Annotated in this window: 58 protein-coding genes, 1 rRNA gene and 1 riboswitch; of the genes, 34 read left to right on the forward strand and 25 right to left on the reverse strand. The window is 41.5% G+C overall.

All coding sequences use genetic code 11. The features are described from left to right. Positions 1-93: 93 nt before the first annotated feature. The 3 genes from JOD03_RS11405 to ypfJ all read right to left on the reverse strand — a co-directional run bounded on the left by JOD03_RS11405 (position 94) and on the right by ypfJ (position 2547). Positions 94-639, reverse strand: coding sequence for a 3D domain-containing protein (locus tag JOD03_RS11405; RefSeq protein WP_204591240.1), 546 nt, complete (start codon positions 637-639; stop codon positions 94-96). 117 nt (positions 640-756) lie between these two features. Further along, positions 757-1608 carry a diaminopimelate epimerase gene (dapF, locus tag JOD03_RS11410; RefSeq protein WP_204591242.1) on the reverse strand — a complete coding sequence of 284 codons (852 nt, stop codon included), beginning with the start codon at positions 1606-1608 and terminating at the stop codon, positions 757-759. A 102-nt stretch (positions 1609-1710) separates the two neighbouring features. After that, the gene (gene ypfJ, locus JOD03_RS11415) at positions 1711-2547 is read right to left on the reverse strand and encodes a KPN_02809 family neutral zinc metallopeptidase (protein WP_204591244.1); all 837 of its coding nucleotides are present in this window, start codon (positions 2545-2547) and stop codon (positions 1711-1713) included. A 125-nt stretch (positions 2548-2672) separates the two neighbouring features. Between ypfJ and JOD03_RS11420 the strand changes: the two genes are divergently transcribed. From JOD03_RS11420 to JOD03_RS11430, 3 genes are read left to right on the forward strand one after another with little or no spacing between them, the layout of a single operon-like run. After that, a complete protein-coding gene (locus JOD03_RS11420) occupies positions 2673-3719 on the forward strand; it encodes an NAD(P)/FAD-dependent oxidoreductase (protein WP_204591247.1) in 1047 nt (348 codons plus the stop codon). Further along, a complete protein-coding gene (locus tag JOD03_RS11425) occupies positions 3709-3999 on the forward strand; it encodes a hypothetical protein (protein WP_204591249.1) in 291 nt (96 codons plus the stop codon). The genes JOD03_RS11420 and JOD03_RS11425 overlap by 11 nt, the downstream gene beginning before the upstream one ends. 52 nt (positions 4000-4051) lie before the next feature. Next, positions 4052-4369 (forward strand): YbjQ family protein, encoded by a 318-nt coding sequence (locus JOD03_RS11430; protein ID WP_204591334.1) that lies wholly within the window; start codon positions 4052-4054, stop codon positions 4367-4369. Between the two features lie 75 nt (positions 4370-4444). Here the strand turns inward: JOD03_RS11430 and JOD03_RS11435 are convergent, their stop codons facing one another. Further along, a complete protein-coding gene (locus tag JOD03_RS11435; RefSeq protein WP_204591250.1) occupies positions 4445-5263 on the reverse strand; it encodes a YihY/virulence factor BrkB family protein in 819 nt (272 codons plus the stop codon). 333 nt (positions 5264-5596) lie between these two features. Beyond that, a complete protein-coding gene (locus tag JOD03_RS11440; RefSeq protein ID WP_204591251.1) occupies positions 5597-6949 on the reverse strand; it encodes an aspartate kinase in 1353 nt (450 codons plus the stop codon). Positions 6950-7399: 450 nt separating this feature from the next. On the opposite strand from JOD03_RS11440, the gene JOD03_RS11445 reads away from it, so the two are divergent. Beyond that, a complete protein-coding gene (locus tag JOD03_RS11445; RefSeq protein WP_204591252.1) occupies positions 7400-8560 on the forward strand; it encodes a pyridoxal-phosphate-dependent aminotransferase family protein in 1161 nt (386 codons plus the stop codon). Continuing rightward, positions 8553-10136 (forward strand): phosphoglycerate dehydrogenase, encoded by a 1584-nt coding sequence (serA, locus tag JOD03_RS11450; protein ID WP_204591253.1) that lies wholly within the window; start codon positions 8553-8555, stop codon positions 10134-10136. The genes JOD03_RS11445 and serA overlap by 8 nt, the downstream gene beginning before the upstream one ends. Positions 10137-10391: 255 nt before the next feature. On the opposite strand, the gene JOD03_RS11455 is transcribed toward serA, so the two are convergent. Continuing rightward, positions 10392-11177, reverse strand: a complete 786-nt coding sequence (locus JOD03_RS11455; protein ID WP_204591254.1) for an HAD family hydrolase — start codon at positions 11175-11177, stop codon at positions 10392-10394. An 86-nt stretch (positions 11178-11263) separates the two neighbouring features. Here JOD03_RS11455 and JOD03_RS11460 point away from each other — a divergent pair, with 86 nt between their 5' ends. From JOD03_RS11460 to JOD03_RS11480, 5 genes are all read left to right on the forward strand, one after another. Then, positions 11264-11425 (forward strand): Fur-regulated basic protein FbpA, encoded by a 162-nt coding sequence (locus tag JOD03_RS11460; RefSeq protein ID WP_338032472.1) that lies wholly within the window; start codon positions 11264-11266, stop codon positions 11423-11425. Positions 11426-11502: 77 nt separating this feature from the next. Then, on the forward strand, positions 11503-12657 hold the full coding sequence (locus JOD03_RS11465; protein ID WP_204591255.1) for a DEAD/DEAH box helicase: 1155 nt from the start codon (positions 11503-11505) through the stop codon (positions 12655-12657). Continuing rightward, positions 12654-13880 carry an aminopeptidase gene (locus JOD03_RS11470; protein ID WP_204591256.1) on the forward strand — a complete coding sequence of 409 codons (1227 nt, stop codon included), beginning with the start codon at positions 12654-12656 and terminating at the stop codon, positions 13878-13880. Before JOD03_RS11465 ends, JOD03_RS11470 begins: the two co-directional genes overlap by 4 nt. An 18-nt stretch (positions 13881-13898) precedes the next feature. Continuing rightward, on the forward strand, positions 13899-14774 hold the full coding sequence (locus JOD03_RS11475) for an SGNH/GDSL hydrolase family protein (protein ID WP_204591258.1): 876 nt from the start codon (positions 13899-13901) through the stop codon (positions 14772-14774). Between the two features lie 55 nt (positions 14775-14829). Next, on the forward strand, positions 14830-15165 hold the full coding sequence (locus JOD03_RS11480; protein WP_204591260.1) for a hypothetical protein: 336 nt from the start codon (positions 14830-14832) through the stop codon (positions 15163-15165). Here JOD03_RS11480 and JOD03_RS11485 read toward each other — a convergent pair. After that, the gene (locus JOD03_RS11485) at positions 15162-16241 is read right to left on the reverse strand and encodes a M20 family metallopeptidase (RefSeq protein ID WP_204591262.1); all 1080 of its coding nucleotides are present in this window, start codon (positions 16239-16241) and stop codon (positions 15162-15164) included. The two genes, JOD03_RS11480 and JOD03_RS11485, sit on opposite strands and share 4 nt — an antisense overlap. Before the next feature lie 68 nt (positions 16242-16309). Further along, a riboswitch (TPP riboswitch) is annotated at positions 16310-16400 on the forward strand. Positions 16401-16486: 86 nt separating this feature from the next. Between JOD03_RS11485 and thiT the strand changes: the two genes are divergently transcribed. Together thiT and map are read left to right on the forward strand one after the other, a co-directional pair. Then, on the forward strand, positions 16487-17068 hold the full coding sequence (gene thiT / locus JOD03_RS11490) for an energy-coupled thiamine transporter ThiT (RefSeq protein WP_204591264.1): 582 nt from the start codon (positions 16487-16489) through the stop codon (positions 17066-17068). Between the two features lie 46 nt (positions 17069-17114). Then, entirely contained in the window at positions 17115-17864 is a 750-nt protein-coding gene (gene map / locus JOD03_RS11495; RefSeq protein WP_204591265.1) for a type I methionyl aminopeptidase, read from the forward strand. 218 nt (positions 17865-18082) lie between these two features. On the opposite strand, the gene JOD03_RS11500 is transcribed toward map, so the two are convergent. Beyond that, positions 18083-18793 (reverse strand): TspO/MBR family protein, encoded by a 711-nt coding sequence (locus tag JOD03_RS11500; RefSeq protein ID WP_239584965.1) that lies wholly within the window; start codon positions 18791-18793, stop codon positions 18083-18085. Positions 18794-18963: 170 nt separating this feature from the next. Here JOD03_RS11500 and JOD03_RS11505 point away from each other — a divergent pair, with 170 nt between their 5' ends. Further along, on the forward strand, positions 18964-20754 hold the full coding sequence (locus JOD03_RS11505) for a M3 family oligoendopeptidase (RefSeq protein WP_204591267.1): 1791 nt from the start codon (positions 18964-18966) through the stop codon (positions 20752-20754). A gap of 14 nt (positions 20755-20768) precedes the next feature. Beyond that, complete coding sequence (locus JOD03_RS11510) at positions 20769-21353, forward strand: GNAT family N-acetyltransferase (protein WP_204591269.1); 585 nt, start codon at positions 20769-20771, stop codon at positions 21351-21353. A 13-nt stretch (positions 21354-21366) separates the two neighbouring features. Here JOD03_RS11510 and JOD03_RS11515 read toward each other — a convergent pair whose 3' ends face one another. The 4 genes from JOD03_RS11515 to JOD03_RS11530 all read right to left on the reverse strand — a co-directional run bounded on the left by JOD03_RS11515 (position 21367) and on the right by JOD03_RS11530 (position 24681). Continuing rightward, positions 21367-21930 (reverse strand): beta-class carbonic anhydrase, encoded by a 564-nt coding sequence (locus tag JOD03_RS11515; protein ID WP_204591271.1) that lies wholly within the window; start codon positions 21928-21930, stop codon positions 21367-21369. A gap of 57 nt (positions 21931-21987) precedes the next feature. Further along, on the reverse strand, positions 21988-22995 hold the full coding sequence (gene mreBH, locus JOD03_RS11520) for a rod-share determining protein MreBH (protein ID WP_204591272.1): 1008 nt from the start codon (positions 22993-22995) through the stop codon (positions 21988-21990). A gap of 239 nt (positions 22996-23234) precedes the next feature. Next, the gene (locus JOD03_RS11525; protein WP_204591273.1) at positions 23235-23372 is read right to left on the reverse strand and encodes a hypothetical protein; all 138 of its coding nucleotides are present in this window, start codon (positions 23370-23372) and stop codon (positions 23235-23237) included. Positions 23373-23451: 79 nt separating this feature from the next. Then, positions 23452-24681: an aminopeptidase gene (locus tag JOD03_RS11530; RefSeq protein ID WP_239584966.1), complete on the reverse strand. Its 1230-nt coding sequence runs from the start codon at positions 24679-24681 to the stop codon at positions 23452-23454. A gap of 157 nt (positions 24682-24838) precedes the next feature. Between JOD03_RS11530 and JOD03_RS11535 the strand changes: the two genes are divergently transcribed. After that, complete coding sequence (locus JOD03_RS11535; protein WP_204591274.1) at positions 24839-25936, forward strand: PfkB family carbohydrate kinase; 1098 nt, start codon at positions 24839-24841, stop codon at positions 25934-25936. Beyond that, the gene (locus JOD03_RS11540; RefSeq protein WP_204591275.1) at positions 25933-26844 is read left to right on the forward strand and encodes a pseudouridine-5'-phosphate glycosidase; all 912 of its coding nucleotides are present in this window, start codon (positions 25933-25935) and stop codon (positions 26842-26844) included. The genes JOD03_RS11535 and JOD03_RS11540 overlap by 4 nt, the downstream gene beginning before the upstream one ends. A gap of 32 nt (positions 26845-26876) precedes the next feature. On the opposite strand, the gene JOD03_RS11545 is transcribed toward JOD03_RS11540, so the two are convergent. After that, complete coding sequence (locus tag JOD03_RS11545) at positions 26877-27098, reverse strand: DUF1128 domain-containing protein (protein ID WP_204591276.1); 222 nt, start codon at positions 27096-27098, stop codon at positions 26877-26879. A 62-nt stretch (positions 27099-27160) separates the two neighbouring features. Next, positions 27161-28513 carry an alanine/glycine:cation symporter family protein gene (locus tag JOD03_RS11550; protein WP_204591278.1) on the reverse strand — a complete coding sequence of 451 codons (1353 nt, stop codon included), beginning with the start codon at positions 28511-28513 and terminating at the stop codon, positions 27161-27163. Between the two features lie 196 nt (positions 28514-28709). Between JOD03_RS11550 and JOD03_RS11555 the strand changes: the two genes are divergently transcribed. Together JOD03_RS11555 and JOD03_RS11560 are read left to right on the forward strand one after the other, a co-directional pair. Further along, complete coding sequence (locus JOD03_RS11555) at positions 28710-29165, forward strand: YtxH domain-containing protein (RefSeq protein ID WP_204591280.1); 456 nt, start codon at positions 28710-28712, stop codon at positions 29163-29165. A 20-nt stretch (positions 29166-29185) separates the two neighbouring features. Continuing rightward, complete coding sequence (locus tag JOD03_RS11560) at positions 29186-30151, forward strand: YihY/virulence factor BrkB family protein (RefSeq protein WP_204591282.1); 966 nt, start codon at positions 29186-29188, stop codon at positions 30149-30151. A 58-nt stretch (positions 30152-30209) separates the two neighbouring features. On the opposite strand, the gene JOD03_RS11565 is transcribed toward JOD03_RS11560, so the two are convergent. The 3 genes from JOD03_RS11565 to JOD03_RS11575 form a co-directional block, all read right to left on the reverse strand. Next, complete coding sequence (locus JOD03_RS11565; RefSeq protein WP_204591284.1) at positions 30210-32081, reverse strand: heavy metal translocating P-type ATPase; 1872 nt, start codon at positions 32079-32081, stop codon at positions 30210-30212. A 101-nt stretch (positions 32082-32182) separates the two neighbouring features. Beyond that, positions 32183-33712, reverse strand: coding sequence for a fumarate hydratase (locus tag JOD03_RS11570; protein ID WP_204591286.1), 1530 nt, complete (start codon positions 33710-33712; stop codon positions 32183-32185). Between the two features lie 73 nt (positions 33713-33785). Further along, the gene (locus JOD03_RS11575) at positions 33786-33971 is read right to left on the reverse strand and encodes an SE1561 family protein (RefSeq protein WP_204591288.1); all 186 of its coding nucleotides are present in this window, start codon (positions 33969-33971) and stop codon (positions 33786-33788) included. 362 nt (positions 33972-34333) lie between these two features. Between JOD03_RS11575 and JOD03_RS11580 the strand changes: the two genes are divergently transcribed. Further along, complete coding sequence (locus JOD03_RS11580) at positions 34334-35491, forward strand: MFS transporter (protein WP_204591290.1); 1158 nt, start codon at positions 34334-34336, stop codon at positions 35489-35491. A gap of 221 nt (positions 35492-35712) precedes the next feature. Here JOD03_RS11580 and rlmD read toward each other — a convergent pair whose 3' ends face one another. From rlmD to JOD03_RS11595, 4 genes are all read right to left on the reverse strand, one after another. Then, positions 35713-37083: a 23S rRNA (uracil(1939)-C(5))-methyltransferase RlmD gene (gene rlmD, locus JOD03_RS11585; RefSeq protein ID WP_204591292.1), complete on the reverse strand. Its 1371-nt coding sequence runs from the start codon at positions 37081-37083 to the stop codon at positions 35713-35715. Positions 37084-37132: 49 nt separating this feature from the next. Beyond that, the gene (locus JOD03_RS11590) at positions 37133-37363 is read right to left on the reverse strand and encodes a polysaccharide deacetylase family protein (RefSeq protein ID WP_239584967.1); all 231 of its coding nucleotides are present in this window, start codon (positions 37361-37363) and stop codon (positions 37133-37135) included. Continuing rightward, positions 37351-37452 (reverse strand): polysaccharide deacetylase family protein, encoded by a 102-nt coding sequence (locus tag JOD03_RS13800; protein ID WP_338032474.1) that lies wholly within the window; start codon positions 37450-37452, stop codon positions 37351-37353. Before JOD03_RS13800 ends, JOD03_RS11590 begins: the two co-directional genes overlap by 13 nt. 80 nt (positions 37453-37532) lie before the next feature. Continuing rightward, positions 37533-38432 carry a TIGR01777 family oxidoreductase gene (locus tag JOD03_RS11595; protein ID WP_204591294.1) on the reverse strand — a complete coding sequence of 300 codons (900 nt, stop codon included), beginning with the start codon at positions 38430-38432 and terminating at the stop codon, positions 37533-37535. Between the two features lie 78 nt (positions 38433-38510). Between JOD03_RS11595 and recX the strand changes: the two genes are divergently transcribed. Next, entirely contained in the window at positions 38511-39317 is an 807-nt protein-coding gene (gene recX, locus JOD03_RS11600; RefSeq protein ID WP_204591296.1) for a recombination regulator RecX, read from the forward strand. Further along, positions 39310-39627 (forward strand): YfhH family protein, encoded by a 318-nt coding sequence (locus JOD03_RS11605; protein WP_204591298.1) that lies wholly within the window; start codon positions 39310-39312, stop codon positions 39625-39627. The genes recX and JOD03_RS11605 overlap by 8 nt, the downstream gene beginning before the upstream one ends. A gap of 26 nt (positions 39628-39653) precedes the next feature. On the opposite strand, the gene JOD03_RS11610 is transcribed toward JOD03_RS11605, so the two are convergent. Then, positions 39654-40640: a metal-dependent hydrolase gene (locus tag JOD03_RS11610; RefSeq protein ID WP_204591300.1), complete on the reverse strand. Its 987-nt coding sequence runs from the start codon at positions 40638-40640 to the stop codon at positions 39654-39656. 119 nt (positions 40641-40759) lie between these two features. Between JOD03_RS11610 and mutY the strand changes: the two genes are divergently transcribed. The 8 genes from mutY (at position 40760) to nikC (ending at position 50086) form a co-directional block, all read left to right on the forward strand. Further along, complete coding sequence (gene mutY, locus JOD03_RS11615) at positions 40760-41791, forward strand: A/G-specific adenine glycosylase (RefSeq protein WP_204591302.1); 1032 nt, start codon at positions 40760-40762, stop codon at positions 41789-41791. A 119-nt stretch (positions 41792-41910) separates the two neighbouring features. Then, on the forward strand, positions 41911-42456 hold the full coding sequence (gene ntdP / locus JOD03_RS11620) for a nucleoside tri-diphosphate phosphatase (RefSeq protein WP_204591304.1): 546 nt from the start codon (positions 41911-41913) through the stop codon (positions 42454-42456). A gap of 55 nt (positions 42457-42511) precedes the next feature. Next, positions 42512-44257 carry an ABC transporter ATP-binding protein gene (locus JOD03_RS11625; protein ID WP_204591306.1) on the forward strand — a complete coding sequence of 582 codons (1746 nt, stop codon included), beginning with the start codon at positions 42512-42514 and terminating at the stop codon, positions 44255-44257. A 191-nt stretch (positions 44258-44448) separates the two neighbouring features. Continuing rightward, positions 44449-45468 carry an ABC transporter ATP-binding protein gene (locus JOD03_RS11630; protein WP_204591308.1) on the forward strand — a complete coding sequence of 340 codons (1020 nt, stop codon included), beginning with the start codon at positions 44449-44451 and terminating at the stop codon, positions 45466-45468. After that, positions 45443-46456 carry an ABC transporter ATP-binding protein gene (locus JOD03_RS11635; RefSeq protein WP_204591310.1) on the forward strand — a complete coding sequence of 338 codons (1014 nt, stop codon included), beginning with the start codon at positions 45443-45445 and terminating at the stop codon, positions 46454-46456. The genes JOD03_RS11630 and JOD03_RS11635 overlap by 26 nt, the downstream gene beginning before the upstream one ends. Then, positions 46446-48083 (forward strand): ABC transporter substrate-binding protein, encoded by a 1638-nt coding sequence (locus tag JOD03_RS11640; protein WP_204591312.1) that lies wholly within the window; start codon positions 46446-46448, stop codon positions 48081-48083. Before JOD03_RS11635 ends, JOD03_RS11640 begins: the two co-directional genes overlap by 11 nt. Positions 48084-48163: 80 nt before the next feature. Next, the gene (locus tag JOD03_RS11645; RefSeq protein ID WP_204591314.1) at positions 48164-49168 is read left to right on the forward strand and encodes an ABC transporter permease subunit; all 1005 of its coding nucleotides are present in this window, start codon (positions 48164-48166) and stop codon (positions 49166-49168) included. Between the two features lie 66 nt (positions 49169-49234). After that, positions 49235-50086 (forward strand): nickel transporter permease, encoded by an 852-nt coding sequence (gene nikC / locus JOD03_RS11650; protein ID WP_420837251.1) that lies wholly within the window; start codon positions 49235-49237, stop codon positions 50084-50086. A 26-nt stretch (positions 50087-50112) separates the two neighbouring features. Here the strand turns inward: nikC and JOD03_RS11655 are convergent, their stop codons facing one another. Both JOD03_RS11655 and JOD03_RS11660 read right to left on the reverse strand, forming a co-directional pair. After that, positions 50113-51186: an aromatic acid exporter family protein gene (locus JOD03_RS11655; protein WP_204591319.1), complete on the reverse strand. Its 1074-nt coding sequence runs from the start codon at positions 51184-51186 to the stop codon at positions 50113-50115. 17 nt (positions 51187-51203) lie between these two features. Beyond that, entirely contained in the window at positions 51204-52496 is a 1293-nt protein-coding gene (locus tag JOD03_RS11660) for a glutamate-1-semialdehyde 2,1-aminomutase (RefSeq protein ID WP_204591321.1), read from the reverse strand. 99 nt (positions 52497-52595) lie between these two features. On the opposite strand from JOD03_RS11660, the gene bcp reads away from it, so the two are divergent. From bcp to perR, 3 genes are all read left to right on the forward strand, one after another. Then, positions 52596-53084, forward strand: a complete 489-nt coding sequence (gene bcp / locus JOD03_RS11665; RefSeq protein ID WP_204591323.1) for a thioredoxin-dependent thiol peroxidase — start codon at positions 52596-52598, stop codon at positions 53082-53084. Continuing rightward, positions 53081-54019 (forward strand): D-2-hydroxyacid dehydrogenase, encoded by a 939-nt coding sequence (locus JOD03_RS11670; protein WP_204591325.1) that lies wholly within the window; start codon positions 53081-53083, stop codon positions 54017-54019. Before bcp ends, JOD03_RS11670 begins: the two co-directional genes overlap by 4 nt. Before the next feature lie 99 nt (positions 54020-54118). Next, a complete protein-coding gene (gene perR, locus JOD03_RS11675; RefSeq protein ID WP_275580389.1) occupies positions 54119-54562 on the forward strand; it encodes a peroxide-responsive transcriptional repressor PerR in 444 nt (147 codons plus the stop codon). Positions 54563-54598: 36 nt separating this feature from the next. Here the strand turns inward: perR and JOD03_RS11680 are convergent, their stop codons facing one another. Next, positions 54599-54946, reverse strand: a complete 348-nt coding sequence (locus JOD03_RS11680) for a YgzB family protein (RefSeq protein ID WP_204591329.1) — start codon at positions 54944-54946, stop codon at positions 54599-54601. Positions 54947-55063: 117 nt separating this feature from the next. On the opposite strand from JOD03_RS11680, the gene JOD03_RS11685 reads away from it, so the two are divergent. Both JOD03_RS11685 and JOD03_RS11690 read left to right on the forward strand, forming a co-directional pair. Further along, positions 55064-55927, forward strand: a complete 864-nt coding sequence (locus tag JOD03_RS11685; RefSeq protein ID WP_204591332.1) for a nucleotidyltransferase-like protein — start codon at positions 55064-55066, stop codon at positions 55925-55927. A 398-nt stretch (positions 55928-56325) separates the two neighbouring features. After that, positions 56326-56407, forward strand: a 16S ribosomal RNA gene (locus tag JOD03_RS11690); the annotation flags it as partial.

The following is a 56407-nucleotide window of genomic DNA, read 5'->3' on the forward strand; positions in this document are numbered from 1 at the left end:
GGCCGCATATTTGAAATTACCCATAAAAAATGGTCATCACTCAATCGCGATGACCATTTTTTATATTATCGGCCGAGTTTTGTCCCAGCCTCTTTATTTAATGATTTTAATTTTAACTGTTTTGCGTCCCCAGTTGAGTGCTTGGGAAGTAGAAGGCATAAATACATCAATTTTATTTCCTTTGATTGCACTTCCTGTATCGCCAGCGATTGCATACCCATAACCCTCTACGTGAACTTTAGTTCCGAGTGGAATTACTTTAGGATCTACTGCAATTACTTTTAAATGTGGGTTTTTGCGAAGATTGATTCCAGTCTTTGTTATGCCTGAACAGCCTTTGCAATAAGCAGTGTAAGCAGTAGATGTTACATAAAACTCTTTAACCACTTCATTGCTAGTGGAGCGTGAAACTTTTTTTGTTGCTGGTTTCTTAACATGTAACTTTTGATTAATTTTGATTGTATCTGATTTTAAATTGTTCCAAGACTTCAAATTAGAAACTGTTGTCTTATGATTCACAGCGATACGATAAAGCGTATCCCCTTTTTTTACTGTATATGTGCCAGTCGAAGCTGATGCTGCTGTAGTTGAAATGAATAGTACAAAAACCAGGACCAGTGTGCTAAGAATCTTTTTCAAGTTCTCTACCCCTATCTGATTAAGATAGAAGTATCATAGCAATTGAACATTACATTCACATTACAACTTATACGTTTTTTGTTTACAAAAATAAATCATTTTATGACATTTGTAGTTCTAAACGACTAATTCAATGGAACCTTTATACACCTCTACAGCTGGACCTCTCATCAAAACTGTTTCATCATTGTATAAAATCGCTAAATCTCCACCTAGTAGATGGACTGTTATCCATTCTCCAGCGGGGCTATGTCCGTTGCGAACAGCAGCTGCCACTACAGCACATGCACCAGTTCCGCATGCCATCGTTTCACCGGATCCGCGTTCCCAAACGCGCATAGATAATTCAGTAGGGGAGTGGACCACTACAAATTCAGTATTGATTCGCTCTGGGAAAGCGGGATGATGTTCAAATACGGGTCCAATGACCGTTAGATTCAAATCATGAATTTCATCAAGGAAGGTTACAAGATGAGGATTCCCCATGCTCACTGCCGTTACTTGATAGTCTCCAATCGATGTTGTGAAAGTATAATCAATCCATTCTGCCTCAGCACTTTTCACTGGAATTTCCGAAAGTACAAAATTGGCAGCTCCCATGTCTACAGTTGCTTCTGACACAAAATTATTTTCAATCACCAAATCAATTGCTTTTTTTCCGCTTAATGTATCAATAACAACTTTTTCTTTCGTCACAATACCATGATCATAAATGTATTTTGCTACGCACCGAATCGCGTTTCCACACATTTTTCCTTCACTGCCATCCGCATTGTACATGCGCATTTTAGCGTCTGCGCCATCCACCGGGTCGATAATGACCAAGCCGTCTGCACCAATTCCAAAATTCCGATTGGAAAGTTGATGGGCAAGACGTGTTGCAGTATCTTGTGAAAGTGTAGTTTCAAATCCATTAATATAAATGTAGTCATTGCCTGCACCCTGCATTTTTGTAAACTCAAGTTTCATTTTAGATCCCCCTTATTCCCACATTCTGTTTCCTCATTGTAGACGAAATGATACGGTTAGGAAACCAAAAAATCCAACCCGTATGGATTGGATTTTATTTCCTTAAGGACGACTATTGAATGTGTCCCCACCTTGAATCGTTCCTGTTTCGTAGCCTTTTCTAAACCAAGTCATACGCTGCTCTGAAGTTCCATGTGTGAAGCTTTCTTCTACTACATAGCCTTGTGCCCGTTTTTGTAAAGTGTCATCCCCTACAGCACTTGCAGCAGCTAGAGCTTCTTCAATATCGCCATCTTCTAGATATCCTAGCCCATCTGCATGGTGCGCCCATACTCCTGAGAAGTAATCGGCTTGAAGTTCAAAACGGACCAGATATTTATTAAATTCTTCCTCTGATAATCGCTGGCGAAGAGGCATCACTTTATCGGTAGTGCCTAAGAGCGTTTGAACGTGGTGACCAACTTCATGGGCGACTACATAAGCCATCGCAAAGTCTCCAGGTGCATTATATTTTGTAGACAATTCTTCGTAAAAACTTAAATCGATGTACAGTTTGTAATCTGCTGGACAATAGAAGGGCCCAACAGATGCTCCTGCAGCCCCACATGCAGATTGCACGCTTCCCGAATAAAGTACGAGTGTTGGTTCTACGTATTCCATGCCGTTTTCTTCAAAAATTTGCGACCAAATCCGTTCTGTATCTGCTAATACAACCGATATAAATTCTTTCGCTTCGTCCTCCATGGCTGTCGTCTGTGCTGGAACAGATGCTTGATTGCCACTTACTTGATCAAGAATGACTCCAGGGTCTCCACTTACAAAGGCGAAGATTAAGGCAATAATCAATCCTAATCCTCCACCAATCCCAGCGATACCTTTTCCGCCCATTCCTCGTCTGTCTTCAACATTTGTACTTCTCGCACGTCCTTGCCATTTCATAGGTGTCCCTCATTTCTACTATTAAAATTGTACTTTACTATTCCCCCGTGACAGCAACTTTAGACAAAGACGGCAAAGTTTTTTTGAAGGGGATTTTGCTTTATACTGACAACAGGAGGGATTTCATGCGAATACAAGTTATTGGAGGCGGAATCGCCGGAGCTTCAATTGCCTATCATCTATTAAAAGAAGGTCATGAAGTAACGGTTTATGACCGAGAAGATCAGGGGCAGGCAACGTGCGTATCTGCCGGCATTATTTCTCCTTGGGTCTCTCAGCGCCGAAACAAGGTATGGTATCAACTTGTTAGGTTAGGGGCAGCCTATTACCCAGAGTTTATTCAAGAGCTCGAATCATTGACGGGTGAACGTACGGGTCACCGTAAATCAGGAGCTATTTTATTTTTTAAAGACGAGGAAGTTTTACCAAAAGCATTCAAGCGTATTACTGATAAACAAGCAGAAGCTCCGGAAATGGGGGAGCTCACATATTTGACGAAGGACCAGCAACAAGCAAAATTTCCAATCCTGACGACTGAATTCCCGTCGCTCTATCTAAGCGGGGCCTCTATGGTAAACGGAAAGCAACTGCGAGACGTTTTACAAGTTGCGGTAGAAAAGCTTGGTGGGGAGTGGAATCAAGTTCCATCTCCTCCTGAACCTTCTGCTGATCTGACGATTTATTGTGCAGGCGCATGGGGGAACGAGTACCAACAAAACGTACCCGTGTCCCATCAAAAAGCGCAACTTCTTCACTTTACAATTGAATCAGATGACGCGTTTCCTGTAGTGATGGGACTCAAAACGCATTACATCGTATCGTTTGGAAATGGTCGATTTGCACTTGGCACGACACATGAAGATACGACTTCATTTGATGTATCGCCTACTAAACAAGCACAGGAAGAATTAATGAAGATTGCCGAGATGTATTTTCCTGGTCAAGAACTGAAAGAGTTGTCAATGGCAGTTGGATTGCGTCCGTATACACCAAATTTTTTACCAATAGTGGAACAAATCAGTGATTCACTTTTTGTTGTCAATGGTCTTGGTTCTTCCGGACTGACAGCGGGGCCGCTGCTCGGCAAAGAAATTAGTCATTGGGTTTCAGGGAAAGAGACGCAACTAGATCTTTCAAAATTTACCTGGAAGGAGGGAGACGGTGACCGTTAAACTGGCCTATTACAAAGTTCATCGGGAAATTGATTTTTATTATATGCAACAAAAAAAAGAGACAGAAGAATTTATTCATCTGACCGAACACGGGGTATCCTGTGAGATACGTAAGTACACATGGAAACAGGTACATGATATCTCCTATAAACCGTTTTCGAGTGGGGAAGGGCTTTTGTATCTTCACACATTTCAAGGGATGTTTAGTTATCGTGTGAAAGATGACCCGTCACAAGCCTTGCGATTCGCTGAAAATTATTTGGAGAAATACACGAGGTGAAACTTTTTCTATCTTCTTACGTAACAACTAGAAAGAAGGAGGAATGGATAAAATGTTAGTAACGACAACGAATACAATTGAAGGTAAGAAGATTGCCGTGTACCACGGAATTGTAACAGGTGAAGCAATCATGGGGGCCAACGTAGTACGTGATTTGTTTGCAACAGTAACGGATATTGTTGGTGGACGTAGTTTTGCCTATGAAAACAAGTTATCAGAAGGACGCCAAATTGCGATTGAGGAAATGAAAGTGAAGGCGAGCCAGTTAGGAGCGGACGCTGTCATTGCGGTCGATCTAGATTTTGAAACGTTGCGTGAAGGTATGATGATGTGCATCGCGACGGGCACTGCTGTTACGTTTGAAAAGTAAACTCCACCAACAAAAAAACAGCAGCTCTTCTCTCAAAGTACACAGAGGAGCTGCTGTTTTTGTGTGGACGAAATCTTAGCTTTTTCGCATATAAGTTTGCGCATTGATAAGACCACCAATCAATAACACGGCTGCTGATAAGTACAACCAAATCATCAAAATGATGATTCCGGCAAGTTGACCATAAATTTGTGTATACGACACATAGCCTACCACTTGGCCGTAGAACCACGAGATGAACTGCCACGTGATAGTCGTGAACACCGCACCCGGAACGAGCGTACGAATCTTCAGACGTTGTTTTGGAAGAATGGAATAAAAGAAGAGAAAGAACAAAAATAAAAACAAACTACCGATAATCCATCTAAGCACTGGCCAAATCGTAAGCCAAAAAGACCAGGTTTCCAGTTCACCAGCTTGAGCTACAAACCATAGAATTCCTTTTTCAACAATGGGTACAAACAAAGAAACAGGGATCATAATCATGAAAATTGCAGTAACACCGAGGTCTTGCAACAAAGTACGCCAAAAAGGAATAGCTGTTTCTTTTGAATAAGCAGCTGCAAAGCTTCGGGCAAGTGACTGGACAGCCATACTTGCTAACCAAAACGCTGAAATCAAACTGACGGATAATACGCCGCCTTGATTGCCTTCCAAAATCCGTAACACATTGTCCTCAATAAATCCGTAAGTGTTGCCGGGCGCGTAGGGTTCAATAAAAGAAAGTAAAGAATCTAAATTGATGGATAAGAAACTCAGCAGGGATAAAACAAATAATAAAAACGGGAAAATGGATAGCATCAAATAATAGGCGGTCTGTGCTGCCTGATCATAGTAGCGCTCTGTAAAGAATCGAGCAAGAGCCGTCTTTGCGCTATGTACATATACTTTCATAGAGTTCACCTTTTTCGAATTATAGGCTATACACTAGCAGGACGTGGTAATTTACGCAATAAATTAGACGAGGGGCATGTCTAAGTGACATGCCCCTCTAGTATGGTGAAACGATTAAATTGAATAAAAATAAAAACCTCAATTGCCGCGGAAGTTGTTCTACTGGTGTCTTCTAACTTAAGCAACGAAAACCCTACCTACTTTTTCGTCATTGCGGCCCCATAGCCGCGCCAGTAAAGAATAAGCATCTTCAAAAACATGAGCAGAATGCCAGATTCAACTCAATAGTCTTACCATTTAACTTTACTATCTTATCATGGAATAAATGTTCTGTCAAGATTTCACCTTGACAGGTAAAAAGAAGGCATTATAAAGGGCACGTACAATCTTAACTTGATCTTCTTCTAACACACCAAACACTAAACTCACCTCTGAAGAACCTTGATTGATCATCTCGATATTGGCACCCGTTGCTGAGATAGCTGCAGTGGCGCGTGCAGCTAGACCTGTCGAGTTCCGCATCCCTTCCCCAACGAGCACAATCATTGATAACCCGTGCCGGAAGTAAGCTACTTCTGCACCAAGTTCCTGAAGCACGCGATTGACGATACGTTGTTCTTTGCGCGCATCAAGGTAATGGCTGCGAATGATTACGGATATGTCATCAAGGCCAGAAGGTGTGTGCTCATAGGATATTCCTTCTTCTTCAATGATTTGGAGTAGCTTTCGTCCAAACCCCAGCTCTCGGTTCATCAAATATTTGCTCACATACAAAATGGAGAATCCTTGATCAGCTGTGAGACCTGTTACTGGGCGTTCAGTTAGAGGTCGGAATCCCACAATCTTTGTGCCCGGAGCAAGAGGATTATTCGTATTTTTGATCGCGACTGGAATTTGTTTTCGGTACACAGGCATTAATGCCTCGTCATGGATGACTGTAAAACCTGCATACGACAGCTCGCGCATTTCGCGGAATGTAATTTCTTCAACTTGTATCGGATTTTCTATGATATTTGGATTGGCAGCATAAACAAAGTCGACATCTGTGAAATTCTCATAAAGTTCTGCTCCAACAGCTGCTGCAAGGATTGAACCTGTGATATCCGAGCCTCCACGTTCAAACGTGCGAAGTTTCCCATTTACTGTATAGCCATAAAAACCAGGCACGATGTGAATGACAGATGATTCATTTAGCGCTTTTAACCGTGCATAGGAGTCTTCATGTAGGGTTGCCCGTTCAGGAGGTGACGTCATAACAATCCCGATGTCCCTTGGGTCTGCAAAAACAGCTTGAACGCCTTGACTTTGTAAAAAAGCTGCAAAAAAACGCGCACTAAATTCTTCTCCGATGGCTTTTACAGCATCCAGACGTTCTGAAAGTTCCCCGTCTGTTGAAGATAACCTTTTTTGAAGTTCATTTATCACGTCAGTTAGTAATTCCTCTGGAAGACCAAGTTGACTTTGAATCGCTGAAAATCGTTCGATGACTCGTCTAGAAGCTTCGGGAGTTTGTTCATAAAAGGATTGGATCAATAAATCCGTCACCTTTTGATCACTCGGAAATCGTTTTCCAGGAGCTGACACTACAATGATTTGTCGTCTTGGATCTTGTTCGATTACTTTTTTGACTTGGTGGAATTGGGCAGCATCCGCCATCGATGTGCCTCCGAATTTACAGACTATCACGCTGTCCACTCCTTATGAATGTATTCTCAGAAAAAACAAATGAATGTTATGAGTGTACAATCACTAAAATTAGAAGTCAATAAAATTATTTTTCATGATAGCGTTTACAAGTAGCCTGAATGTATTGACAATAAAAAAATCGTTGATAGACTTAGGATAACTTCAGATACAGCCAACTATTTTGATGGAGCCATGTTGATTAAGTAGCGTGCCGCAGAGAGCTGGTGGTCGGTGAAAACCAGCCCGCACTTTTTCAATTCCACTCCTAAATAGGCAGACGGAAATGTCTGTCCGATTAGAAGTCGTTACCTTCTTTCATTAAGATACTGAGAGTAGTCAGTAAATGAGGGTGGTACCGCGTGAGCAAAGCTCTTCGCCCCTTGTCAGAGGACAAGGTGTGAAGAGCTTTTTTCAATTGTCTGAAGGAAATTTATTTGAGGAGATGAGCAGATGGAAACGAATCAACTGATTTTACGCATTCCAGGTCCTACACCAATTCCGCCAAGTGTTCAACGAGCAATGCAGCAACCAATGATTGGGCACCGGGACCCTGAGACGGCAGAACTTTTAGCCTCCGTTCAACCTGGCTTGCAAACTATCTTTGGAACAGTACAACATGTCTCAGTGGTGGCAGGAAGCGGGACGTCGGGTCTTGAAGCTGCAGTTGTTAATATAGTCGCACCTGGTGAGAAAGTTATCGTATGTGTGACCGGCGCATTTGGAGAGCGCTTCGTTTCAATCTGTAAAAGTTATCAAATCGAAACAATCGTACTAGAGGAACAGTGGGGGAAAGCTGTTGATCTTAACAAACTAGAAGTAACTTTAGCCGAGCATCCCGATTGTGCAGCAGTTTTTGTAACGTATTGTGAGACCTCGACTTCAGTTTTGAATCCGATTGCTAAAATTTCCAAACTCGTTCACGAAAAGTCTGACGCACTCGTTATTGTCGATGGCGTTTCTTGTATAGGAGGGGCAGAACTAAAAATGGATGAGTGGCAGCTAGATGTCGTTGTGACAGGTTCTCAAAAAGCATTTATGTTGCCAGGGGGACTTATGTTTGTAGCATCTAGCGAAATTGCTAGACAAAAGATGAAAGCCAATCCACGTCCTCGTTTTTATCTAGACTTATTGAAATATGAGAAAGCAACGCGTGAATTTTCTACACCATTCACCCCAGCTACGTCTCTTTTATATGGATTACAGGAAGTTATTCGACTGGTTGAACAAGAATCGATGGAAGGAGTCGTCAACCGACACCTCCAATTACGCGACATGACACGTGCAGCTTTAGTATCAATGAATCTAGAGCTATTGGCAGAAGACGACTTTGCTTCTCCGACCGTAACGGCATTTAGCGTTCCAGGAATCGAGGGGAAGCTCATCCGAAAACAACTCACTCAACGATTTGGTATTCGGATTGCTGGCGGGCAAGGACATCAAAAAGAAACTGTACTTCGCATTGGGCACATGGGCTACTGCTCAACTGCAGATATTTTATTGGTCATCAGTGCGTTAGAAGTAGTTCTTAGAGACCTAGGCCATGCATTTCCGGCTGGACACGGAACTGTTGCAGCACAAAACACACTTATAGGAGGACATGTTCATGTTTAAAGTATTGATCTGTGATCCACTTTCTGAAGAAGGGCTGAAACCTCTTCGTGAGAACCCGACAAGCCAGGTTGACGTATTGACGAACCTCTCAAAAGAAGAACTTCTTGATAAAGTGGGAAACTATGACGCACTTTTAGTCCGAAGCCAAACGACTATTGATGCAGCTGTCATTCATGCGGCGACCCGCTTGAAAATTATTGGAAGAGCAGGAGTGGGTGTCGACAACATTGACTTACAAGCAGCTACAGAACAAGGAATCTTGGTCGTCAATGCACCTGACGGGAACACAAATTCGGCTGCTGAACACTCCATCGCAATGTTGATGGCACTTGCACGAAACATTCCACAAGCGTTTCATGCTCTTAAAAACAAACAATGGGACCGAAAGTCATTCATTGGAGTGGAGTTAAAAGGCAAGACCCTCGGCGTCATCGGACTAGGTCGTATTGGAGCGGAAGTAGCCCAACGTGCAAAAGGTCAGCGTATGAAAGTAGTTGCTTACGATCCCTTTTTAACTTTAGAAAAAGCGGAAAAGTTAGGCGTCACGATGGGAACGGTAGATGAAGTCATTCAAGTCGCCGACTTTATCACAGTCCATACACCTTTAGTGAAAGAGACAAAACATTTACTGAACCGAGCTGCGTTTGAAAAAATGAAGCCAGGTGTACAACTGATCAACTGTGCTCGTGGGGGAATTATTGATGAGGACGCTCTATATGACGCCATCCAGAGTGGTAAAGTGGCAGGTGTGGCTCTTGACGTTTTTGAAGTGGAGCCGTTTGTTGATCATAAACTGTTGACCCTTCCGCAAGTTATTGCGACACCTCACCTCGGTGCCAGCACAGTTGAAGCGCAAGAAGTTGTTGCTGTCGATGTGTGTGATGACGTTGTGCGCTATTTCAATGGGCAAGCGGTAAAGAATCCTGTGAACTTGTCTGCTGTTCCGAAAGATGTATTGAAGAAAGTGGAGCCCTATTTACAGCTAGGCGAAAAGCTCGGATCATTTGTTCAAGATTTAGCAAATGGACTGATCGAAGAGTTCCGAGTTGTTTATTCTGGGGAACTGCAAGATATTGATGTAACACCAATCACGCGCAATGTTTTAAAAGGATTTTTAAGAAGTCGTTTAGGGGAATCGGTCAATGAAGTCAATGCGAAACTGTTTGCCGATCGCTTAGGCATCACAGTCATCGAGCAAAAAACGTCTCAGACAAAAGGATTCACAAGTTTAATTACGGTAGAAGTTCTAACGAAAGCGGAGATGCGTAAAGTATCCGGTACATTGTTAAATGGACTCGGCGCTCGAATAGTTCGCGTCGATGAGTTTATCGTCGATGTACCATTAGAAGCGCATCTCGTGTTCATTCGCCATAAAGATCAACCAGGCGCAATTGGTCGTGTGGGCATGTCTTTAGCCGAAGAGCGAATTAATATCGCAACGATGCAGGTGGGACGTGCTGAACGTGGCGGTGCAGCGATTATGATGCTAACCGTCGATAAACACGTAAAAGCAAAAAGTGTCGAGAAGTTAAAGACCCTTGCAGATATTGAGGACGTCATTGCAATCGAGCTTTAGAGAATTGTTCTAAGACGAAAATTAGTTTCCATAAAACGACTTCGGTAGAATAAATCCTAATTTGGGTAGAATAAATCCCGATTTGGGTAGAATAAATCTCATTTTCGGTAGATGAACGCCCGCTCAGTGACAAGAATAAGGAAAATAAAGTGCCTGTCACCATTTGGTAATGCATTCCATTTGGTGACAGGCACTTATTACTAAGGAGGCTCACGCCGCGCCATCGGAAAGCAGCCCGTAACAGAACTTAACGTACTAAAGTCTGTTCAACTTATCAAAAATATCTAAAACTCCAGAAAGCCTCGCAACTGTATAGGTCGGCTTTGGAGATTCTGGAATTTCTAATCCGTGATGATTAATCCATATTGATTCCATCCCTAAAGAAGCAGCTCCTAAAATATCCGTCTTCAAATTATCGCCCACCATAATCGCATCCTCTAACCCAACTTCGAAGCGAGATAAAAGCTCTTGAAACGGTGTCTGATCCGGCTTGCCGATCCCGACCTCTCCTGAAATGACAATATGCTCGAAATAAGGACTCAACTCTGGTGTCAATTCAAGCTTTGTCTCCTGAAGACTCGGTGCACCATTTGTCAAAAGGCCTAAGCGGTACTTCGAAGACAATTCTTCAAGAACTTCTAGCGTCTCATCATACAAATAAGGAGAAGCAAGTCGATAAGACTTAAAAGTCTTAACCGCTTTCTGCGCAATCGCTTCATCGTGAATTTCTAAACGCTGGAATGCCTGATGCCATGCCTGAAATTGATAGTCCCCAATCAACTTCCCCATTACAGGGAAATCAAATGTCTCATCGGGAAATGTTCCCCACAATCCTTCAAAGGGATTGATGCCAATCTTTTGTGTGAAGTCATAAAAAGGATAAGTGGAATAGACACCAGGGGCAGTATCTAGAATTGCTTGAAGCAATTTCTCCGCATTCTCAGGAAACACATCAGAGCAGGTGTTTTGAAGCGCTTCTTCCACACTGCGTTTATCCCACAGCAAAGTATCATCTAGATCGAACAAAATAACTTTTTTCATAGAACCTCCCAGAATTCCTTTTTTTGTTTATTGTACCGCAAACAAGGGTACAGGTTAGTGCACAAATTATTAAAGGAGTGTTCCAAGTGAACAGCATCAAGAAAAACTCAATGACCGAACTGCGCCGGGACGAATTATTGCAGCGTTTAATTGATCAAGGGATTTACAAAGTCGATGGCCGTCAACTGTTCGAATTATCCTTTTATGAATTACTGAAAATTTATACTGCGAGCCAAGAAACGGCCTAGACAAAAGCCCATCTCCTAGAGGGCTTTTTTTTGTTGACCTATGGTAAACTAGAGGATAGAAAAGAAGAGGTGTTAGAATGACAATTCAACAATTAGATGACATTTGGCAAACGAAATGGAAAAATGAAAATTTCTCACAAGAAATGCCCATACAGAGCAAATTAATTCCACTATTTTTAGCGGGAGAAGATATTGTAGCAGAATCCCCAACGGGTACAGGGAAGACGTTAGCATTTGTCCTACCCTTATTGCAACTAGTTGATGGGAAAAAACCACACATTCAAGCAGTTATTATGGTACCATCCCAAGAGCTTGGCATGCAGATTATTGACGTGTTGCGTAAGTGGACAGAAGGAACAGACGTGACAGTGGCTCAATTAATTGGCGGTGCAAACATGCAACGCCAAGTCGATAAGTTAAAGAAAAAGCCAACAATCGTTGTTGGAACACCTGGTCGATTGAATGAACTTGTAAAAAATCGAAAACTCAAAATGCATGAAGTTCGGCATTTGGTATTAGATGAGGCTGACCAACTACTCAGTCGCGAACATCGTAGTACAGTGCGTTCTATTATTGATGCTGCAGTTGAAAAACAAATTGTAATTCTCTCTGCGACGATCACAGATGAGATTGAAATTGTGGCAGAACGCGTTCTGAACAACCCACATACAATCAAAGTCGAGGCATCTGAACTTCCCGCAGTTGGAAAAGTGGAGCATCACTTTTTGAAAGTGGATCGACGTGACAAAACGGAACTTTTACGTAAATTTAGCCATCTTCCAAATATGAAGGGTCTTGCATTTATCAATAGCTTAGACCAGCTGATGATGAAAGAGGAGAAATTGTTGTTCCGCGATGCACCCATTGCTGCACTGCACGGCGCTATGAAAAAAGACGAACGCCGAAAAGCACTCGATGACTTGAAAAAAGGTATCGTGAATTTATTGATCACAACGGATGTAGCCGCACGAGGACTAGATATACAAGATGTCACACACGTCATTCATGTCGATGTTCCACAAACAATCGAACATTACCTGCACCGGTCAGGTCGAACAGGTCGCGCAGGGAAAGATGGGACAGTTGTCACATTCTTAGAATACAAAGACGAAAAATTCTACAAAAAGCTTTCGAAAGATTTCCCATCAAAGCCTACTCAAGTCGTTTGGGGAGCAGGTCGTTTAGAAATTGGAAACTCTAAGACAGTTGAGAAAGGAAAGAACAAACGATGACTTTCCATGACAATCTTGCAGAATACGCAGATTTAATCGTTCAAGTGGGACTCAATGTCCAACCTGGCCAGTATGTTCAAATCCATACAACTCTTGATTCAGTTGAGTTTGCTCGACTTGTAGTCAAACAAGCCTATAAAGCCGGAGCTAGCCATGTTGATGTTCAATTTAGTGATAACACCATCACGCGCGCATTCTACGAGCAAGCACCAGATGCTTCGTTCGACGATGTTCCAAAGTGGGTAGCAGCTCAGCGTGATGAGTTGATTGATCGAAAAGGAGCCTTGCTGTGGATTGACGCAGAGGATCCAGATTTACTTGAAGGGATTCCCGCAACAAAAATCAGCCGGTATCAAAAAGCGTCGTCAGCTCTTTTGAAGCGCTACCGAAAAGCTGTTATGAACGATGAAATTACATGGAGTATTGCAGCAGTACCTTCTGGGAAATGGGCGAATAAAGTGTATTCAGAGGTCTCCGAACAAGAGGCGATTGAAGCGTTATGGAATAAGATTTTTGAAGTGGTACGTGTGGGGCAAGGGACTGCAGTCGAACAATGGAAAGCACATATTGAACAACTCAATGACCGAGCTGCTTATTTAAATAGTCGCAACTACACAGCGCTTCATTATCAAGCAACGGACACAGATATCGTTGTAGGGTTACCGAAAGACCATATTTGGATGAGTGGAAGCAGTGTCAATAGTGACGGTGTTGCATTCATTGCGAACATGCCGACAGAAGAAGTTTACACATTACCAGACCGCATGCGTGTGGATGGCTACGTGACGAACTCGAAGCCGTTTATCTACCAAGGAAATCGCATCGATGGATTTAAACTGACGTTTAAAGATGGAAAGGTAATAGAGTCTACTGCGCAACAAGGTGGAGAGTTATTGAATGAGTTACTAACAACAGATGAAAATGCTGCTTACCTAGGGGAAGTGGCCCTCGTCCCATTTGACTCACCAATTTCTAATAGCAATACGATTTTCTACAATACTTTGTTTGATGAAAATGCATCCAATCATTTTGCATTAGGTGAAGCTTATCCAACAACCATTCAAGGTGGGAAAGGCTTAACGGAAGAGCAATTACTTGAAAAAGGTGCGAATGTGTCTATCGTCCATGAAGATTTTATGATTGGTACAAGCGACATGACGATTGATGGAATTTTAGAAGATGGTAGTCGTGAACCAATTTTCCGCAATGGGAATTGGGCGTAAGTGAAGGGAGAAACGCATATGAAGAAATGGATAGTTTCTATTGTCTCAGTGCTTGTTCTATCTGTATCACTTCCGGCATTTGCAAGTGCTCAAACAATCTATGTAGCACTTGGTGATTCAATAGCAGCAGGTCAAACGCCAAATCGAGAAATAGATCAAGGATATACGGATCTTATTGCTGCAGAGTTAGCGCGCAATGGGCAGTTGCTGGCATTTTCAAAAGACCTAGCATTTCCAGGATTCACGACTGAACAAGTGCGTGAATCGATTCAATCTGATGAAGCGCAAGAGTTATTAGCTTCCGCTACACTCATTACGATTTCAGCAGGTGCGAATGATTTACTACGAATCGTGACCGCAAATCCAGAACTAGGCACCCTTTCTTACCAACAGCAACAAGCGAATTTTGCGCTCAATCAAGCACGCAAGTCACTCGAAGGACTGCTTCAAGACCTTGAAACTGTAGCACCGAACGCAGAAGTCTATGTAGTAGGGTATTATTTTGCGTATCCACATGTTGCGGAGTTTCAAAAGCAGGGAACAGCCAAAGAATTAAATCGACTCAACCAAATCTTAGAGCAAACCGCACAAGCAAACGGTGCAACATTCGTATCAGTGGAAGACCGAATGAATACTGACTTAAAGAGTTTCGTTCCAAACCCAGCGGATGTGCATCCAACGCAAGAAGGGTATCGTCAAATCGCAAACAGTTTTTTTGACACGGTCAATCCAAACTTGACTGTCTCACCATTTGAAATGCCGCAACCAAATCCTTTAAGTTTTGAGGAAATTCAAGCTGCTCAAGAACAACAATCCGAGGAAGAATCAGTAGACCAAGCTCGTGCACACACACCGCACGGCCTTGCACTTGCAGAGATCATCCCGTATATCTAATAAAAATTTTGATAGCAAATTTTCTAAGTTGAGGGGCGTGTAGGGGTTGACTCCAGTGGGATTAAAGTCGGAACGTGAGACCCCGCAGGAGCCTGCGACGAGGGAGGCTCACGCCGCGCCCTCGGAAAGCAGCCCCGGAACTCCACTCAACTCGCCTCAACTAAAAAAAGTACCCTCTCTTTTATTGTTAAAGAGAAGGTACTTTTTAAATGCTTTTTATAAAAATTACTACTTTTTAGTTGCCTTACGTGAATTTAAAAACTTTCTTACAATTGGGTACACTATAGGTGCCCACTTAATTGCTGATTTCAATAAATTAGACTTTCTCATTGTCATCTCTCCTAATGAATATCATGTTACTGATAAAATACCCCAGCATTACACTCATTAAACCTGTTCAGCCACGCCAGTATAGTAAGCGAATTCCATCAAGATATCTCGATAACGTTCCATAGAAGCAATGGAAACATACTCACCAGGACCGTGCCAATCGCCACCAGCAGGACCAAACTCAATAGCACCGGCACCAGTTACGGCGTAATGTCTTGTGTCAGCAGAACCATGTTGACCCATGATTTCTGTCTCATCCTTCATGATGTCTACTAACTGCATTACGCGAGGGTCTTCACGTTTAGTTGTGACAGCAGGCGAAATTCCTCTGCGTCGAATCTCTGCATTAGGAAAATGCTCTGTCAAAATAGCCGTTAATTGCTCTTCTACAAATTCGACAGTTTGTCCAGGAATAAAACGAATGTCATAACCAACTTCACACGTATCCGGAACCATATTAAATCGATCTCCCGCCTGAATTCGTGCTAAATTGATGGAAGAGTGCTCATAAAATTCCGAACTCTCCTTTGTCCATTCTTGCTCGAGAAGCAATTGGTGGAATCGGTGGGATTGTAAAATGGCATTATCTCCTTCCCAAGGACGAGAGCCGTGCGCCCCTTTGCCGTGGAATGTAATGAAAAATTGAGAAATACCTTTTGCCTGTAAGCCGATTTTTAAGAACGTTGGTTCACCACAGACCACAAAATCACCAGTGTAGCCTTGCTGCACGAGGTATTTTGATGTTTTCGAGCCACCCGTTTCTTCATCTGTCACTAAATGGAGCTGGACTTTTTTCGTTAAACGATCTGCGTGCTTTGAAATACCCACAAATGCAACCATCATGGCAGCACAGCCACCTTTCATATCTGCAGAGCCGCGTCCGAAAATCTTGTCGCCTTCTATATACGGTTCAAATTGTTCTTTTTTTCCTGGAACAATATCTAAATGTCCATTCCAAATAATCGTTTCATCGCCTTGTCCAAGCTCAGCAACCAACATTTTATAGCCTTCATTTTCTAAAATAGTCACTTCTACACCATGGTCTTCTAACCATTTTGCTGAAAACTCAAGAGCTCTATTTGCACCCTCTTGCGTATCACTTGGTATGCGAATTAAATCCTGGACTAAATCAATCATTTCAATCATCCTTTCAGGTCAGTTGATTAATTGTTCGTAATAAAGTAGAATGAGGGCAACTAAATAATTGTTACCACAAGGGGCGTCGCTAAGCGGCTGAGACAGTACCCTTCGAACCTGGAAGTTCATACTTGCGTAGGGATGTGGATAGAAACTGATGTTTATGACGTCTGGCTCTGTCCAGAGGTCATTTTTTTATTGTTTACCCATTCTTGCAGGTAAGGTAACAGGAAATGGAGAAATTCATGAGAAATCAAAAAATCATCATCATGATTGAAATTGCTTTATTGGCTGCCCTTGGATTTGTTTTGGACAGAATTGGATTTGGAATGCCGCAAGGGGGAAGTGTTACATTTGTATTGGTCCCAATCATTTTGATTGCTTTCAGAAGAGGAGTTTTAGCGGGACTGATCACAGGTTTATTAATCGGGTTGTTGCAACTCGCAACTGGAAATGTCTACTTTGCGCCACTTAGTTTTGAAATCGTCATTATTCAAGTGTTTATGGATTACTTCTTGGCTTTCATGGTAGCAGGTTTCGCAGGCCTATTCCGACCCGCTTTTTTACGTGCATATCAACAAAATAAGCAAAGTGGCATGGTCCGGGCGGTACTATTGGGTTCTATTCTTGCTGCAGTATTACGGTATATTGTGCATGTACTTAGTGGGATTTTCTTTTTTGGAGAGTTTGCAGGGGATCAAAATGTCGTCTTATATTCTTTAATCTATAATGCAACATACATGAGTGTTGTTCTCGTCTTTGCTGCTTTCATTTGTACAGTACTACTTGTAAAAGCACCGCGCCTTGTAATGCCTCAATCGGTATAAAATGTGCTATGATAGCAGGTAGTCAAAGAAGAAAGGGTTCGAACACATGATTATTCAAACACCACAAGAGTTAGAAGGATTGAAAAAGATAAGTCGCATTGTTGCAGAGATTCGTGACACGATGAAGGACGCTGCGAAACCTGGGATGACGACAAAAGAATTAGATGAAATCGGTGCAAAGCTTTTTGAAGAAAAAGGCGCTGTCTCGGCACCGATTGCAGAGTATGATTTTCCAGGACATACATGCATTAGTGTCAATGAAGAGGTTGCTCATGGTATTCCGGGAAGTCGCATTTTACAAGAAGGTGACCTTGTGAACATAGATGTTTCTGGTAAGTGTGATGGATTTTATGCGGATACAGGAATTTCTTTTGTCCTTGGACAAGCCGATGAAGAAAAGCAAAAGTTAATCGATGTGGCACAACAAGCATTTGATCGTGCAATGTTGAAAGTGAAAGCTGGCGCAAAGTTGAACCAAATCGGTAAGGCTGTTGAACGTGAAGCAAAATCAAACGGTCTTACAGTCATTATGAACTTGACAGGTCATGGCGTAGGTCGCTCGTTGCACGAGGCGCCCCAACACATTTTGAACTATTATGATGCATGGGAGCCAACAATATTAAAAGAGGGAATGGTATTAGCAGTTGAACCATTTATCTCTCAAAAAGCAGAGTCCATCATGGAACTTGGAGACGGCTGGACATTTGTCACACCTGATCGATCATTAGTAGCTCAAGTCGAGCATACGATTGTGGTAACAAAAGATGCGCCACTCATCTTAACAAAGCTTGATTGAGAAAAAATGATAAAGAAAAGGAGTTTCTCATAAATTGAGTAACTCCTTTTTTTATGGTGTTGGGTGTGTAGGGGAAGCGTTCCGCGGGCGCGGGCTGAGCCAAGGTCTCAGCTTCCGCTTTAAATCCCGCTGGAGTCACCCCTACCCACTTTTCAATTTTGAGATTTCAACTATTTCTTTATACGAATCAGTTTGTCTCAACTTCTATTAACATGAGCTTAAGGCTTTCTAAACGGTTTATTCAGATAGAAAATTCCTGCCACTAAGACCGCACTTAAAAACAAAGCAGCAGCAGATACGAGCAACTCATCAAACCCTAATCTTACGGCGATGCCAATAAACGCCCAAATGAACACCAACTGCATAATTCGGTCATAGTAGTGATAGCGGAAATGCAGAGCTAATGCTGTGGCGAAAGTCAGCACAAATACTGTCCATAATTGGTCAGATAGTCCAAAACCGTTCCATTCATAGTACGTCAACACGTAAGAAATATTAGCTACAAGAGCTACATTCACCCATCCTAAATACACTGATATCGGACCACGCTCTTTCCAGTCAGATCCTTTTCTTGGATATGTCACGTATAACAGCGCCAATACAGTTACTAGACCTACCATCATGACAAGGGTCACTAAAAAGTATTCATAATGCCATGTCAAAATCCATGCACAATTAAATACACAACTAGCCAAGAACAGACCAGTCCTTTTCCAGCTAGGCTCAGTGCCTCTTTTTCGTAGTACGACTTGGTAACCAATCCAAATCACTAACAGAATGTAAATTACGCTCCAGATAGAAAATACATAACCTGCGGGTGTAAATAGGACCGGAAGTCGGTTTGAAATCTCACCAGTAGTTTGACCGTTGATTGGAAGGATATTCGCAAGCGCATTTATCGCAATTGTTGCAGCGAGACCGAGTCCCATTAAAATAAGCTTTAAAATAATAATCCCTCCTTTTTCTAGTTACTAGTATACAGGTGTTACTTGGAAATTAGAATTGAACCCTTTGTGAACAAGTAAGAATGATTGAAATGTTGAGAAAATTAAAGCCTTTCATGATATACTTAGGGAGACGAAATGAAAGGGGAATAACTATGACAGTAACTACATACCCACTTGTATGGGATCTTGACACATTTTTTCCAGGAGGTTCAGATTCTCCACAACTAGCAAGCCATCTAGAGCAAGTTGAGGCTAAGATTGAAGCGTTTGAATCACAGCTCGCTAGTCTAGAAACTCCGCAATCGGCTTCTGAATCTAAAGCAATGCGTGATATCATCGAACAACTGAAAGATGTTGCAACGAACTTATCAGAAGCAGGAGCGACGATTGGTTGTTTCTTAGCCCAAGATACAACTGACAAAAAAGCAGCATTATTACAAGGGCAGGTTAGTAGCTTAGGTGCTCGTCTTGGCACAATCCTGATGACGATACAACAGAAGTGGTCTAAAACAGATGAATCGGTTTGGACAGAACTTATAGCTTCTGAAGAATTAAACGAATTCGAATTTATTTTAAATGAATGGCGTGAAAAAGCGGCAAAAAAATTATCGCAAGAAGAAGAGGCACTGATCACTTCTTTAGGCGTCGATGGGTATCAAGGATGGGGTCAGCTTTATGATCTACTAATTGCTGACATGAAGGTTGCTGTCACAGTAGAAGGTGTTGAAAAGAAGCTTTCAATTGGGCAAGCAAGCAATCTATACTCTCATGAAAATCCAGAAGTTCGTAAAGCAGTAAAAGAAGCTTTAGAAAAAGCATTTGAAGAAAAAGAAGAATTCTTTGCTAAAACATTGAATCATTTAGCTGGTTACCGTCTAGCTGTTTACAAAAAACGCGGTTGGAATGATGTGCTAGATGAGCCGCTTTCAATCAATCGCATGAGTCAGGAAACGTTAGACGCAATGTGGGGCGCGATTACAGACGGAAAAGAACCTTTCGTAAAGTATTTAACGAAAAAAGCAAAACTTTTGGGTACTGAAAAAATCCATTGGCATGATATGGATGCGCCGATTGGTGAATCTGCAAAAACTATGGATTATCAACAAGGTGCTGAGTTCATTCTTAAGCATTTTAAACAATTTGGTCCTGAGCTTGAGTCATTTTCTCGCCATGCATTTGAAAATGGCTGGATTGAAGCAGAAGACCGTGACAACAAACGTCCGGGTGGTTTTTGTACAGGGATGCCTGTATCACAAGAGTCACGTATCTTTATGACATATAGCGGTTCGATGTCGAATGTATCGACACTTGCCCATGAACTCGGTCACGCTTTCCATTCGTATGCATTGCGACCAGTTCATTGGTTGAATCGTCAATACGCTATGGGTGTAGCAGAGACGGCATCCACGTTTGCTGAAATGATTGTTGCAGATGCGGCTGTTGCAGATGCGACTTCAAAAGAAGAGAAAGCAGCTCTGCTTGAAGACAAAATTCAACGTAGTGTCGCATTCTTCATGAATATTCATTCGCGCTTCCTATTTGAAACACGTTTCTATGAAGAGCGTAAAAAAGGGATTGTAGCAAGTAGCCGTTTGAATGAACTGATGGCAGAAGCCCAACAAGAGGCTTATGCAGGGGCACTTGCAGATACGCACCCACACTTCTGGGCATCGAAGTTGCATTTTTACATTACAGGTGTACCATTCTACAACTTCCCGTATACGTTTGGATACTTATTCAGCCTTTCCATTTATGCAAAAGCAAAAGAAGAAGGTTCTTCATTTGAAGAAAAGTATATTGCTTTACTTCGTGATACAGCAATCATGTCGGTTGAAGATTTAGCGAAAAAGCATTTAAATGAAGATATCACGAAAAAAGACTTCTGGGCAAAAGGCATCGCTCTTTGTCACGCAGATGTTGAGGAATTCTTAAGCCTCGTGTAACAGGAGGAATGTAGATGATTCGATTAGATGGACAGCGCTGTATCTGTAAGACGTTTCAATTAAGTGATGCAGCAATTCTCGCTCAGCTTGTTCGAGACAACAAAGACTACTGGGGCCGATTTGAACCTGTCCATAGAGACTCGTATTATACAGCCATCATTCAACGGGAAAAGATACGAGAAACCCTAAAGTTAATGAAGGAGCAACGCGAATACAGCTTTGGCATTTACACGAAAGACACCTTCAAGCTTGTGGGGACCATTTCTTTGTATAGTATCAAAAGAATGCCTTTTCTAAGCGGAATGATTGGCTATGCGATTGATCAACAAGAGATTGGTAAAGGCTATGCTCAAGAAGCCATTCAATTGGTCTCAGAGTTTGCGTTTAGTCAGGTTCAGCTAAACCGAGTCGAAGCATATGTATCTCCATACAATGAGCCGTCTGTCCATTTGTTAAAGAAAACGGGCTTTTATGAAGAGGGATATCTCAATCAACTGCTCTATATCAACGGCAATTGGATGGATCATTTATTATTTGCTCAGACGAAAACAGATTTTCAAGCACGACACTATGCAAAACAAAAAGACTCGTCCACGTGACGAGTCTTTTTGATTAGTCTTTTGTTCCGTCATGGACAAGGTCTAATTTGCCTGTCGCAGGATCAATAATCAAGCCATGGACTTTGATTGTTGGTATTAAAAGTGGATGGTTTTTAATCATATCCACACTGTGTTGCACACTATCCGCAACATTGTCGAAGCCTTCTAACCATTCATGTACATTGACACCAGCATTGGTTAAAATATCGACTGTAGAGGCATCTACACCACGACCTATCATTGAATCAATCATTGCATTCGGATCTACAGAAGCCATCCCGCAATCATGGTGACCAATTACAAAGATTTCCTCTGCTTGAAGGGCATACACAGCTACTAATAAACTACGCATAATACCGCCGAATGGGTGATTGATGATAGCACCTGCACTTTTAACAATTTTCACGTCTCCATTTTGGATATTCAGTGATTTTGGTAAAAGCTCAACTAAGCGAGTATCCATACAGGAAAGAATCACCATTTTTTTGTTCGGGAATTTCGTTGTTGCATAAGGTTCATACTCTTTGTTGCGAACGAAGCTTTCATTATAAGCTAAAATTTCGTGTAAATTAGACATAAAAAAACACTCCCTTCTTCATCATTAGTATACTAGAAGAAAGGAGTGTTTGGCGAATTATTTTGCAGCTTTTACGCGCTTAAATTTAGGCATAACCGTTTTACCTGTACCAATGACAACTGCATGTAAAGGCTCTGGTGCCAAATTCACAGGCACATCGATAACAGTACTCAACCACTCACTGATGTCTTTTAATAGTGCGCCTCCACCTGTCAAGACGACACCGTGATCTACGATATCACCTGAGAGTTCAGGAGGACATACTTCTAATGTAGCACGGATTGCTTCAAGGATAATCTCCAGAGATTCCCGCAACACTTCTTGGATTTCATCAGAAGACAAAGTGACGGATTTAGGAAGGCCTGTAACGACATCACGACCTGTAACAGTTAATTGCTCTACTTCATGAGGCACGAGTGCATGGCCAATCTCATGTTTAATTTCTTCTGCAGTTGGTTCACCGATTAAGATGTTGTACTGTTTGCGTACGTACATGATAATGGCTTCATTCATACTGTCTCCCGCAGCTTTTGTAGTATTGGATGCAACCACTCCACCAAATGAGATGATGCCAACTTCTGTTGTTCCACCACCGATATCCACGATCATACTTGCGACAGGTTCGTGAACTGGAAGGTCGGATCCAATTGCAGCGGCAACAGGCTCTTCTACTAAATATACTTCTTTGGCACCGCTTTGACGCGCTGCATCTTCAATTGCACGACGTTCAACTGAAGTAGCTCCAGATGGAGTGCAGATTGCAACGGTAGGTTTTCGTAAAGCGGTTCCGAGTTTCTTACTCGCTTGCTCCATAATGAGTTTCAATAATTGAGTCGTTCGTTCAAAATCAGCAATCACACCTTCACGTAAAGGACGAATAATTTCAATAGACTTGGGTGTTTTACCAATCATTTTTTTGGCTTGTTCTCCAAACGCAACTATCGAACCCGTGTTTTTATCTATCGCTACTACTGTAGGCTCATTTAATATAATACCTTTTGTATTTGAATAAACTAACGTATTGGCAGTACCTAGATCAATACCAATTTGAATGTTTTGGAACATAGTGACATCCTCCTCTTTCTAAGACGTTCCTATTATATAAGAAGGGGAGGGTTAGTTCACTTGGCAAATAATGGAGTGTTTCAATGGTTGCGTTAAAAAAGAGGAGAAAAGACATACCTAGAGCTTAAAATGTAAGGCATTAGGAGTGGAAATTCATAGTTCCGTAAATGTTTTGTTACGCAATTGTAAATGAAAAGTAAGTTCATGACATGAAAAAAAGAGCTGAAAAATCAGCTCTTTTAGTAATGCTCTGGACGTGGATCGATTTTCTCTGCATCGTGCGAATCCATTGCTGTATTAAAGTAATACATCATTACAGAACCCGCGATACCCATGACAGTTAGAAAACCAAAAACCGTTGCTAAAAATAGACCCATGGTTTTTCACCTCTTCTGAGATTCTACATGTAGTATACATGATTTTAGATCAAAAAGGTAGGTCACAAATGTGAACAGATTAAAATGCCCAATTTCCTTTACGGAAAATCGCTTCTTTTGTTCCGTCTTCAAGGATGCCATCAATCGCCATTTCGTCTGAACCGATCATAAAGTCAACATGTGTAATACTCTCATTTAGACCGTGCTCTGCCAATTCTTCTTGCGACATAGTTTTTCCGCCTTCTAAACAGAAAGCATACGCTGAACCGATTGCTAAATGGTTCGATGCATTTTCATCAAACAATGTGTTGTAGAAGAGAATGTTCGAGTTTGAAATCGGTGAATCGTGTGGGACTAGTGCGACTTCACCTAGGCGATGAGAGCCTTCGTCAGTTTCAACTAGTTTTTTCAGTACCTCTTCTCCTTCTTTTGCCTCTACTTGCGTAATACGGCCATTTTCAAATGTCAGCTTGAAGTCATCTATAATATTTCCACCATAGCTGAGTGGTTTCGTACTCGACACATAGCCATTCACACCGTCTTTATGTGGCACAGTAAAAACTTCTTCTGTAGGCATATTAGCCATAAAGCTTTCGCCTTTTTCATTTGTGCTACTTGCTCCTGCCCATAAGTGACCAGTAGGTAGATCAATTGTTAAATCCGTTCCTGGTGCAGTGTAATGAAGCGATTTATACTTCTTATTGTTCAGATAGTCGACTTTTTCATGAAGCGTCTTATCATGATCTGCCCATGCTTGAACCGGGTCTGCTTGATCTGCACGTACGGCTTTAAATATGGCTTCCCATAATAAATCCACTTGCTTTTCTGAAGGTGCATCTGGGAATACTTTAGCTGCCCAGCCTTGTGATGGAGCGGCAATCACTGTCCAGCTGATTTTATCAGATTGGACATACTGACGATAGTTTGAAAGGGCCTTACCAGCTGTCTTTTGGAAAGTCGCGATCTTTGTTGAGTCAATTCCTTTTAATAAATCGGGACTTTGCGAAACGATGTTCATGAATGCAGCGCCTTTTTCTGCGAGTTGTTCACGCTCCATAACTTTCCACTCAGGGAAGAAGTCGAAAGAGTCTGCTGGAGCATGTTCGTAGCGTATACGTGCCAATTGATCATCAGAAAGGTCAACAAAGACTTGTTTTGCCCCTACTTCGTAAGCCTTTTTTGTTACAGCACGCGTGAACTCCAGCGTATCTGTAGAAGCTGCAATGTAAAGATATTGACCAGGTTGAATATTCACACCGATCTCAACAGCGAGTGCTGCATAATTTTCAAGTAATTTATCAAATGACATGATGTTCCTCCTTAAATTCAAGACTAGTTTAAGAATAGCAGGTTAAAGGGAATCTGTGCAACGGTCTAGATTTAATTTAATTAAACAATGACAACGCTTGCTATTTTTTAAACAATAGTTTATTATATAAACAAATGTTTAAAAGGGTGGTGAAATCATGTATACAGAAAAAGAACTTCAGTTACTCGATTTAATTCGAACTAATCCTTATGCCAGTCAAGTAGAACTTGCAGAAAAACTTCACTTGTCTAGGCCATCTATAGCAAATTTAATTTCCGGATTAACAAAAAGTGGTGCCATCAAGGGACGTGCCTATGTACTGGCGGAAACGAATTCGATTTTAGTTTTTGGTGGTATGAACATCGATAGAAAAATGATTGTCAAAGATCAACTCGTCTTTCATACTTCAAACCCTGTTACTAGTTATCAGACGGCTGGAGGAGTAGCGCGCAATATAGCGGAGAACTTAGGGAGACTTGGCCATGAAGTTAAACTATTGAGTGCAGCTGGAAAAGATTTAGAGTTTGAATTCCTTCGTGAGAAGACCGCCCAGTGGGCAGACATGCACTATTGTCTTCAGAGTGAAAATGAACGAACAGGAACCTATACAGCGATACTTGATCAACAAGGGGAGATGCAACTTGCACTTGCCGATATGGAAATTTATAAGTCCATTACACCGGAGTGGATTTTACAGAATGAAAACCTGTTCCCAAATGCCAGTCTTATTGTAATCGACTTGAATATTGAAAAAGATTCTATTACGACATTGCTTCACTTAGCCAAGCGATATAAAGTTCCGGTTGCCATCGTTCCAGTCTCTGGACCAAAGATGAAAAATCTACCGGAGGATTTATCGGGTGTAGAGTGGTTAATCTGCAATCATGGGGAAGCAGAACTCGTTACAAGTCTTCAAATAAATGATCAAAAGTCTCTCAAAAAAGCCCATCAAGTACTTCAAGAGCGCGGCATTCGTAAAACAGTCATCACCAACGGAGAGAACGGTATTTCTTACTCAGAAAACGATAAAGTAGAGAAAATGTCTGCGATGAAGCCTAAGCAGGTTGTAGATGTTACTGGGGCAGGAGATTCATTTGTCGCGGCTACATTGCATTGTTGGCTCAAAACTGGAACGATAGAACCGGCATTAAAAGCAGGGCTGTTAAATGCAACAAAGACGTTAGAGTCAAATTACACAGTACGACCAGAACTCACAGAAGAAGGTTTAATAAAAGAAATGGAGGAATTAAAATGAAGCATTTAGTAGATTACACACAAGAGGTCAAAGAGGCATTAGAAAGCGGTAAAGCAGTAGTCGCTCTAGAGTCCACAATTATTTCGCACGGTATGCCGTACCCGGAAAACGTAAAGATGGCCAAAGAAGTGGAGCAAGTCATCCGTGAAAACGAAGCAGTGCCTGCAACAATTGCACTAATGGACGGACGCATTAAAATTGGTTTAACAGATGAAGACTTAGAGCTTCTTGCAACAAGTCAGAATGTACGAAAAACATCACGTCGTGATTTAGCTTATGTATTATCGGAAAAAGAAATTGGCGCAACAACAGTTGCAACAACAATGATTTGTGCAGAACTTGCGGGTATTCAAGTATTTGTTACTGGTGGTATTGGCGGGGTTCACCGTGGAGCCGAAACGACAATGGATATTTCAGCGGACCTTGAAGAGCTAGCGCAAACGAATGTAGCGGTCATTTGTGCAGGTGCAAAATCAATCTTAGACATTGGTTTAACTCTTGAGTACCTAGAAACAAAAGGTGTACCAGTAGTCGGGTACGGAACGGATGCATTCCCGGCTTTCTATTCAGCGACTAGCCAGTTCAAATCAAACTTTCGTGTCGATTCTCCAGAACAAGTAGCGGAAATGCTCAAAATGAAGTGGGGAATGGGACTACAAGGTGGAGCAGTGATTGCAAATCCGATTCCGGATGAGTCATCATTAGATGAAAAGGAAATTACAGCGATCATTGAAGATGCGCTCCAACAAGCAGAAGCACAAGGAGTGAAAGGGAAAGATGTAACACCATTCCTGCTTGGCAAAGTGAAAGAGTTAACAGAAGGAAAATCTTTAGAAGCTAATATCGCTCTTGTTATGAACAATGCGCGTGTTGGTGCAGAAATCGCAAAGGCCTATAGCACTAACTAAAAAACAGGCAGCCCTCTTGAGGGCGCCTGTTTTTAGTTTCGTAAATTTCCAAGCTCTGAAGCGATTGCTTGCATTTCACTTGGACTGAATGAGTCACGCTTTGAAACCATTTCATAAAGATAACACAAGTCCTCATATTCAGAGGCTGTAAAATCTTCAGCTTTCATTGCATCCACATTGACCATTCGTAGCTTATCTTTGATTGCATTGATCATATACGTGATGTTTTCTTTAGATGGTTGAGTGAGATCCATACTGTACCGCCTTTCTCGTTCATCCATCTATCATTCCACGCTATGAGATGGTTGTCAATAGACTAAGCCTGTGCTTTTTCTTCTTTTAATTTTTCACGAATTAACTTCGTCTCATAGGCAATTACTCCAGATAATCCGAGTAAACCGATTAAGTTAGGAATCGCCATCATCCCGTTTGCAACGTCAGAGAACGTCCAAATCAAATCTAGAGAAATGACAGATCCTACAAATACCATTGCTATAAACAACAAACGGTAAACAATTAGTAATGATGGATTTTTAAATAAGTATTGGAAACACTTCTCTCCATAATACGCCCATCCTAAAATTGTAGAAGATGCAAAGAAAATCAAACCAATTGCAACAATGATTGGTCCAACATCACCTAAGAAATAACCAAATGCATTAGATGTAAGTGTTCCAGCACCAGCTTGATCCGTAGTTGTGTAAAGACCAGACATAACGATTGTGATACCCGTGATTGAACAGATGATGATTGTATCAAAGAATACTTGCGTCATCGAGATTAAACCTTGACGACCAGGTAAGTCTGTCTTAGCAGCGGCAGCCGCAATCGGAGCAGATCCTAGTCCAGCTTCATTTGAGAAGACACCGCGAGCTACCCCGTAACGGATTGCAGCACCGATAGCACCACCTGCAGCAGCCTCAGTCGAGAATGCCATTTCGATGATTGTCATAACAGCACCTGGAACTTCCGTAACATTAAGAATCATAATCAAAAGCCCACTAAATACATAGAACACAGCCATAACTGGTACGAATACAGAAGTTACTTTACCGATGGATTTAATACCGCCGATAATAACTAAAGCCGCAAATACCATTAGAACAAGGCCGGTTACCCAGTTTGGAACGTTAAACGTATTGTTCACAACATTTGCAACGGAGTTCGATTGTGTACCATTACCGATACCGAATGCTGCAAGAGCTCCGAAAATCGCGAATAGGACAGCTAACCATTTTTGCTTCAACCCGTGTTCTAAGTAGTACATCGGGCCTCCAGCCATTTCACCATTGGCATCTTTCACACGGTATTTTACAGCGAGTACCGCTTCACCATATTTTGTCGCCATTCCGAATACGGCTGACAGCCACATCCAAAAAACAGCACCAGGTCCCCCAAGAACGATTGCAGTTGCAACCCCTACGATATTACCTGTACCTACAGTAGCAGCAAGTGCAGTGGTTAACGCCTGGAATTGAGAGATATCTCCCTGAGCGGTCTTATCGTGCTTTTTAGAGAAAGTTTGCTTCAATGCTGCAGGTAACATGAAAATTTGTAAAAGTCCTAAACGAAATGTTAAATAAATACCTGTACCTACAATTAAGATTAACAATGGTGGTCCCCAAACCACGTCAGAAATTGCACCTAAAACATCATAGATTGCGTCCATATGTATCCCCCTTTGTTGTATCTTTCAATAAAGCAACTATCCTCCTATATAGTAGATGCCGTACATATAACTAATATTCATAAAATTCTGCACTCTAGTCAAGACAATTTTTTTGAATCTAGTCGTTTCGTTGAATTTGTCTAAGGGTATAATAGATTATATTATGAAATAAATAATGATTTTGGAGGCGTTCTAAATGGGACAAAGTAAATTTTCTAAAGGTATTTTATTTGGAGCATTAGCAGGAGCTGCTATTAGCTTACTGGATCGTCAAACGCGTGAAGTTATGAAAACTCGTGCACGATCTGCGCAGGAGAGAGCACGATACTACAGTGAAAATCGTGAAATTTTAAAACATGATATTGAAATGAAAATTAATCATTACAAATCTCTATACGAAAAATTATCTCAAGATGCACAGTATCTTTCTTCTCAAGTAAATGAAGTCAAGCAGATTGCCCCTCAAGTTCAAACGTTATTTTCAGAAACAAAAGATACATTTAGTTCTTCAAAAGAAGAATATAAAGAAATGATTTCTGAAGCATCAAATGAAGCAATACAAGAACAAGAAGCATCACATGATCCACATATGCAACAACAAACTCCAGAATATGCTGAAAAGTATGGTGAAAACGAAAAAAAGAATGGCTAATTCATGAGGATGTGATGCAAATGGAGGAGACTCCAAAAAATCAGAATAACAATGAAGAACCTTCATCAAGAGCAACGGACTGGAAAGAGAAATTAACCTTTATGAAGTTTGGTAAGAATAAGGAAAAGAAAACTACAGAAACCTATGACCCGACTACGTTAAAAGGATTTTTTCAAGATCTTCTTCAACATATCCAAAGGTCGGATGTTACAGCATTAGGTGCACAACTAGCATTCTTTTTCTTACTCTCATTATTTCCTTTACTAATCTTTATGGTTACTCTACTTCCTTTTTTAAATTTGCCAGAAGATCAACTATTTCAGTTTTTGAGGGAATATGCACCAGCAGATGTGTACGGGTTACTTGAAGGGACGTTAACAGAGGTTTTGCAAAACCGGAATGGTGGATTATTATCACTCGGTATTTTGGGAACGATTTGGTCTGCTTCCAATGGTGTCAATGCTATAATGAAATCACTCAATAAATCATATGGTTTAGAAGAATCTAGACCCTTTTTCATTGTAAGAGGACTTTCAGTACTATTTACGATTCTAATTATTGGGTTATTCGTTATTGCATTGCTTCTGCCGATTTTTGGTGAACAAATAGGGGTATTTTTGTTCTCGTTTTTGGGCTTAGATGACATGTTCTTAACCGTGTGGAATAGCATACGCTTTATCATTCCTCCGTTTATTATTTTCTTGGTTCTGACAGCTCTTTACTGGCTTGTCCCAAATGCAAAACTGTATTTAAAGAGTGTCATTCCAGGTGGTTTATTCGCCACAGTGGGATGGATCATCGTATCTTTAGCATTTTCTTTCTATGTTAGTAATTTTGCAAATTATACAGCTACATATGGAAGTTTAGGTGCAATTATTGTACTGATGATGTGGCTTTACTTCTCAGGAACGATTTTGATGATTGGTGGACAAATTAACGCGGTCATGCAAGAGAGAAGAGAACGATTAGATGCTAAGCAAGTATAGACTAAAAAAACAGCTAGCTCTCTCAGGTTAACCCTAGAGAACTAGCTGTTTTTTTATTTCACAAACTTTTTAACATGCGTAATCCATTTACTATTACTAAAATAGTGGACCCTTCATGTCCAATTACACCTAGTGGCAAGTTTACTATTTGTAAGAAATTCGAAATAATTAAAAGAGCTATGACAGCGATTGAGAAAGCTAAATTTTGTTTTACGATCCGTTGCATTTTGCGTGAGAGTTCGACAGAGTAAGAGAGTTTTGTGAGTTCATTTTTCATCAACACGACATCTGCTGTTTCTAATGCTACATCAGTTCCATCGCCCATCGCAAAACCAGTTGTAGCGGTTGCGAGTGCTGGAGCGTCATTGATTCCATCTCCAACCATCCCCACATAAGGATATTTCTCTTTTAATTTCTTCAATTCAGTGACTTTTGTTTCAGGTAAACATTCTGCTACAAATTCATCGATTCCTGCTTCTTTTGCAATCGTTTCAGCAGTTTTCGCATTATCGCCAGTCAACATAATTGTGGTGATCCCTAGCTTTTTAAGTCGAGCAATAGTTTCTTTTGCTTCAGGTCTGACCTGATCTTTTAATGCAATTAATGCTAAAATGCCTTGATCGTCACGTATATAGGTAACAGTCTTTCCTTCAGACGCCAATGACTCTGAAATTCTTCCTGCAAAAGAAAATGCTTCTTCACGCCCTACAAAATCGGGTTTACCCACTTTATAGGTCGCTCCATTCATTACTCCACTCATACCAAAACCTGTGACATCTTGGACATCTAACTGAAGAGTAGGGGAGACTCCTTGATTTTTTGCATAGTTTGTAATTGCTACAGCTAGAGGATGATTAGATTTGTCCTCAATGGATGCTAGAATTTGAAGCGTTTTTTTCTCATCCACATCGGGTCGTGTAATGAAGTCCGTCACTTCGGGTTTTCCCCTAGTGAGTGTACCAGTCTTATCAAATGCTATAGCAGTGAGTTTTGTTAAACTCTCTAAATGGCTACCCCCTTTTACTAATATTCCATTCCGTGCACCATTCGAAATAGAAGCCAACGTCGCTGGCATGATGGAAGCGACAACAGCACAAGGGGATGCTACTACAAGAAGCACCATGGCACGATAAAAAGTTGTCGACCAATCCCATCCAACTAGGTAGTGAGGAAGGAAGAGCATGAAACCAACAGTAATTAATACTACTTTTACATATGTCCCTTCAAAACGCTCAATAAACTGTTGAGAAGGAGACTTTTCGTTTTGAGCAGCTTGAACAAGCGCAATGATTTTTTGGAAAAGGGAATCTGCGTTTTCTTTTATAACTTCTGCAGTCAATACACCACTGCCATTCACTGTCCCGGAAAAGATTTCACTGCCCACTTGTTTTGTAACAGGAATGGGTTCACCAGAGATAGCTGCCTCATCAACTGAAGACACACCATCAATAACTTTTGCATCTGCTGGAATCTTTTCACCGGGCTTGATGAGTATGCGATCCCCTAATTGTAAAGAGTCTACATCCACTAGGTGAGGGATATTCGATCCATCAAGTTTCCATGCCTGATCTGGTTGCATATTTACAAGAGCGGCAATTTCTTTTTTACTTTTATTCATTGTGTACGTCTCTAAAGCTCCACTTAATGAGAAGATGAAGATTAAAATCGCTCCCTCTGCCCAATACCCGATAATGGAAGATCCAACTGCAGCCAAAATCATAAGCAGTTCTACATTTAGTTTTCGATCCTTTACGGTTTTTTCAATTCCTTCTTTTGCTTTAAAGTAACCACCAATCGCAAACGCAAAAAGAAACACGATGACGGACGCCGTGTTCAAGTCATTTCTTGATAATATCCATCCTGTTAAAATCAAGAGGCCTGAAACCAATGCATTGATTAATTCGATGTGAGGAGACAATCTATGTAGCATATGCGCACCGTCCTTAAAATTATTATTACTTTATAATAATTCTAATTAAGAGAAAATGCAACAAAAGGGATCTTCATTTCTGAAAATCCCTCCCACCTAAATTAAAATACGCGTTCTTTATGAAGTGCTAGTTTTTCTAATGATGACTTATCGACATCTGCATGAAGACTGTTTCCGTGAGAGTCCATTGTAACAACAGCTGTAAATTCCTCTACACGTAAGTGCCACATGGCTTCAGGAATACCAAATTCCATTAAGTCGACACCGTCTACACCTTTGATACAATCCGCATAGTACTGAGCGGCTCCGCCAATTGCATTTAAATAAACACCGCCGTGCTCTTCTAGGGCAGCTAGCGTTTTAGGCCCCATACCACCTTTACCAATGACAGCACGAATACCAAATTTCTTCATGATGTCTCCTTGATAAGGTTCTTCACGAATCGACGTAGTAGGGCCAGCTGCACGAACGTGCCAATTGCCTTCCGCATCTTTTTGCATCACTGGGCCACAGTGATAAATGATTTGGCCGTCAAGGTCGACGGGTGCATCATGACTCATTAAATGATGGTGAATAGCATCGCGGCCTGTGTACATACGCCCTGAAATTGAGACAACGTCACCAACTTTTAATGAGCGGATTTTCTCTTCAGTAATAGGTGCTTCTAAGCGCACTACTTCTTTCACTTCTTCTTCAATAGTTTCTTGTTGTTTAAATTCAATTTTCTCGCCGTCCTGATAGTGCCAGTTAGTAATTTCACCAGTTGCCGGAGAGATATCAATTGCCATACGGCGATACGCCCAACAGTTATAAGCTACCGATACATAGAAGCTTGCAGGAATACGATGCATAACCCCAATTTTACATCCTAACAAAGTAGCTTCTCCGCCGAAGCCCATTGTACCGATACCTAGTGTGTTCGCTTTTTCAACAATATAGTCCTCTAGCTCAGCAAGTTTGGCATCCGGATTTACATCTTCAACAGAACGGAATAATTGTTCTTTTGCAAGGTCATATCCAGACGAACGATCTCCGCCAATTCCAACACCGATAAAGCCAGCAGAACATCCTTGTCCTTGTGCTTGATACACAGAGTGGAGGATACATTTACGTATTCCATCTAAATCTCGTCCTGCACGGCCTAGGCCTTCGAGTTCAGCAGGTAGGCTGTATTGGATGTTCTTATTTTCACAACCGCCACCCTTTAAGATGAGCTTCATTTCAATGTAGTCATTTTCCCATTGTTCAAATTTCATCACAGGTACACCAGCACCCAAGTTGTCTCCACTATTTTCTCCAGTTAGAGAGTCGACTGAGTTTGGGCGAAGCTTCGCATCATTTGTAGCCGCTGCGATTGCACGTTTGATTGCTGCTTTGATTTCTAGTTGATTGACCCCGATTGGTGTTTTGATTTTAAAAGTTGGTAACCCAGTATCTTGACAGATAGGGGAGACGTTGTCGTCTGCCATTTGAATATTGTTCGCAATTGTATCTAAACTCATTGCTGCACGTGTTCCAGCGTTTTCAGCTTTCTTCGCTTTAGCGATGGCACGACGGACGTCTTTTGGAAGGTTCGTACTTGTCTCTGTGATTAACGTATAAATACTTTTTTCAAGATTTTCAGTGTACATAATTGATTCTCCCTTATATGAGGTATTACTTTAAGTATACCTTTCTGTGAACATGAAAAAAAGAGTAGCTAAGCTACTCTTGTGTTTTTTTGAATTGATCCATCTTTAGTTCTAAATCATCCATCATTTGAATTAAGCGATCGATATCTTCTACTTTTGTCGATTCGGGCTCAATTGAGTCAAGAACTTGTAAGAACATATTGAGACGGTCCTTCAGATAGCGGACTTGTTGCTCTTGATTGGTCACTTGGTTTCCCATCTGAGACACCTCCTTCAGCACTTATACTATACCCGAATCGTTGGGAAAAAGATAGGAGGATAGAAGTGTTTTAATAATTTATCTATTTTGAATATTTACACAACTTTTACTTTGTGATAAAGTTACTGTAATCTCTACTAGGAAGGAGGCCGTAGTGAACCTGTCGAAAACCAACAACGTTAGGAGGCGGTTCAGACATTTCACCGGCTGGATAGTAGCCGTTAAATGCAGTTATGAAACAAAATAAGGTAGTTAAAGACGTATAAAAGACCTCAACAGTGATGCAGACTGTCGAGGTCTTTTGTTGTGTGCATTTCCGTGCTAGACTGGTGAAAGTGAATAGAAAGAAAGAGGCTATATCTATGACAATTACAACACGCCAGCGTTTTTACATATTAGTATTGATTGTTGCCATATCCGGATTTTCACAGGGGATGTTACTCCCCTTAATTTCCATCATCTTTGAACAGGATGGAGTGAATGCTACATTAAACGGTTTGAGTGCAACAGGCCTTTATATCGGAACTTTGTTAGTCTCTCCATTTATGGAGGCACCACTTCGAAAATGGGGGTATAAACCAATCATTTTAGTTGGTGGACTACTCGTTATTATTTCTCTAGCACTTTTCCCCTTGTGGAAGAGTGTATTGTTTTGGTTTGTCCTTCGTTTGTTAATTGGTATTGGAGATCATGCTCTTCATTTTTCGACTCAGACATGGATTACTAGTACGTCTCCGAAAGACCGATTAGGAAAGAATATTGCACTTTATGGTTTATCATTCGGTTTAGGTTTTGCAGTAGGACCCCTTCTAGTTCCTCTTGTCTCCATCCATGAAGGGTTGCCGTTTGTTGTTTCGTCGGTTCTTTGTTTGATTGCATGGTCGTTTGTGTTCTTTTTAAAAAATGATTTCCCTGAAACCTATACGACAAAGTCTTTATCCTCCGCCGGACGATTTAAAGCTTCATTTGTCATTGCATGGGTGGCTTTCCTGCCCCCATTAAGTTACGGCTTTTTAGAATCTAGTCTTCACGCAATTTTTCCGGTCTATAGTTTGAGACAAGGTATCGAAGTGGCGAATGTCTCCATCATCTTAGCGGCATTTTCAATCGGAGGCGTTGTAAGTCAGTTGCCACTCGGTGCTTTGAGTGATCGTTTTGGTCGACGTCCGATGCTTGTAATTTTATTGGCGGGAGGGGCGACAGCCTTCTTTATCGGCGGTTTGTTCGAGACATACGTCATAGCCATTATCATTTCATTCTTTGTAGCAGGGTTGTTTGTTGGTTCCATGTTTTCTTTAGGAATTGCTTACATGACAGATTTGACTCCGAAGGCATTGCTGCCGACAGGCAATTTACTTTGTGGAATTGCGTTTAGTGTAGGCTCATTAACAGGTCCTTTTGCAGGGGGACTGTTCTTGCAATTTACTTCTTCGATTAGTTTTTTGTGGTTGGTATCCGGGTTATTACTTTTGATTATGCTTCCGATTGCGTGGCGAAAGCCTGTGCCAGTATCAAGTTGAGTTCCGTTAAGGGGCTGCTTTCCGAGGGCGCGGCGTGAGCCTCCTCGTCGCAGGCTCCTGCGGGGTCTCACGTTCCGACTTTACTCCCACTGGAGTCAGCCCCTTCACTCCACTCAACTTTATCAATGCATAAATTAATCTCTTGATTGTAATTGTATCAATGATTTGGAAACTAAAAATCCGTCTTGTTCCTCAAACAGAGAGACAAGACGGATTTTAGTTTAGTTTAAGACCAGCTCTACCACACACTCGATTTGAGAAGTTTGTGGGAACATATCGACTGGCTGAATGGAAACCACTGAATATTTTTTTGTTAGACGCGCTAGGTCTTTAGCTAGAGTGGAAGGATTACAAGACGTGTACACGAAGCGTTTCGGTTTCGTACGTAAAATAACATCCATCAATTCGCTATCAAGACCGGTACGAGGTGGGTCAGCTGTTAAAACATCGATCGCAAATCCTTCTTTTTGCCACTTTGAAACCCACTCTTCAGGAGTTCCCACGACAAATTGTGTGTTTTTCCGGTTGTTACGGGCCGCATTTTTCTTCGCATCTGAAATAGCTTCCGGAACGATGTCCATACCGCGTACTTCTTTTGCGTCACCTGCTAACCAAAGGCCAATTGTGCCAACGCCACAATAAGCATCTACAACATTTTCAGTACCCGTCAGATGAGCGGCTTTTTTCACTTCGTTATAAAGGTGAACGGTTTGTACGGGATTCAATTGGAAGAAAGCACGAGCGGATAGGTCGAATACAAGACCGTCTAATATTTCAACCATTGTTTCCTTACCCCATAAGTTAAACGTAGTTTCACCAAAAATCAAACTTGTTCGGTCTGCATTGATGTTTTGACTGATTGAGACAATGGAAGCATTCATTTTAGTGATAGCCTGTGTCAATTCTTCTTTGTGCGGGAATTTCTTTTTTGTTGTAATGAGTGTCACTTGAATCTGGCCGCTTTCGATTCCTTTACGAACAACGATTGAACGGATGATGCCTTGTGGGTCTTTGTCATCGTAAACAGGGATCTTGTACTGCTCAATAAATGCTTTGATTTCGTTTGTGATCTTTGTAGTTTCCGGTTGTTGCACGAGACAGTCATCGATATCGACTAAGAAATTTGAACCGGCTGCAAATAAACCAGCCATCACTTTCGCACCTTTTTGACGTACTTGGAATTGACTCTTATTCCGGTAATGCCAAGGATCTTCCATTCCGATAGTCGGTTTGACAAGTTCCTCCGTCACATCTGGTGAGTAGCGTTCTAGCGCTTGGAGAACGATATCACGTTTTTCAACAAGCTGCCGGGTATACGTCATATGTTGAAGTTGGCACCCTCCGCAAGCGTCATAAACCGGACAAGGAGGAGTCACGCGGTCTTCAGATTTTTCGCGGATCTGCTTGATTTTTGCAGTTGCAAAGCGGCGTTGCACTTCTGTTACATGGGCTGTAATGACTTCTCCAGGAAGTGCTCCTGGAACGAACACTACATGCTTTTTGAAGAATCCAACCCCTTCACCGTTGATACCGAGTCGTTTGATTGTTAGCGGGAACTCTTGCCCGATCTTAATTGTTACATTTTCACTCATTCACTTCACGTCCTTCTTAGTATGTCCTCATTATACAGGACGAGAGAAGTCAATGGAAAGAGATGGGCGTATTCACGGACTGTTTGCGCAATTCATCTAATTCTTTGAATGTGTAACCGAGACGTTTTGCTTCAGCAATAAATTCAGGCAAAGCATCCGAGTTGTCTTGTGTTACTGTATGCAACAATACAATGGCACCGGGGTGTAACTGATCAACTAACTCTTTTACGACTACATCTTTGCCGCGCCTACGGTCTTGATGCCAATCTACAATCGCCATCGACCAAAAGATATGTCGTGTTCTTTCAACGTGTCTAAAATAGAAGTTGTCTGGCCGTTTTCATAGCCATTATCGAATGTTAAGTAAATTGTTTTTTCACCACTTTATATGCACGATACGCAAAATAAAACACACCCTTTTTAAAGTAGGGTGTGCTCATAAATCTCAATTATCCGTAAATATTCTTAAGGGCTTCTTGTGCTGTTGGAAACTCAAATTTAAATCCATGTTGCAACAAGACTTCTGGAATGACTTGTTGACCTTCAAGCACAAGCTGACTTTTTTCACCTAGAGCCGCTTTTAGAGCGACACCTGGGACAGGTACTAAGTGAGGTCTATGTAAGACTGTCCCAAGTACTTTTCCAAAATCATCGTTTCGAAGTGGTCGTGGTGCGGTTACATTGAAAGCACCCGAGAGCTCATCTGTAGTAAGTGCGAAATAAATCGCATTTGCCACGTCTTTTACATGTACCCATGAAAGCCATTGTCTCCCTGAACCTACTTTGCCACCGACAAATAATTTATAAGGTAATGCCATAAGTGGGAGAGCACCTTCGTCTTTTCCTAAAATGACACCAAATCGAGCACAGGCTACACGAACACCATGTTGTTCAGCCTTTTTAGCTTTCTTTTCCCAGTCCTCAACGGTTTTGGCTAAAAAGTCATCTGCTCGTTCAGGTGAATCTTCTGTATATGTTTTGTGCTTAGAGCTAGGATAAATTCCTATTGCGGAAGCATTCACGAGAACAGATGGTTTCACTGAAAGAGTTTCGATAATCCGGAGCACTTCATCAGTTGCCTCCATGCGACTTTCATAGATTTTCTTTTTCTGATCATCCGTCCAGCGACCCTCGTTAATTGAAGTGCCTGCAAGGTTGATAATCCCATCAATACCTTCTAATTCTGTTTCAGGCGTTGCGCCTTCTGTAAGCCATTTGACAAACGTGATAGATGAATCACTTTTTTTATCGGAGCGTGTAAGAATAAACACTTGATGACCTTGAGAAAGTAGCAAATTTGTTAGTTCTTTCCCTACAAAGCCTGTGCCACCCGTAATTGCAAACTTCATCGAATGACCTCCTTTTTTTTGTATGATACTATAGAAGTTACCCTAAAATCTCGTAGATGAACCTGAGGAGCTGAAAATATGCCAGTCATCACAAAGATTACACGTCAGAAAAGACATCAAGACCGTTATAATATTTATTTAGATGAAGAATATGCATTTAGCGTGGATGAAAGTGTACTCATTCAGCATCAACTCACTAAAGGTAAGGTCGTTGCAGACTTTGAAATGGATGACATGGTTTATGAAGATGAAGTGCGAAAGGCATTTAGTGCAGCACTCAATTATTTAAGTTTTCGTATGCGAAGTGAACAAGAAGTAAAGAAGAAATTACTCGACTCGGGTTACGGAGAGTCTGTAGCACTTGAAGCAATCAAAAAATTACATGATTACAACTACTTAAATGATGAAGCATTCTCGAAAGCGTTATTGTCTACTGAAAAGAATTCATCTAAGAAGGGACCGAACGCAATCAGACAGTCTTTAAAACAAAAAGGTATTGATGAAGACACACGTCAACAAGTTCTCGACACGTACACGGAAGAGGATCAGATAGAAGTAGCCATGGCCCTTGCGGAAAAAACATTACGTTCCGCCCAAAAACTCACGCCATCCCAACAAAAAAAGAAAATCCAAGATCTCCTAGCGCGCAAAGGCTATCCTTTTCATATTGGAAAATCTGTAATAAGCCGATTAGAAGATGAACTCGTCACAGATGAATGGGATGCAAAGTTACAAGATCAAGGCGAGAAGGCATGGCGTAAAGTGTCAGCAAAATACAACGGGCGTGAAAGACGCCAAAAAGTGAAGCAACAACTTTACGGAAAAGGCTTTCCATTAGAAATTATTGATCAATTTATAGATATGAAGGAGCAAGAAGATGGATAAGAAATATAGTCAGATGAACGAGCAAGAATTGCGACAGGAAATCGCAAACCTAAAAGAAAAATCCCGAAAAGCAGAGCAACTCGGTATTGTAAATGAATACGCAGTGTACGAACGCAAAGCAAAAATGGCTCAAGCATACTTGATTGATCCTAAATCTATCATTCCGGGTGAGTTGTATAAAATAGAAGGAGACCCAGGAGTCTACTTTAAAGTGGAGTATTTAAAAGGACGTTTTGCATGGGGATACCGACTAGGCGGAGAACGTTTTGAAGAAGCTTTGCCAATTTCAATGCTTGAAAAAGTAAAGTAACCTCTAGCAAACGCTAGAGGTTACTTTCATGATTCATCCAAGTTAAAATCAAGTTTTTTATGCAATTTATCTTCACTGAATATCCAACCTGTATAAGAGTTCACGATTTCTAGCTCACTGTTCAAGTGTGCAACTGCAACAAAAGGATAATAATCATTGCTACGGTAACGTAGGTCGATAAAACGTACTTCATGCACTTCTTCGTGTTTTGTGACTTCCCATCGGTAAATAGGGGAGAACGAGAGAAAGGCATCAATATTTTTATCTTTAAGTGCAGCGCGGACAATTTTATTTTCCGGAAGTGGCTGACGCTCGAACTTGTCATATATCGTAATATTCCGTCCGTAAGCGCGTCCTACATAGTAGTGATTGCCATCAATCGCCGCAATGCGCCACTGATAAAAACGCATAGTTGGGGAAATGATAATTCGTTCGGCATTTGGTATTTTTAATTTCACAGCATGTCGAACGGCTGCTTGTACTTGAAAACGAACGATGTAATAAACAATGATAATCGCATACATGATTAAAAAGGTGATTACAGGATTTGCTCCCAAAGCCCATGTCAGCAATCCTATAATATGAATTCCAAAAATAATGGGATCAAATGTATTGATTACCCCAAGCGCGACCCACTGATTTGAAATCGGACGGAGTGCTTGCGTTCCATATGAGTTGAAGATATCTACAAAAACATGAAGAAAGACTGCCAAGAACGTCCAGAGCCAGACATGTAGCATGTCAGCAGATGGAAAGATGAAGCTTAGTCCGAGTGTAATCAATAGGGGCCAAGTGATCACTGCAGGAATGGAGTGAGTGGCTCCTCGATGATGTCGAATATAAACCGCATTGTTCCGAAGTTTTAATACAGTGTCTATGTCAGGTGCCTGTGAACCAATAATTGTTCCCGCAAGGACCGCGGTGAATGTTACAGAGTGGTTTGCGACGACCGGATCAATTGTGGCCAATCCTCCGAGGGCAATACCCATCACGATGTGTGTACCAGTGTCCATGCAAACGTCACCCTCCTTTATAAATGGATTGATACTAGAATATAAGAAAATTACTCAGATGCCTAGCACATTGACTTTACCCTTTTCTCATCAAATGTAATCCGAAAGGAAGGAACACAATGCTTGATCAAAAAGGAAAAGAGATTCAACAAAATCTTGTTAAGTGGTATCTAAAAGAAAAACGAGATTTGCCGTGGCGACATACTACCGATCCTTATCATATTTGGATTTCGGAAGTCATGCTTCAACAAACACGGGTGGATACAGTTATTCCGTACTATAATCGCTTCACTAAAGCTTTTCCAACGATGCATGACCTCGCAAATGCGGAGGAAGAAGAATTGCTGAAATTATGGGAGGGACTCGGCTATTACTCTCGCGCAAGAAATTTGCAGCAAGGTGTCAAAGAAGTAATCGAACTTTACGATGCTAAAGTTCCAAATACACGTGAGCAAATCAGTGCGATTCGAGGGATCGGACCTTACACAGCAGGTGCTATTCTTAGTATTGCTTATGGTGTCCCAGAGCATGCAGTAGATGGAAATGTTATGCGTGTGTTAAGTCGTCTCTATGCAATAGAAGAAGATATCGCAAAACCGAAAGCAAAAAAGATTTTCGAAGACTTAATTATGATGATTATTGACAAGGAAGATCCGTCTTCATTCAATCAAGGAGTTATGGAACTTGGTGCAACAATTTGCACACCGGGGAAACCGAAGTGTTTACTATGTCCTGTACGAGAGCAATGCGCTGCATTTGAACAGGGGAAAACTGACTCTCTTCCTATTAAAAGTAAAAAATCGAAAGTGAAAAAAATCACATACAATGGCTATATGCTGAAACGTTCAGACGGCAAGTGGTTGGTCGAGCAAAGGGAAGAAGGGCTGCTTGCGAAACTATGGCAGTATCCTCTTATCGAAACGAATCAGACAAATTGGGCGGATCTGTATGGCATCACGTGGTTGGAAGTCGAGAAAGTTGGAGAAGTCACGCATCTATTTAGTCACTTAAAATGGGAGATTGAAGTCTTTGTAGGTAAGGTTGAAGTGAAAGACGCCGAAAAGTTTGCGGGTCGCTGGGTGACAGAAGAGGAGTTGAATCAGCTTCCGCTTCCAGTTCCCATACAGAAAATGAGAAATCTTGCTGAATAAGAAATTTTGACAAGGCTACTGTTATACTACTTTTTTCCTTCTAGTATTGTTATAATGTGAAACATCACAGATAAATTAGATAGGTTTTTCAGCTTGTCATTTGAGAAGGTGGCTACATCATGACTATTCCGGTGGAAGGAGAAATGATCCAGATTCACAGCTATAAACATAATGGCAATATTCATCGTGTCTGGCATGAGACGATGGTGCTGAAAGGGACAAAAAATATTGTCATAGCTGCAAATGATCGAACATTAGTGACGGAATCGGATGGAAGGACATGGGTGACGCGTGAACCGTCGATCTGCTACTACCATGCCGAGTACTGGTTCAATATTATTTGCATGTTGCGTGAAGATGGAGTATATTACTACATCAATTTAAGTTCGCCATTCGTCTATGAAGACAAAATGTTGAAGTACATTGATTACGATCTGGATATGAAAGTATTTCCAGATCAATCGTACACACTCTTAGATGAAGACGAGTATGAGCAACACAAGAAAGAGATGGACTACCCTGACGAGATTGATATCATTTTAAAGCGTACAATCCAGACTTTAAAGAACTGGATACAGCAACGGAAAGGTCCGTTCGCACCCGACTTTATTGATGCTTGGACAGCACGCTATCAACTTCATAAGGAAATCCGCAAACCTGACTAAACCTGTTGCTATTCTAGCAGCAGGTTTCGTCTTGCTTACAGAAAGGAGTGACAGCATGGATGTAATTAAACGCTATATGCAGTTTGTAAAACCGTACAATTGGCAAATTGCCATTACGATCTTCATCGGAATCATAAAGTTTGCCATCCCGCTTTTCATCCCTATTCTTATTAAAATTGTTATCGATGATATCATTGGCGGAAACATGTCAGATGCCGAGAAGTTGCGTCTGTTATTTTATTGGTTAGGAGGAACCGCACTAGTTTTCTTCCTCGTACGGCCACCGATTGAATACTATAGACAATATCTTGCGCAATACGTGAGTAACAAGATTTTATTTGATATCCGGGAAAAATTATTCGACCATCTGCAAAAGTTGAGCTTGAAATACTATGCCAACACACGTGCCGGTGAAGTCATCTCGCGTGTAATCAATGATGTCGAGCAAACAAAGAACTTTGTTGTGATTGGGTTAATGAATGTATGGCTGGACCTTGCAACAATTTTGATTGCTATTGGAATAATGTTGACACTCAATGTGAAATTAACGCTCGTCACGCTTATTGCATTCCCGTTTTATGCGTTCAGCGTCAAATATTTCTTTGGTCGACTAAGAGATCTCACACGACAACGCTCTCAAGCTCTAGCAGGCGTTCAAAGTTACTTACATGAACGTGTTCAAGGGATGAGTGTCATCAAAACATTCACACTCGAGCAGCATGAACAAAGAAATTTTGACGAAGCAAATGGGGAATTTTTAGACAAGGCGATGGACCAGACAAAGTGGAATGCAAAAGCTTTTGCAGTCGTCAACACCATTACAGATGTGGCCCCACTACTTGTCATTGCTTACGCTGGTTACGAAGCAATTACTGGTGACCTTTCAGTCGGAACAATGGCAGCATTCGTAGCCTATATTGAAAGACTCTATAGCCCACTGCGTCGACTGGTCAACTCATCGACGACACTAACACAATCCATTGCCTCGATGGACAGGATGTTTGAATTGATGGATGAGGGCTATGAGGTACAAGATCGACCAGGTGCAAAAACACTAGATAAGGCTAACGGGGAACTTTCTTTTCAAAATGTTTATTTCCAGTATGAAGAAGAAGGAACGCCTGTATTGCGTGGTATCAACTTTACCATCCATCCAGGGGAAACTGTCGCATTTGTTGGGATGAGTGGTGGTGGAAAGTCGACAATCATTAGTTTGCTCCCACGTTTCTACGACGTGACGGATGGTGCAATTCGCTTAGATGGCACGGATATTCGCGATGTTACGATAGAGTCTCTCCGAAAGCAAATAGGACTTGTTCTGCAAGATTCCTTATTGTTCAGTGATTCTATTAAAATGAATATCGCGATGGGAAATCCAAAAGCGACAGATGAAGAAATTATTGCAGCAGCTAAAGCAGCAAATGCACATGATTTCATCATGGGTCTGCCAAACGGCTATGATACAACAGTTGGGGAAAGAGGCGTCAAACTGTCAGGTGGACAAAAGCAACGAATCGCTATTGCACGTGTCTTTTTGAAGGATCCACGCATTTTGGTTTTAGACGAAGCAACTTCTGCACTCGATTTAGAGAGCGAAGCACTCATTCAAGACTCGTTAGAGCGACTCGCGAAGGATCGAACAACTTTAGTGGTCGCGCATCGTCTATCTACGATTACACACGCGGATCAAATTCTGGTCGTCGAACATGGTCAAATTACCGAATCAGGAACTCACGCTCAATTGATGAAAAAGCAAGGTGCTTACTATAACTTATTCCAAGTGCAACAATTAGAAGACTAGAAACCAGTGCGTTTACTTAAAGTAGAGTAAACGCATTGGTTTTTTTATTTTAAACGAAAATATTAGTATAGCTTTTTAAATATAATTTATTTATAAAAAAAGTGATTGCAAGGAAGGATTTCTTGTGTAAAATAATAATTACATAAAATTCATTTAATAAAGAATTTTCAGATAGTGGAGAGGGGCGCATCATGACAAAACGCAAAGCTGTCCTAGAAGTCAAAAACCTTCAAACATCTTTCTTCACAGACGACGGAGTTATTCCTTCAGTCGATTATGTAGATTTCGAAGTTCGTGAAGGAGAAATCCTAGGAATCGTTGGAGAGTCGGGAAGTGGAAAAAGTGTAACCAGTTTATCTGTAATGGGACTTATTCCTTCACCTCCAGGAAAAATCACTTCAGGTGAGATTCTTTACAACGGCACAGACATTTCAAAATACAATGACAAGAAAATGAGAAGTATACGTGGAAATGAAATTGCGATGATTTTCCAAGAACCCATGACATCGTTAAATCCACTTTTTACGATTGGAAGCCAAATGAAAGAAGCAGTTCTCCTACATAAAAAAGGCTGGTCTAAAAAACAAGCACATGCTCGGGCAGTAGAAATGTTGAAACTTGTAGGTCTTCCTCGTGCAGAAGAATTGATGAAAGATTATCCGCATCAATTGTCTGGCGGAATGAGACAACGTGTGATGATTGCCATGGCCCTAGTCTGTGATCCGAAAGTATTGATTGCTGATGAACCGACTACGGCACTCGACGTGACGATTCAAGCACAAATTCTGAAGTTGATGAAAGACTTAAACACACGTTTAAACACGGCGATCATCCTCATTACACATGATTTAGGCGTAGTAGCTGAAACGTGTGAACGTGTTGTCGTCATGTATGCAGGTAAAGTGGTAGAAGAAGGACCGGTTGAAAAGATTTTCACAAACCCAGAGCATCCGTATACAAAGGGTCTTCTTGCTTCGGTACCGGATATGCGTTTCAAAAAGCAGTCCCTGTACTCGATTCCAGGTAACGTACCAAAACCTGGTTCTATCAAAGAAGGCTGTCGTTTCGCAGCGCGTTGCTCGGAAGTATTTGGTCGCTGTACTGTGGAATCACCTCCTCTATACCAAACAGCAGCTGAACATAAGACACGCTGTTTCTTATACGACACGGAGGAGGTAGCTAATCATGACAGAGCCATTGTTGAAAGTTGAAGGGCTTAAAAAATATTTCCCAGTAAAAAATGGCCTGTTCGGAAAGACGACGGGGCATGTCAAAGCAGTGGATGACGTTTCTTTCTATGTGAATGAAGGAGAAACACTTGGCATTGTTGGAGAATCAGGATGTGGGAAGTCCACTACGGGACGGATGCTCATGCGCCTTCTGGAACCGACAGAAGGAAAAGTAACCTTTGATGGACAAGAACTTACGACATTGTCCGCACAAGAAATGCGTAAAGCACGTCGAGAAATCCAAATGGTGTTCCAAGATCCCTATGCGTCTTTGAATCCACGTCACACAGTGGAAAAGATTTTGATGGAGCCACTCATTGTTCACAACATTGGTGATACGAAATCCCGTAAGAAAATGGTGAAAGACTTTTTAGAAATAGTAGGACTCAGTAGTTATCACGCTAAGCGTTATCCTCACCAATTTAGTGGGGGACAGCGCCAACGTATTGGGATCGCACGCGCATTGATGACCAATCCAAAACTGATCATTGCAGATGAACCTGTCTCCGCTCTCGACGTATCGATTCAAGCTCAGGTGCTCAATTTGATGCAAAAACTGCAACGAGAGTTGAAATTGACGTATATTTTCATCGCGCATGACTTAGGCGTTGTTCGGCATATCAGTGATCGAGTTGGTGTGATGTACTTAGGAAAGATGGTGGAACTTGCGTCGAGTGAGAATCTTTACGCAGACCCGCTTCACCCCTATACAAAAGCACTACTCTCAGCTGTACCTGTACCAGACCCGAACTTTACGCGGGAAGAAATCTTGTTAGAAGGAGATATCCCGAGTCCTTCGAATCCGCCAAGTGGGTGCACATTCCATACACGCTGTCCATTTGCAAAGGAACAGTGTAAGCAAGTCGTTCCTCAACTCGAGGAAGTCAAACCAGGTCATTATGTTGCGTGTCATTTATATGATGCAGACATGATAGATAAAAAATCGTGGAGGGGTCTTAATGAGAAATAAGAAAATTTGGTCGTTCCTGTTGTTCTTCGGATTGATCATGATGCTCTTCTTAGCAGCTTGTAGCTCGGATGAACAAGGCTCAGAAGGCAACAATGAAGAAGGAAACAATGAAGAAGGCACGAATGAAGAATCAGGCGAACCAAAAGTATTAATCTTTGGTCGTGGGGGAGATTCGGTCAGCCTTGACCCAATCGCTGTAACGGATGGAGAGTCTTTCAAAGTTACACAAAACGTTTTTGAAACGCTTGTAAACTTTGGTGAGCAAGATACGACAATCAACCCAGGTCTTGCAAAAGAGTGGACTGTCTCTGACGACGGATTGACGTATACGTTCATGCTTGAAGAAGGCGTGAAATTCCATGACGGCACTGATTTCAATGCAGAAGCTGTTGTAGCAAACTTTGATCGCTGGTCTTCAGGTACAGCAGATAAGTACTACTATTACAAATCGATGTTCGGTGGATTTGGTGATGAAGAAGGTCACGTAATCGAATCTGTTACTGCAGATGATGAGTTCACAGTGACATTCAAGCTGAAGCGTCCACAAGCACCATTCTTAAAGAACATCGCAATGAGCCCATTCGGTATGGGGTCACCAACAGCATTTGAAGCAGCTGGCGATGCATTTGGAGATGAGCCAGTCGGTACTGGACCATTCAAATTTGTAGAGTGGAAGCGCAATGACTCGATCACAATCGAGAAGTTCGAAGATTACTGGCAAGAAGGGTTCCCGAAACTTGATCGCGTTGTATTCCGCGCAATTCCGGACAACTCAGCTCGTCTTAACGCATTACTTACGGGTGAAATTGATTTAGCAGATGGTGTAAACCCATCAGACGGAGCTTCAATTGAAGGAGATGCTGCACTTCAATTGTTCGAGCGTCCATCTATGAACGTTGGTTACCTTGGTTTAACAAACACGCGTCCTCCATTTGACAATGTATTAGTTCGTCAAGCGATGAACCATGCAATTGACAAACAAGCAATCGTGGATGCATTCTTTGAAGGTCGTGCAGAAGTGGCTGTGAACCCAATGCCACCAAGTATCTCTGGATACAACGATCAAATCGAAGGTTATGACTATGATCCAGAACGTGCAAAAGAGCTACTTGCTGAAGCAGGTCTACCAGATGGATTTGAGATGGAACTATGGGCAATGCCTGTACCACGTCCATATATGCCAGATGGTATGAAAGTTGCTGAAGTTATGCAGAAAAACTTAGCAGACGTTGGAATCACTGCTGAAATCGTGTCATTCGAGTGGGCTACTTACCTTGAAAAAGCACGTAACGGAGAAGCAGATGCGTTCATGTTAGGTTGGACGGGTGACAATGGTGACGCTGATAACTTCCTATACGTACTTCTTGATGGAGACAACATCGGAAGCAACAACTACACATACTATGACAACGAAGAATTACATGAACTTTTAATCGCAGCGCAATCTGAAGTTGACGAAAATACACGTAACGAATTGTACATGCAAGCACAAGAAATCATCCATGAGGATGCTCCTTGGGTTCCACTTGCTCACTCTACACCGTTACTAGCAGGGAAAGCTGAACTTACTGGGTTTACACCACACCCAACAGGTTCTGACAAACTGCACACTGTTGATTTCGAATAATATGCTGAGAGGATGAGGGGAATCTTCGAGATTTCCCTCTCTTTTTATGACGTTTTACTAAAGGGGAAGAGGTGAAGAGCGTGGTCAATTATATTGGTAGACGCTTATTACAGTTAATCCCAGTTTTGCTCGGAATGACGTTCGTAGTATTTATGATCATTCGTGCAATACCCGGAGATCCTGCTCAAGTCATTTTAGGTCAATTGGCTTCTAAAGAAGCAGTCGAAGCATTACGAGCAAAGCTCGGATTAGATAATCCCTGGTATATTCAATACTTTGAATACCTTGGAGGATTGCTCCAAGGCGACTTAGGGGAATCCTTACGAACAAAACAGCCTGTAGCTGAAGAGGTATGGCCTTATCTGGCTGCGACATTTGAACTGGCTTTCTTTGCCATCTTAATTGCCGTAATTATCGGAGTGAATGCTGGAATTATCTCTGCATGGTTCCAGAACTCATGGTTTGATTACACTGCCATGGTACTTGCACTTGTTGGAGTATCCATGCCGATTTTCTGGTTAGGTTTAATGGAACAATGGATTTTTGCTATCGAGTTAGGTTGGTTCCCAACATCTGGTCGAGAGGATGTGCGAAATCCGATCAGCGCACAATCTGGTTTTTACATACTCGATACAATCATGCAAGGTCGTTTTGATCAGTTGGGTCAAGTTCTGCGTCATCTAGTATTACCAGGTATTGCGCTTGCTACAATACCAATGGCCATCATTGCACGGATGACACGCTCTAGTATGTTAGAGGTCATGCGCTCTGATTACATCCGTACAGCGCGTGCAAAAGGTCAAAAAATGTTCTGGGTTGTATACAAGCATGCATTGAAAAATGCAGTTATCCCAGTATTAACTGTTATCGGTCTTCAAATGGGTCTACTTTTAGGTGGGGCGATTTTAACGGAAACCATATTTTCTTGGCCAGGAATTGGGCGCTATGTATATGAAGCGATTCAGTTCCGGGATTACCCTGTAATTCAATCTGGTATTTTAATCATTGCTTTCATTTTCGTTATGATCAACCTGATTGTTGATATTTTATACGGCTTGATTGATCCACGAATCAAATATGACTAGAAAGGAGGATATTTTATGACGACTCCAGATCCGAAAAATTTAGTGCCTGCAGAGCAGGAAGTGCAAATGGAACGTGAAACGGGTCCATGGCGTGATGCTTGGAAGAATTTCCGTAAAAACAAGATAGCTCTTGTTGGAAGTGTGATTGTCTTTTTCTTTATCTTACTAGCGATTTTTGGCCCATGGATTGCACCAGAAGGTATAAATGATCAAAAGTTAACGGAACGATTGAAATCTCCTTCTAGTCAATACTGGTTTGGGACAGATGATTTTGGACGCGACATTTTTTCTCGTGTTATTCTAGGGGCTCGTATTTCTCTTGGTGTTGGATTCTTTTCTGTAATTGGTTCAGTAATTGTAGGGAGCGCGCTTGGTATTATTGCCGGGTACTACGGAAAATGGGTAGACACAATCATCTCACGTGTCTTTGACATCATGCTCGCGTTTCCGAGTATCTTGCTTGCAATCGCTGTTGTTTCAGTATTAGGTCCTTCTTTAGTGAACGCTTTGATTGCGATTGCAATCATCAACATTCCGAACTTTGGTCGATTGATTCGCTCCAAAGTACTGACTGTTAAACAAGAAGAGTACATTACATCAGCAAGAGCAATCGGTATGAAAGACTTCCGAATTTTGATATCGCATATTCTTCCAAACTCGTTGGCACCGGTTATTGTAGCAGGTACACTTGCCGTCGCCTCTGCGATTATCGAAGCCGCTGCACTTGGCTTCTTAGGTCTTGGTGCACAAGCGCCAGCTCCGGAATGGGGCAAGATGCTTGCGGATGCAAGAAATTATTTGCGAAATGCTCCTTGGACGATGATTTTCCCAGGTGTAGCCATTATGCTGACCGTTCTTGGTTTTAACTTAATGGGTGATGGTCTACGAGATGCACTTGATCCGAAAATGAAAACATAAAAAAAGCTGCCAGCGATGGCAGCTTTTTATAGTTCAACTTTCACATCAATCTCGTCCCCGTGGTACGTCTGATAGGAACTGATCAAAGTATCTAAGTGTTCGAGGTGTTCTTCATATGTCAAAATCGCAGACAGCAGATGCAATAAATGATAGGTTGAGAAATCTTCATCTCGTTTTGTTTCGTAGATTTGTGTCATGAAAATCTCCATCACCTCATGGCGCTTAATAAAGTGATCATCATTGATCCATTCCAATTGATCAGGTTTCAATCGTCCAATAAACTTTAAATGCAGATGTTCATGGTACGTCAGAAGTGTATCCAAGCGTTCTTGAATCATCATGTGAAAATGGTCTGGCAATTGCATGATGTCATGCTCATACGCAGATAAACGCCGGATGACATATAAACTCTTATAAGACGTCGTAATAAGTTCACGATAGATGACAAGTTTTCTTCCTTTAGCATACTTCGCTTTTTTCGTATAACCACGTTCTTCTTTGAAGAGTAAAAATAGCTGATCGATTTTGACGAGTTGCTCTTCTATTGATGTGACAGCTTGTTTAAGTGATTGATGGTCTGCAGCATGACGAATACCGATTCGAATCCAGCGAATGATTTCATCCTGCGTGGTGCTGATTTTCGTGAACAGTCTTGTCTCGTATTTTGGAGGAATAAAGACAAGGTTCACCGCGAAGGCAGACAATACACCTACACCAATTGTGGCTATCCGAAACATGGCAGCAATAAGGAAATCATCGCCTTGAATTTCCATCACCGCAATGATGGTAACAAGTGCAAGCGGAATCGTCTTCTGTAGCTTTAGTTTTAACATGACTGAGATGGCTATGATCGTCGTCAAACCAACCATGAAAAACGAATTACCAAAGAGCATAGCGAACGTCACGGCAAACGCCGCTCCGATCAAATTCGATTGAATCTGTTCAAAAACAGTCATATATGAGCGATAGATCGACGGCTGTACAGCAAAAATGGCCGCGATACCTGCAAAGATCGGCACAGGTAGCGCAAGTAGATCAGCAATATAAAGGGCAAGCGCTATAGCGATCCCGGTTTTAAATACACGTGCACCTAGTTTCACTAGGCATCACACTCCTTTTACTGAGCCATTTTTTCAAATGCATGATTCACAGCTTTTACTGTTTCTTCAATATCTTGTTCCGTATGAGCAGTCGTAACAAACCAAGCTTCGTACTTTGAGGGTGCTAGGTTGATGCCTTGCTCGAGCATCAAGCGGAAGAAGTGTGCGAACTGCTCGCCATCCGAAGCTTCTGCTTGCTCATAATTTTCAACCTTTTCATCTGTAAAGTAGATGGAAAGGGCTCCTCTAATACGATTCACTGTTATCGCAATTTGGTGTTGTTTCGCAGCAGCAAGAATTCCATCTTCCAAAAGTTTACCTAGACGGTCGAGTTCCTCATAAACCCCAGGCGCACGAAGAACTTCTAGACATGCGATCCCTGTTTGAATAGACGCGGGATTTCCGGCCATCGTTCCAGCTTGGTACGCTGGACCATTAGGTGCTACTTGTTCCATTACTTCTTTCTTTCCACCGTAAGCTCCGATTGGTAAGCCTCCACCAATGATTTTTCCTAATGCTGTTAAATCTGGTTCAAATCCAAGGAGAGTAGAAGCGGCACCGTAGTGGAAACGGAATGCCGTTATCACTTCATCGTAAATGACAAGTGTGCCGTGCTTTTTCGCGTGCGTGTGAACAACTTCTAAGAATCCAGGGTTCGGTTCGACCATACCAAAGTTCCCGACAATCGGCTCTACTAAGATACCAGCTAATTCATCTCCCCATTTGTCCATTGCTTCTATAAAACGTTCTGGATCATTAAAAGGTACAGTGATGACTTCTTCGGCGATCGATTTAGGTACACCAGCTGAATCCGGCGTCCCAAGTGTTGCCGGTCCAGAACCTGCAGCGACCAATACAAGATCTGAGTGACCATGGTAACAACCAGCAAATTTCAACATCTTTATGCGACCTGTATATGCACGAGCCACACGGATTGTCGTCATCACAGCTTCTGTGCCCGAGTTCGTGAAACGGACTTTATCCATCGAAGGGATGGCTTCTTTCAACATCTTCGCAAATTTGATCTCGTGTTCTGTCGGTGTTCCGTACAGCAATCCATTTTGGGCTGCTGTTGTAAGTGCTTGTGTGATATGTGGGTGCGCATGACCTGTGATGATGGGTCCGTATGCTGCCAAATAGTCGATGTACTTATTGCCATCGACATCATAAAAGTATGCACCTTGCGCTTTCGCCATCACTGTAGGTGCGCCACCTCCAACTGCTTTATAGGAGCGCGATGGGCTATTGACCCCTCCTACTATATGAGTAACTGCTTCATTATGCAGTTTTTCTGATTGTGTTCGATTCATGGATGTTCCTCCTCTAAGTGTTCTCCCTTATTGTAGACAACTTTAATAGGAACAACAAGAACTCTATGCTATCCTAAAAAGCAAATAGGAGGGATCAAGATGACTGTAGAAAACTTAGAAGGTTTACAAGCACCATCCGTATCTTTACCAGATGAAAATGGCACGACCGTATCACTAGAAGATTACAAAGGAAAGCACTACGTAGTGTTGTATTTCTATCCACGTGACTCAACACCTGGATGCACGACGCAAGCGTGTGATTTTCGTGATCGATTCCCTGAATTTCAAGAATTAAATGCAAAAGTCATTGGTGTGAGCACAGACAGCGCCAAAAAGCACCAAAACTTTATTGCGAAAAATGACTTACCATTTTCGCTCTTAGTAGATGCGGATGCCGAAGCGGCTGAAGCTTATGGCGTGTGGAAGAAAAAGATGATGTACGGTAAAGAGTTTTATGGTATTGAACGTTCCACATTCTTAATTGCCCCTACTGGTGAAGTCGTCAAAGAATGGCGCAAAGTAAAAGTCCCAGGCCACGTTGAAGAAGTTCAAAAAACTCTTGAAGAGTCGCAGAAGGAGAACGCATGAACATTTTATTTACATTTGAGCCAAAACCGACGATTCAACAAGGCTTACAAGAACAAAATCCGCAGCATGACTTTGTTTTTCAGAAAGGGCAAAAGCCAACAACGTCAACCGATGTATGGGTAACATACGGCGAGGATGTGAAAGAGAGTGACCTTGATGAAAAACACAATTTGAAGTGGATCAGTGTGGCATCTGCGGGTATTGAAAAGATGCCGCTTGAAAAACTCTCTGAAAAGGGAATTGTAGTTACCAATGCGCGTGGTATTCACAAAACTCCAATGGCAGAATCAATTCTCGGCCACATATTGGCGCTCTATCGCAACTTACCGGCCATCTATCAATTGACCGTTGAAAAAGAATGGAGAAGGCCAAAGGGGTCTCGTGAATTAAAAGGCAGCAAAGCGGTCATTATTGGACCTGGAGCAATCGGAGAAGAGGTGGCACGACTGCTCTCTGCTTTCGGCGTTACTGTGGTAGGCTGCAACCGAAGTGGAAGAGAAGTGGATAGTGCGCACAAGACCGTTCCATTTCAAAACCTTGTCGAAGAACTAGAGGATGCGGATATCGTACTCTCATTACTCCCGAGTACGGCTGATACAAAGCATGCGCTGACAAAGAGTCATTTCAAAGCTATGAAAGCAAATCCAATCTTTATGAACTTTGGGCGCGGTGATGTAGCTGATGAGGCTGTTCTTGTGGAAGCTTTAGAAAATGGCTGGATTCGGCATACTGTCCTCGACGTATTTGAGATTGAGCCACTTCCTAAAGAAAGTCCACTTTGGTCACAAGATAATGTCACAATCTCACCGCATGTCTCGAGTCATTCAGATTATTATGTTGAAAGAGCATTGGAGATTTTCTCACGTAATTTGATTAAATGGGAACAAGGTGAAAGTGATTTAGAAAATCAAGTCGATTTAAAGCTAGGCTACTAAGGCTTGACGTAGTGAATCAGTTGACACTGCTGTTAGTTTCTTCTTATAATTAAGAATAACAATTCTAATGTAAGAATGAATCTGAAAGAGGTGCCGACTATGACCGAAGTGCATTTGCGTGATGCCTTAGATACACTGAAGTCAACAGGTGTTCGCATAACACCCCAGCGCCATGCTATTTTGGAATATATAATCCAGTCCATGACGCACCCAACTGCTGATGATATCTACCGTGCTCTCGAGAGTAAATTCCCGAGCATGAGTGTAGCCACTGTTTATAATAACCTTCGTGTTTTTAGAGAATCTGGACTTGTAAAAGAGTTAACATACGGTGATAGTTCTAGTCGTTTTGATTTCGTTACCAACGACCATTATCACATGATTTGTACAAGCTGCGGAAAAATCGTCGACTTCCATTACCCGGGATTGGATGAAGTAGAGCAACTGGCTTCGCACATTACTGGATTTGAAGTAGAATCTCATCGACTTGAAGTTTACGGAAAGTGTCCAAGTTGTAAAGGACAATCGAAAAATGTACAATAAAAAACTACCGTGACGATTCGTCCACGGTAGTTTCTTTTATTCACTCTTCTTATTGTAATCTTGACTAAATTCTTTTCCTTCTAGTGAAGGGTCAAGAGTAAGAGGCTCATTGCAATACATACATAAATCTACACGACCTAAAACTTTTGTGTGTTTACCACAGTTTGGGCAAACTACTTGAACAGCTCGAGTGGACAACAAACCGATCCAACCGTAAACAACTACGCTACCTAAAATGGCTAGCAATCCAAGAAGCATAAAAATAGTGACAAGAATCGGGTTTTCTCTGAAGAAGATTGCTCCGTACATGATGATAAACCCAATAAATATTAAAGCAAGTGCAAATGAACGAATCTTATTGATCTTATTTTTATATGGCGCCATGATTACCCTCCTAATTTCACCTAATACTATAGCATAATTTGCAGGAGAAAGAAGGACTTACGCATTCAATGTAGAATTTAATGCATAACAAGGTTCAAGCCGAGAAGGAGTGGAACGATGGAAGCTTTACTTAGACCAATCTATCAAGAGCGTGCAAGCGACCCCAACACATTAGGGATTTTACATATTCAAAAGAAAGAAAAGGTAAGTCCGTTAACAGACACGTTTGATTCCATCTTACTTGTCATTACAAAAGACGCAGAGCGACCTATCTTCACAAAACATTATTCCTATCACAATCAAAAAGCTGCTCTTCATACAATTACAGAGAAGCAGCTGCAAAAATGGCTGACTCTTGGCAAAAACCCAAAGTTAGTGGATTGGTTATTAAACAGCCGCATTTTATTTGATCGAAATGAATTTATTACACACTTAAAGAAGGAACTCGATGAATTTCCTGAGCGTGGAAGAAAAATTCGCATGGGAATTGAGTTCGCTCGCCTTACCCGTAGATATTTGGAAGGCAAAGTTTTTTACGATCAACAAAATTACTTAGATGCATACACCGAACTAGTCGATTCACTACATCATCTAGCAAGACTAGCAATATTTGAGCGTGGCATGCATCCAGAGGTACTGGTCTGGAAACAAGTGAAAGTCCTGGACCCAGCAATTTATAAACTCTATGATGAATTGGTTTCAAGTTCAGAGCCATTACAAAAACGAGTAGAACTTTTGTTTTTAGCAAGTGATTTCCTTATACATTCCCGCACGAAAGAAGCAGCTCTGCATATACAAGAAGTATTAGCACAGAAACCGTATTGGTCTATTCAAGAGATCCATGAACAAGCAGAGTTGAAGAATTATTCGACGGACTTAGAGGTCTATATTGAATTTTTAGTTGAAAAAGGAATCATCTTTATAGAAGAACATCAAACGAAAAGTTCGCAAATTATGCATAGATATTATCGTGTAGTCTAGTATTAATAAGGGCTCAGGTTATATGCTTGAGCCACCTTTAAATTATTTTAAAAAAATAGTTGACGTTATGTTTGAATATAAGTTATGATGATACACGTCGCTAAGGCAATAACGAATCAAACGAGCACTACAGCTTATATAACATTCGAAAAAAACTTCTAAAAAAAACAGTTGACTAATATAAGCTCAACTGATAAAGTGGAGAAGTCGCCAAAACGAGTGACACACAAAATGAACATTGAAAACTGAACATGCAAGACGTCAAGATAGAGCGTCACCGCCCCGACCCCCGTTGGGTGTGCGTGACGCAAACACGAACCAAGTCACTCCCTATAAACGGTTGTGATGGACGTTCAAAAATTAAGTCGGCAACAAAATGAGCTTATATTAAGTTCTCTTTTATGGAGAGTTTGATCCTGGCTCAGGACGAACGCTGGCGGCGTGCCTAATACATGCAAGTCGAGCGGATGAAGGAGGAGC

This window comes from Chryseomicrobium aureum, assembly GCF_016909155.1.
In the GTDB taxonomy this organism is placed as follows: domain Bacteria; phylum Bacillota; class Bacilli; order Bacillales_A; family Planococcaceae; genus Chryseomicrobium; species Chryseomicrobium aureum.

What these genes read in the sequence shown, in the direction of transcription:
- dapF (WP_204591242.1), bottom strand. Translation starts at nt 1,608, where the DNA reads ATGAAACTTGAGTTTACAAAAATGCAGGGTGCAGGCAATGACTACATT.
- ypfJ (WP_204591244.1), bottom strand. Translation starts at nt 2,547, where the DNA reads ATGAAATGGCAAGGACGTGCGAGAAGTACAAATGTTGAAGACAGACGA.
- JOD03_RS11420 (WP_204591247.1), top strand. Translation starts at nt 2,673, where the DNA reads ATGCGAATACAAGTTATTGGAGGCGGAATCGCCGGAGCTTCAATTGCC.
- JOD03_RS11430 (WP_204591334.1), top strand. Translation starts at nt 4,052, where the DNA reads ATGTTAGTAACGACAACGAATACAATTGAAGGTAAGAAGATTGCCGTG.
- JOD03_RS11435 (WP_204591250.1), bottom strand. Translation starts at nt 5,263, where the DNA reads ATGAAAGTATATGTACATAGCGCAAAGACGGCTCTTGCTCGATTCTTT.
- JOD03_RS11445 (WP_204591252.1), top strand. Translation starts at nt 7,400, where the DNA reads ATGGAAACGAATCAACTGATTTTACGCATTCCAGGTCCTACACCAATT.
- serA (WP_204591253.1), top strand. Translation starts at nt 8,553, where the DNA reads ATGTTTAAAGTATTGATCTGTGATCCACTTTCTGAAGAAGGGCTGAAA.
- JOD03_RS11455 (WP_204591254.1), bottom strand. Translation starts at nt 11,177, where the DNA reads ATGAAAAAAGTTATTTTGTTCGATCTAGATGATACTTTGCTGTGGGAT.
- JOD03_RS11465 (WP_204591255.1), top strand. Translation starts at nt 11,503, where the DNA reads ATGACAATTCAACAATTAGATGACATTTGGCAAACGAAATGGAAAAAT.
- JOD03_RS11470 (WP_204591256.1), top strand. Translation starts at nt 12,654, where the DNA reads ATGACTTTCCATGACAATCTTGCAGAATACGCAGATTTAATCGTTCAA.
- JOD03_RS11475 (WP_204591258.1), top strand. Translation starts at nt 13,899, where the DNA reads ATGAAGAAATGGATAGTTTCTATTGTCTCAGTGCTTGTTCTATCTGTA.
- JOD03_RS11485 (WP_204591262.1), bottom strand. Translation starts at nt 16,241, where the DNA reads ATGATTGATTTAGTCCAGGATTTAATTCGCATACCAAGTGATACGCAA.
- thiT (WP_204591264.1), top strand. Translation starts at nt 16,487, where the DNA reads ATGAGAAATCAAAAAATCATCATCATGATTGAAATTGCTTTATTGGCT.
- map (WP_204591265.1), top strand. Translation starts at nt 17,115, where the DNA reads ATGATTATTCAAACACCACAAGAGTTAGAAGGATTGAAAAAGATAAGT.
- JOD03_RS11500 (WP_239584965.1), bottom strand. Translation starts at nt 18,793, where the DNA reads ATGGGACTCGGTCTCGCTGCAACAATTGCGATAAATGCGCTTGCGAAT.
- JOD03_RS11505 (WP_204591267.1), top strand. Translation starts at nt 18,964, where the DNA reads ATGACAGTAACTACATACCCACTTGTATGGGATCTTGACACATTTTTT.
- JOD03_RS11510 (WP_204591269.1), top strand. Translation starts at nt 20,769, where the DNA reads ATGATTCGATTAGATGGACAGCGCTGTATCTGTAAGACGTTTCAATTA.
- JOD03_RS11515 (WP_204591271.1), bottom strand. Translation starts at nt 21,930, where the DNA reads ATGTCTAATTTACACGAAATTTTAGCTTATAATGAAAGCTTCGTTCGC.
- mreBH (WP_204591272.1), bottom strand. Translation starts at nt 22,995, where the DNA reads ATGTTCCAAAACATTCAAATTGGTATTGATCTAGGTACTGCCAATACG.
- JOD03_RS11525 (WP_204591273.1), bottom strand. Translation starts at nt 23,372, where the DNA reads ATGGGTCTATTTTTAGCAACGGTTTTTGGTTTTCTAACTGTCATGGGT.
- JOD03_RS11530 (WP_239584966.1), bottom strand. Translation starts at nt 24,681, where the DNA reads ATGTCATTTGATAAATTACTTGAAAATTATGCAGCACTCGCTGTTGAG.
- JOD03_RS11535 (WP_204591274.1), top strand. Translation starts at nt 24,839, where the DNA reads ATGTATACAGAAAAAGAACTTCAGTTACTCGATTTAATTCGAACTAAT.
- JOD03_RS11540 (WP_204591275.1), top strand. Translation starts at nt 25,933, where the DNA reads ATGAAGCATTTAGTAGATTACACACAAGAGGTCAAAGAGGCATTAGAA.
- JOD03_RS11545 (WP_204591276.1), bottom strand. Translation starts at nt 27,098, where the DNA reads ATGGATCTCACTCAACCATCTAAAGAAAACATCACGTATATGATCAAT.
- JOD03_RS11550 (WP_204591278.1), bottom strand. Translation starts at nt 28,513, where the DNA reads ATGGACGCAATCTATGATGTTTTAGGTGCAATTTCTGACGTGGTTTGG.
- JOD03_RS11555 (WP_204591280.1), top strand. Translation starts at nt 28,710, where the DNA reads ATGGGACAAAGTAAATTTTCTAAAGGTATTTTATTTGGAGCATTAGCA.
- JOD03_RS11560 (WP_204591282.1), top strand. Translation starts at nt 29,186, where the DNA reads ATGGAGGAGACTCCAAAAAATCAGAATAACAATGAAGAACCTTCATCA.
- JOD03_RS11565 (WP_204591284.1), bottom strand. Translation starts at nt 32,081, where the DNA reads ATGCTACATAGATTGTCTCCTCACATCGAATTAATCAATGCATTGGTT.
- JOD03_RS11570 (WP_204591286.1), bottom strand. Translation starts at nt 33,712, where the DNA reads ATGTACACTGAAAATCTTGAAAAAAGTATTTATACGTTAATCACAGAG.
- JOD03_RS11575 (WP_204591288.1), bottom strand. Translation starts at nt 33,971, where the DNA reads ATGGGAAACCAAGTGACCAATCAAGAGCAACAAGTCCGCTATCTGAAG.
- JOD03_RS11580 (WP_204591290.1), top strand. Translation starts at nt 34,334, where the DNA reads ATGACAATTACAACACGCCAGCGTTTTTACATATTAGTATTGATTGTT.
- rlmD (WP_204591292.1), bottom strand. Translation starts at nt 37,083, where the DNA reads ATGAGTGAAAATGTAACAATTAAGATCGGGCAAGAGTTCCCGCTAACA.
- JOD03_RS11590 (WP_239584967.1), bottom strand. Translation starts at nt 37,363, where the DNA reads ATGGCGATTGTAGATTGGCATCAAGACCGTAGGCGCGGCAAAGATGTA.
- JOD03_RS11595 (WP_204591294.1), bottom strand. Translation starts at nt 38,432, where the DNA reads ATGAAGTTTGCAATTACGGGTGGCACAGGCTTTGTAGGGAAAGAACTA.
- recX (WP_204591296.1), top strand. Translation starts at nt 38,511, where the DNA reads ATGCCAGTCATCACAAAGATTACACGTCAGAAAAGACATCAAGACCGT.
- JOD03_RS11605 (WP_204591298.1), top strand. Translation starts at nt 39,310, where the DNA reads ATGGATAAGAAATATAGTCAGATGAACGAGCAAGAATTGCGACAGGAA.
- JOD03_RS11610 (WP_204591300.1), bottom strand. Translation starts at nt 40,640, where the DNA reads ATGGACACTGGTACACACATCGTGATGGGTATTGCCCTCGGAGGATTG.
- mutY (WP_204591302.1), top strand. Translation starts at nt 40,760, where the DNA reads ATGCTTGATCAAAAAGGAAAAGAGATTCAACAAAATCTTGTTAAGTGG.
- ntdP (WP_204591304.1), top strand. Translation starts at nt 41,911, where the DNA reads ATGACTATTCCGGTGGAAGGAGAAATGATCCAGATTCACAGCTATAAA.
- JOD03_RS11625 (WP_204591306.1), top strand. Translation starts at nt 42,512, where the DNA reads ATGGATGTAATTAAACGCTATATGCAGTTTGTAAAACCGTACAATTGG.
- JOD03_RS11630 (WP_204591308.1), top strand. Translation starts at nt 44,449, where the DNA reads ATGACAAAACGCAAAGCTGTCCTAGAAGTCAAAAACCTTCAAACATCT.
- JOD03_RS11635 (WP_204591310.1), top strand. Translation starts at nt 45,443, where the DNA reads ATGACAGAGCCATTGTTGAAAGTTGAAGGGCTTAAAAAATATTTCCCA.
- JOD03_RS11640 (WP_204591312.1), top strand. Translation starts at nt 46,446, where the DNA reads ATGAGAAATAAGAAAATTTGGTCGTTCCTGTTGTTCTTCGGATTGATC.
- nikC (WP_420837251.1), top strand. Translation starts at nt 49,235, where the DNA reads ATGGAACGTGAAACGGGTCCATGGCGTGATGCTTGGAAGAATTTCCGT.
- JOD03_RS11660 (WP_204591321.1), bottom strand. Translation starts at nt 52,496, where the DNA reads ATGAATCGAACACAATCAGAAAAACTGCATAATGAAGCAGTTACTCAT.
- bcp (WP_204591323.1), top strand. Translation starts at nt 52,596, where the DNA reads ATGACTGTAGAAAACTTAGAAGGTTTACAAGCACCATCCGTATCTTTA.
- JOD03_RS11670 (WP_204591325.1), top strand. Translation starts at nt 53,081, where the DNA reads ATGAACATTTTATTTACATTTGAGCCAAAACCGACGATTCAACAAGGC.
- perR (WP_275580389.1), top strand. Translation starts at nt 54,119, where the DNA reads ATGACCGAAGTGCATTTGCGTGATGCCTTAGATACACTGAAGTCAACA.
- JOD03_RS11680 (WP_204591329.1), bottom strand. Translation starts at nt 54,946, where the DNA reads ATGGCGCCATATAAAAATAAGATCAATAAGATTCGTTCATTTGCACTT.
- JOD03_RS11685 (WP_204591332.1), top strand. Translation starts at nt 55,064, where the DNA reads ATGGAAGCTTTACTTAGACCAATCTATCAAGAGCGTGCAAGCGACCCC.